The following is a 57,671-nucleotide window of genomic DNA, read 5'->3' on the forward strand; positions in this document are numbered from 1 at the left end:
CAACCCACCTTAGATAGCTAGAAAATTTGAATTGTTGGCGCTTTGGCAAGAACAGTTCAACTTTCTAGTTATCGTAATAAGGTATCTACACCTGAATACATAGGGTGTTAGAAGCGAACCTGGGGAACTGAAACATCTAAGTACCCAGAGGAAAGGACATCAAACGAGACTCCGCTAGTAGTGGCGAGCGAACGCGGACCAGGCCAGTGGCTTAATTGAGTAAAGTGGAACAACTTGGAAAAGTTGGCTAAAGTGGGTGATAGCCCCGTACACGCAACACGAAATTAAGTCCTTGAGTAGGGCGGGACACGTGAAATCCTGTCTGAACATGGGTCGACCACGATCCAAGCCTAAGTACTCGTGCATGACCGATAGCGAACCAGTACCGTGAGGGAAAGGTGAAAAGCACCCCGACGAGGGGAGTGAAATAGTACCTGAAACCGAATGCCTACAAACAGTTGGAGCCCAAGGTTCGTCCTGGGTGACAGCGTACCTTTTGTATAATGGGTCAGCGACTTAGTCTGACGAGCAAGCTTAAGCCGGTAGGTGTAGGCGCAGCGAAAGCGAGTCTGAACAGGGCGTTCAGTTCGTCGGATTAGACCCGAAACCAAGTGATCTAGCCATGAGCAGGTTGAAGGTACGGTAACACGTACTGGAGGACCGAACCCATATCTGTTGCAATAGATCGGGATGACTTGTGGCTAGGGGTGAAAGGCCAATCAAACTTGGAGATAGCTGGTTCTCCGCGAAATCTATTTAGGTAGAGCGTCCAGCGAATACCCCCGGGGGTAGAGCACTGAATGGGCTATGGGGACTCACCGTCTTACTGATCCTAATCAAACTCCGAATACCGGGGAGTACTACTGGGCAGACACACGGCGGGTGCTAACGTCCGTCGTGAAGAGGGCAACAACCCTGACCACCATCTAAGGTCCCTAAGTTATGGCTAAGTGGGAAAGGATGTGAGGATCCCAAAACAACCAGGATGTTGGCTTAGAAGCAGCCATCATTTAAAGAAAGCGTAACAGCTCACTGGTCTAAATAAGGGTCTTTGCGCCGAAAATGTACCGGGGCTAAAGCCATACACCGAAGCTGTGGATGCACGTATGTGCGTGGTAGCGGAGCGTTCCGTAAGCCTGTGAAGGGACAGTCGTGAGACATCCTGGAGGTATCGGAAGTGAGAATGCTGACATGAGTAACGATAAAGGGAGTGAGAGACTCCCTCGCCGAAAGTCCAAGGGTTCCTGCTTAAAGTTAATCTGAGCAGGGTTAGCCGGCCCCTAAGGCGAGGCCGAAAGGCGTAGTCGATGGGAACCACGTTAATATTCGTGGGCCTGCAGGTAGTGACGGATCGCGTGTGTTGTAAGGTCTTATTGGATTGATCTTGCAGCGAAGCGGTTCCAGGAAATAGCTCCTGCATATAGACCGTACCCTAAACCGACACTGGTGGACTGGTAGAGAATACCAAGGCGCTTGAGAGAACTGCGTTGAAGGAACTCGGCAAAATGCACGCGTAACTTCGGAAGAAGCGTGACCTCCATGAAGGCAACTTTGTGGGGGTGGCACAGACCAGGGGGTAGCGACTGTTTACCAAAAACACAGGGCTCTGCGAAGTCGCAAGACGACGTATAGGGTCTGACGCCTGCCCGGTGCTGGAAGGTTAAGAGGAGATGTGCAAGCATTGAATTGAAGCCCCAGTAAACGGCGGCCGTAACTATAACGGTCCTAAGGTAGCGAAATTCCTTGTCGGGTAAGTTCCGACCTGCACGAATGGCGTAACGACTTCCCCGCTGTCTCCAACGCAGACTCAGTGAAATTGAATTCCCCGTGAAGATGCGGGGTTCCTGCGGTTAGACGGAAAGACCCCGTGCACCTTTACTATAGCTTTACACTGGCATTCGTGTCGGCATGTGTAGGATAGGTGGTAGACTTTGAAGCAGTGGCGCCAGCCATTGTGGAGTCATCCTTGAAATACCACCCTTGCCTATATGGATGTCTAACTGCGGCCCGTTATCCGGGTCCAGGACCGTGTATGGTGGGTAGTTTGACTGGGGCGGTCGCCTCCTAAAGAGTAACGGAGGCGCGCGATGGTAGGCTCAGAACGGTCGGAAATCGTTCGTCGAGTGCAATGGCATAAGCCTGCCTGACTGCAAGACTGACAAGTCGAGCAGAGACGAAAGTCGGTCATAGTGATCCGGTGGTCCCGCGTGGAAGGGCCATCGCTCAACGGATAAAAGGTACGCCGGGGATAACAGGCTGATGACCCCCAAGAGTCCATATCGACGGGGTTGTTTGGCACCTCGATGTCGACTCATCGCATCCTGGGGCTGGAGCAGGTCCCAAGGGTATGGCTGTTCGCCATTTAAAGCGGTACGTGAGTTGGGTTCAGAACGTCGTGAGACAGTTCGGTCCCTATCTGCCGTGGGTGTAGGAATATTGATAGGATCTGTCCCTAGTACGAGAGGACCGGGATGGACGTATCTCTGGTGGACCTGTTGTCGTGCCAACGGCATAGCAGGGTAGCTATATACGGACGGGATAACCGCTGAAGGCATCTAAGCGGGAAACCCACCTAAAAACGAGTATTCCCTATCAGAGCCGTGGAAGACCACCACGTTGATAGGCCGGGTGTGGAAGTGCGGCAACGCATGCAGCTTACCGGTACTAATAGCTCGATCGACTTGATCACTCCCATTTACAATATCCATCAAGCTTCGCTTGACGAATACCAGCTTTAACTTCTGTCCTCACGCTGTCGCGGCTAAAGCCGCTTCGCTCCGGACAGGGCGCCGGACAACCGGCGGCACGCAGTCGCGTGCTTATTGTTTATCAGTGCAGAAAGAAAATAAGAGCAGAGGAAACAGTGAGCTAACATACTCCCTTACTGCCCTATTCCCCTACTCCCCTAATCCAGCTTCTCAATTTGTGTTCTTCGCCGACCTGGTGGTTATGGCGGAGCGGCTGCACCCGATCCCATTCCGAACTCGGCCGTGAAACGCTCCAGCGCCAATGGTACTTCATCTTAAGATGCGGGAGAGTAGGTCGCTGCCAGGTCTGCTAAGCACACAAATTAAAACATCTTCTCAAATCATACAAAACACCCCAAACATGCGATAATCGCCAAAAATACCCAACCGGTTCTAAAAAAATACACCCTGGCGCGGGGTGGAGCAGCCCGGTAGCTCGTCAGGCTCATAACCTGAAGGCCGCAGGTTCAAATCCTGCCCCCGCAACCAAACTTCCTAAATCACTTCCCTATCAGATATCGCTGCCGGAAAGCTTCGCTTACCGCACCGCACTCGCCCCTCCTTCCTCGGATCAGAACTTGAAGGGTGAGCAGGAAAAAATTGATCCAGTGAATCAATTCCCCGACCAACGGCGCTAAAGCATGTCGCTGTTAACCGGATTCGGGATTCCCGTTTGGCTTGATCTGTGATTCACTTGTCTCATGGAAGGAGATGCACCATGGGCAAGCCGCATCCGATTGAGTTGCGTGAGCGTGTCGTTGCGTTTGTGAGTGAGGGCAATAGTCACCGGGAAGCCGCTCGGCATTTCCGTGTTTCGCCTCGGTTCGTCAACAACATGATGATCCTGCATCGGTCATCCGGCTGTCTGGCCGCCGCCAGGCAGGGCCACCCGCCTGGTAGTGTGAAGCTTTTGGCTCATGGTGATTGGGTCCGCGAGCAGATGTCCGCCCGTGGCGAAACGACTTTGGACGAACTGTGCGTTGCGCTCGCGGAGCGCGGTATTGAAGTCCACCGCGCCACGGTCGGGCGATTTCTACACCGACTTGGGCTGAGCAATAAAAAAAAGCCTCAAGGCAAGCGAGCAGCGTAGACCAGAGATCGCCAAGGCGCGTGATCTTTGGATCAATCGCCGAAAGCGGTTCTTCAACAAGGCCTTGTCGCGTCTCATCTTTATCGATGAGACTTCCACAAATACGCGCCTGACAAAACGCGCCGGATGGTCTGCCAAAGGCAGGCGCCTTGCCGCCTATGCGCCCTTCGGAAAATGGAAGACACAGACCTTCATTGCCGGACTGCGCTGCCATGGCCTGACCGCGCCATGGATCGTCGATGCACCGATGAACAGCCGCATCTTCGAAACCTGGATCGAGACACAGCTTGTGCCGACACTGTCAGCCGGTGATATAGTCATCCTCGACAATGTCGGCTTCCACAAAAGCCAGAAGGCTGAGCAACTCGTCAAGGCAAAGGGCGCTTGGTTTCTCTTCCTGCCGCCCTATTCGCCGGACCTGAACCCAATCGAAATGGCTTTCTCAAAACTCAAGGCACTTCTGAGAAGGCAAGCAGCACGCAGCTTCGACGCCATCTCAAAAGCACTTGACGATATCATCAGTCTCTTCTCCATCAATGAATGCCAGAACTTCTTTAAGGCTGCTGGGTATGAGGCCGAATAAATGCAACACGCTTTAGCCTGACCCCGCAACCAAATCATCACACCAAAAGCCCCGCATAAACAATGCGGGGCTTTCCGCGTTCTAAGGGCGAGTGAAAGGAAGGGGAGGGCTCTTTTGGTGTCAAAAAGACCAAAGCCTGAGCCATACCATGGTACTCAATAGCGCCGGAGAACGCAGTGCGTGGCGTTTTATTAAGTGCATCTAAAGAGTTTGATGCCGAGATAGCTGTACGATAACAAGGTCTGTCGCTATCGATTTATCAGATTGCGCGCGCGATGAATGCCTCGTAGAGCTTTATAAGGCGCTCGAACTAACCTGAATCAGTACTTATCAACATGCATCAATGACTTGTTGACGAACCATAGTGTAATGAATTTTTGATTCTTACTTAATAGGGGGCGCGCTCAGATGCGCGCGGTGCAATGCGATCGTTTCAGGGGATGTGCGCCTCTCTACGCTACGGCATGATCAGGGCCGGGCTTGAGGTAGCTGCTGCCCCCTTTGTTCGCTCGATCTTCCCAAATGCCGCCGGACGCGGCGTGATTTTTACCTTGCATCATGTGCGCCCTGCGGTCGCGGAGCATTTTTCCCCTAATGCACATCTGTCGGTCACACCGGAATTTCTGGAAGAAGCGATTAGCGCGGCAATCGGCGCTGGCCTCACGCCCGTTCATTTGCATGACCTGCCAGCTTTGCTTGCTGATAAGGGCGACAGGCGCAAATTTGTGGCGTTCACCCTTGATGATGGCTATCGCAACAACACCACGTTCGCGGCGCCGATATTCGCGAAATTTTCTGTCCCCTACACAATCTTCATCAATCCCGGGTTTGTGGAACGTCGGCGCAGCGCATGGTGGGAAACTGCCGAAGCCTTGACGCATAAGGCGTCCCGCTTCGCGTTCGATTTTGGCAGAGGAATGGTCGATGTTCGCGGCGAGACACTCAGTGCAAAGCTAGCAGCCTTTGATCGTCTCACAGACTTTGTTCAGGCTATCGATGAAGATGAAGCTGTGCGCCGGATCGATGCGGCAGCGCAGTTCCATGGCGTGTCGCCAATGGCGATTGTCGAAGATCTGGTGATGGATGAAGGCGAGTTGCGCTTTCTGGCGAAAGACCCGTTGGTTCATTTTGGCGCGCATACGATCAACCACGTCAATCTCCGTCGTGTGACCGAGGACAGGCTGCATCAGGAGATAGAGCAGTCTGCAGCGGCAATTGAACGCTATGTCGGGCAGCGCCCGCGTTCTTTCTCTTATCCCTATGGCTGGCCGACTGCCGTTGGTGAACGAGAGACGTCCGCAGTTGCAGGTGCAGGGTTTGCCGTTGGGGTAACCACCCAGCCGGGCGTGTTGAGCTGTGACCGCGTTCAATCCCTTTTGAGACTGCCGCGTGTGTCGCTGAACGGCTATTATCAGAAGAAGCGCTATGTGAAGGCGCTCATCTCCGGCGTTCCGTTTAAATTCCTGAAAAACAACTGAGACAGTGGTTGCTGTTCGAGGCGGACTCAGACCGCTTATAAGCAAAAATCCCGGACGAAGCCGGGATTTTGAAAGCTAGACTGATCAGAAAACTGGAGCGGGCGAAGGGATTCGAACCCTCGACCCCAACCTTGGCAAGGTTGTGCTCTACCCCTGAGCTACACCCGCTCGCGCCAGCCGATTCTATCAAGAACCGATTCTGTCAGGCCCGCGCTATATGAACCAAGCAAACGCAGATTGCAACAGGTCGGCACTGCTAATTTTGCATTGTTTTCAACGCATCCGACTGATCATGCAGTCATCAGGTTGCAGGCGAATTTACCGCACGCTGGATGCACTTCCCTCCATCACAGCCGGTGCATTGGGTGCCAGCGCATTGCATGACGGAGCCGCTTCAGCTGTCTGCGATGTCGAAGCGACAACGTTTTCCTGTTCATATTTGTCGACCTTCATCGACTTGTTTTCGCGCCAGTTGCCGCGAAGATAAAGAACGCCCGCCATCAGCATGGTGGATAGCATGGCGACCGGAAAACTGAGCCATAGTGCATCGACACCGAGCCAATCGCGCAAGCCAATCGCAACGCCGAGCCGAACCGGATACATCGATACGAAAAGGATGATGAGTGGCCAGATCACCTGTCCATTGGCGCGTACCGTTCCGAACAGGACCATGGAGACGCCAAAGGCGATGAAGCCCCAGGTTGCCATTTTGCCGATATGCTGGCCGATCGGGATCGCAGAACTGTCAGCGCCGAGAAATATCTCCATCGCCTGCCGGTCGGCCATGAGCAGGACAACCACGAGAACACCGGTCATCAGGATCGCATAGAGCACACCGGTTCGGGTGATGTTGCTGACACGGTCCCAGTTGCCGGCGCCGATATTCTGGGCGGCCATGGCGCTGACCGCGGCGCCAAGCGCCATGGCTGGCATCTGCACATAGGTCCATAGCTGCTGGGTTGCGCCGAAGGCAGCTGTCGTATCGACGCCTTCCTGATTGACCAGTCGCATCATGGTCAGCATAGCGCTCGAAACCACGATCATCTGAATTCCCATCGGCAGCCCCTTGCTGAAGATCAGTTTCAGCACTTTGAGGTCTGGTATGAGAAACCGCAGTTCCTCGCCTTTCAAACGCAAGGGGAGATCCTTGCGATAGATGTAGAACAGCATGGCTGCGAGGCTGATGTAATTTGCAACCGCAGTGGCGAGCGCCGAGCCGGATATGCCCAAGGCCGGGATCGGACCGATCCCGAGGATGAGCAGGGGATTGAAGACGATATCCAGGATGACCGCCAGCCCCATGAAGATCAAAGGCGTGATGGAGTCGCCGCTGCCGCGCAGGGCCATCATCAGGATTGTCTGCATGAGGATGGCAGGCATGGCCACGAAGGTGACTTGCAGGAAGGCGCGGGCCAGAGGCGCGATGATGTCCGGCGTGCCCAACAGTGTAAGGACATGCGGCGCCAGAAACCAGCCAGCAATGGAAACAAGTATGCTGATCGGCACGAAAGCGCCAAGCGTGGTGCCCGTGATGGCGCGCGCGGTTTCGAGATCGCGGCGCCCGAAAGACTGCCCGATCAGAATGGTCGATGCCATGCCGAAACCGAAGACAAAGGCCGTGAGCAGAAACATGACGAGATTGCCGTTGGTCGTGGCTGCCAGCGCATCCGTTCCGAGCAAATGGCCGATCCAGATCGTATCGATGGAACCGTTTGCCGATTGCAGGATCGACGATCCAAGCGTCGGTAAGGCGAAGAGCAATAGCGCTTGATTGATCGGCGCTGTCGTCAGATCCATCTGTGTCTTCATACGCCCTCGATAATATTATGAATTACGTTTTACGAAATGCAGCGTTTCCAAATTAAACCGAATTATCAAAACTGCTACAGCTTTATTGTTCCGCATTTTCGGGGCCGCAAATCTGGCGGCTTTACGGCAAGATTTTATGTAAGTTTAGCTTTGACGAATACATCGTAACGGGTGCTTTTGCCCAAGATTTGATGTGACGGCTTGCGCAAGCCCGCCATCGGTTCGGCACGCAACGGCCACTTCAGCACTACCCGATTGAGCGCTGCTTCGAGCGCCACCTGCATCAGCTTTTCCGAATCGGGATCAGTTCCCACAATCTCGCGGATTTGTCGCATTTCCTTTTTGACGAGAGCCGTGTTGCCGCGTGGCGGGTGCATCGGATCAACCATCACCACCTGTGGCCGCAACGCTGGCAACAGCTCGCAGGAATCGCCGTGCAGCAAGGTCATGCGCGCCACCGTCTCAGCATATTGACCACCTTCTGCCGCGGCGCGCGCGAGGCCTTCCGCCAGCAAGGCATGCATTTTTTCCGAGCGCTCGATCAAGGTGACGCGAGCGCCAAGCGAAGCGAGCAGAAATGCGTCGCGTCCTAGACCCGCCGTCGCATCGGCAATCTCCGGTGTGACGCTGCCGGTAAAGCCGACGGCTTTGGCAAGCGCCTGCCCGCGTCCTTCGCCGGAGCGAAACCGGTGGCCGACAGCACCGCCGACGAAATCGACAACCAGCTCCGATGTATCTATTTTCTGCGACATCTATGATCTCAACACAGAATCAGAACGGGCAAGGCGCGGTGAATGTCACGTCGCGCCCGTCGGGATGGCGGAAGGCTAGCTGTTCCGCATGCAGAAGCAAGCGGTCGGTTACTGCCAGTGCCGCGCCGTCCGCATAAAACTCGTCGCCCAGAATGACATGGCCGATTGCCAGCATATGGACACGCAATTGATGCGTGCGGCCAGTCAGGGGAGAGAGACGCAGGCGCGTGCTGTTTTCACCGCGGCTCAAGACCTGCCAGCGTGTCTGGGCCGGTTTGCCATGCTCGTGGTCGACCCGATGGCGCGGCTTGTTGTCGGGATCGATAGCCAGCGGCAGATCGATGAAACCTTCGTCGCTGTCCATATGTCCCCAGACTTTGGCAATGTAGGATTTTTCGGTCGTCCGGGCCTCGAACTGCGCTGCGACATAGGCGTGGGCTTTTTTGTTCAGCGACATCAGGACCAGACCGGACGTGTCCTTGTCCAGACGGTTGATCATCAGCGCGCGGGGAAACTGCTTTTGCACCCGCGTGGCAAGGCTGTCGGAGAGGGCGGGATGCCGACCGGGGACGGACAAAAGCCCGCTTGGCTTGTCCAGCACCAGAAGATCCGCATCGCTATGAATGATGGAGACATAGGGCTCCAGCGGCGGATTATAGATGGGGGCGACGGATGACAACACACTCATGCTGCCTTCTAGCATGGTTCATTGGGCACAGAGAAGTATTGCTGCGATGCTAGGTTATGGATTTCGATGAAGAAAATGGCGGAGAGGGTGGGATTCGAACCCACGGTGGAGTTACCCCCACGCCGCATTTCGAGTGCGGTACTTTCGACCACTCAGCCACCTCTCCGCATTGTGCAATCCGGTAAAGCGATCTATATAATCGCACCGTCAAACAGCATCAAAAGCGAATGCTAAGTGTGTAGCGGCTCAATAGCGGGCTGATTGCAATTAGACAAGACCTAATTTGCATTCTCTCGTGAAAATTCTTGACTTTTCCCACGTTCCGAACCTATAAGCACCAGACCTTAGGCGTGGGGCAATCCGCGCCTATTGTTTTGATTGATGATTTCCGGGTTTTCCGGGGCGACAATCAAGGGGCGCAAGCCCTTCACTTAACCGACTGATAAAAAGACGGCCCATCACTTCGGCGCTAATGTCGTGGAAATGAGAGCCGGACCGAACAACCGAAAGGACAACAAATGTTCGCAGTCATCAAGACCGGTGGCAAGCAGTACCGCGTTGCCGCAAACGATCTGATCAAGGTCGAAAAAGTTGCTGGCGAAGCCGGTGACATCGTAGAATTCGCAGAAGTTCTGATGGTCGGCTCGACCATTGGCGCACCAGTCGTCGCAGGCGCTCTCGTGACCGCCGAAGTCGTCGAACAGGGCCGTGCCCGCAAGGTCATCGCGTTCAAGAAGCGTCGCCGTCAGAATTCGAAGCGCACCCGCGGTCATCGTCAGGAACTGACGACGATCCGTATCTCGGAGATCCTCACCGACGGCGCAAAGCCTTCCAAGAAGGCCGCTGAGAAGAAGGCTCCGAAGGCAGAAGCCGCTGAAGGCGAAGCCGCAAAGCCGAAGAAGGCAGCGCCTAAGAAGGCTGCAGCCAAGGCCGAAACGGCTGAGTAAGTAGAGAGATTAAAGGAGAACACCAATGGCACACAAAAAAGCTGGCGGTTCCTCGCGTAACGGTCGCGATTCAGAATCCAAACGCCTTGGCGTGAAGAAGTTTGGCGGCGAAGCTGTGCTCGCTGGCAACATCATCGTGCGTCAACGCGGCACGAAGTGGCATCCGGGCGCCAATGTTGGCCTCGGCAAGGACCACACGATTTTTGCAACCACGAACGGTTCCGTATCTTTCCGTACGAAAGCCAACGGCCGCACGTACGTATCGGTAAACCCGATCGCGGAAGCAGCAGAGTAAGCCGGGCCTCTTAAAACCACCGGCGTCCCATCGGACCCGGTGTATATGGCAGCCTAGCCAAAAGATCGAAGGGAAGATGGGACCACCATCTTCCCTTTTTGCATCTGGAGGACAGAAAAATGGTTGTCGACGTTTTAGAAGAAGATTGTTACGCAGAAAGCTGTATGAGCCGGGATGAGGGTTTTGCCGATCTCTCCCCCGGTCTGGCGGCTGATCTGGAGCCTGAGCTGGCTCCCGTTTTAGATTGCCCCGTCTTGGTCACCGAAAGGCTGGTTCTGCGCCCGCCACATGTCGAAGACGTAGATGCCATTTCCTATCTTGCCAACAATCTCCGTGTTTCGGGCATGCTCACTCGCATGCCGCATCCATATACGCGTGAGAATGCCGTCGATTTTGTTGATCGCGTGCGAAAAGGCGAGATGGGCAATTGCATCTACGCCATTACACAAGCTGAGACCGGCATCTTTATGGGCTGTTGCGGCATCCATGCGAATAAACATGGCGACGGGCTGGAGATCGGCTACTGGCTGGGCGAACCCTATTGGGGGCACGGCTTTGCAACTGAGGCCGCTCATTCGCTGATTGATCTGGTGTTCCGGGCAACGGCCGTCAACCGGCTGCATATTTCCTGCCGGGCGACCAACAACGGATCGCGCCGTGTGATTCACAAGTGCGGCTTCCAGTTCAGCAGCATGGGCATGTCGGATACGCTTGCCGCCGGAAACGTTCCGGTCGAACGCTATGTTCTCGACCGGCGCACCTGGATCGGCCTGAGAAGCTGGCAGTCATAAGATAATGAGGCCCTGCGGCCTTGTCCGCAGGGTCCGCAATTATCGGAGAGCGAAATGAATGATAAACATGGAAGCGCGCCAGAAAAGATCGTGCTGCGCGCCCTGGATAAGGGCGATCTGCATCGCTATCGCGCCATCAGACTGAGCGCACTGAGCCGCGCGCCACTGGCCTTTGGTTCGAGTTTTGAGGAAGAAAATGCCTATTCCGACAGCGTGTTTGCGCGCCGTCTGGAACAGGTGAATGGCAATATCATCTTCGGTGCTTTCGACGGTGAAAATCTGCTGGGAACGGCAGGCGTGTTTCGTCATGAACGCAAGTCCGAACGTCATCGCGGAACGCTCTGGGGCGTCTATGTGGCGCCGGAAGCGCGTGGACTGGAACTGGGCAAGGCTCTGGTTCAAAAAGTTATCGAACATGCTGCGGCGCATGTCATCGTTCTCGACGCCAAGGTGGTGGCGACGAACGAACCGGCAAAGCGGATTTATGAGGCGCTCGGCTTCAAGACCTATGGGACTGAGCCGAAGTCGCTTTTTGTGCAGGGGCAGTATCTGGATCAGGAACTGCTCTATATCGACTTCAGCGATGCGGTCTGGAAAGACAAAATCGGATGAAATCCGGCTACTGCAACTGTTTGCAGGAAACGGGTTTTGCTGTAATTGCAATTTGGCTCGCGCAATAGGTTGCGCGGGCCCGGGTTTAAGGCGTGAATGCGCCGCAAGAGGTAAGGTTCAATGAAATTTCTCGATCAGGCCAAGATCTATATCCGCTCCGGCGACGGCGGGGCAGGGGCCGTATCGTTTCGCCGCGAGAAATTTCTTGAATTCGGCGGTCCCGATGGCGGCGACGGCGGCCGGGGCGGTAATGTCTGGGTTGAAGGCGTGGACGGTCTCAACACGCTGATCGATTATCGCTATCAGCAGCATTTTCGGGCCAAGACCGGCATGCATGGCATGGGCCGCAACATGACCGGCGGCAAGGGTGACGATGTCGTTCTCAAAGTCCCGGTGGGGACGCAGGTTTTTGAAGAAGATGATGAAACGCTGATCTGCGATATCACCGAAGTCGGCCAGCGCTATCGTCTGGCCAAGGGCGGTAATGGCGGTTTCGGCAATCTGCATTTCACGACTTCGACCAATCGCGCGCCGCGCCGCGCCAATCCCGGACAGGAAGGCATCGAGCGCACCATCTGGCTGCGTCTGAAGCTGATCGCCGATGCCGGTCTGGTCGGTCTGCCCAATGCAGGCAAATCCACCTTCCTGGCCAGTGTGACAGCAGCCAAGCCGAAGATTGCGGACTATCCATTTACCACGCTTCACCCAAATCTTGGTGTTGCGCGCGTGGATGCACGTGAATTCGTGATCGCGGATATTCCAGGTCTGATCGAAGGCGCCAGCGAAGGCGTGGGCCTTGGCGACCGTTTCCTCGGCCATGTCGAGCGCACACGGGTTCTGTTGCATCTGGTGTCGGCGCAGGAAGAAGACGTGGCGAAGGCCTATAAGGTCATTCGCGGCGAGCTTGAAGCCTATGAACATGGTCTCGCTGACAAGACGGAAATCGTCGCGCTGTCGCAGATCGATACGCTCGATCCCGATGCGCGCAAGGCCAAGGCCAAGGCGCTGAAGAAAGCCTGCGGGCGCGATCCGCTGCTGCTTTCCGCTGTCAGCCATGAAGGCCTGAACGATGCGCTCCGCCAGCTTGGGGCTGTTATCGATGCAAGTCGCGCACAGGAAGCCGGAACGGCGCAAGTCGAAGAATAAGACTGAATGCGGCGAGAGGAATGAGAGCATGCTGAAGCAATTGAAAGACTATCGCCGCATTGTTGTTAAAATTGGTTCCGCCCTTCTGGTGGATCGCGCCAAGGGGCTGAAGCGCGACTGGCTGGAAAGCCTGGGACAGGACATTGCCGCCCTCCATCACGCAGGCGTCGAGGTGCTGGTGGTGTCGTCGGGCGCGATCGCGCTGGGGCGCACCGTGCTTGGCCTGCCGAAGAAAGCGCTGAAGCTTGAGGAAAGTCAGGCCGCAGCCGCTGCCGGTCAGATCGCGCTCGCGAAGGCCTATGCCGACGTGCTCGGCGGCCACGGCATCAAGTCCGGCCAGATTCTGGTGACGCTTGCCGACACTGAAGAGCGCCGCCGTTATCTCAATGCGCGCGCGACCATAGAGACGCTTTTGAAGCTCAAGGCCGTGCCGGTCATCAATGAGAATGACACGGTGGCGACGACAGAAATTCGCTATGGCGACAATGACCGTCTGGCCGCTCGCGTGGCGACCATGATGGGCGCTGATCTTCTGATCCTGCTTTCCGACATTGACGGGCTTTATACGGCGCCGCCGCACAAGAACCCGGATGCCGCGTTTTTGCCGCTGGTGGAAACCATCACGCCGCAGATCGAGGCGATGGCTGGTGCAGCTGCTTCCGAACTGTCGCGCGGCGGCATGAAGACCAAGCTTGACGCGGGCAAGATCGCCAATGCCGCTGGAACGGCGATGATCATCACCTCGGGTATCCGCATGGGGCCGCTTTCGGCGATTGATCGCGGTGAGCGTGCGACTTTGTTTGAAGCTGCCCGCGCGCCGGTCAACGCCTGGAAGACCTGGATTTCCGGCAATCTGGAACCGGCAGGCCGTCTGTCCGTGGATGCAGGTGCCGCGAAGGCGCTGAAATCGGGCAAGTCGCTTTTGCCTGCGGGGGTGAAGGAAGTGAGCGGCCAGTTCGAACGTGGTGACACGGTTGCCGTGCTAAACGAGGACGGTCGCGAGATTGCGCGGGGGCTCATTGCTTATGACGCCGAGGATGCACGCAAGATTGCCGGACATAAAAGCGATGAGATCAGCACCATTCTTGGCTATGATGCCCGGGCGGCTATGATCCATCGCAATGATCTCGTGGTGCGCGGCGCAGCCGTGGCTGCCGAGACCGAAAATGCCTGAACACTGATAGGCGGGGAGAGGATGCTGAATAAAGTGGAAGCTGGAAGCGACATAGCCGCGATCATGGCCGAAGTGGGCCGCAAGGCGAAAGCCGCCGCAGCACCACTGGCGATTGCGGGTGCGGAACAGAAGAACAAGGCGCTTCTGGCGGCAGCCGACGCCATTCTCCAAAGCCGCGACGTCATTCTCGAAGCCAACAAGCTTGATCTGGCCAATGCCGCCGAGAGCGGAATGGCCGCTTCCTTCGTGGATCGCCTGACGCTGGACGACAAGCGCATTGAGGCGATTGCAGAGGGCATCCGCGCCATTGCAGCATTGCCTGACCCGGTTGGCGCGGTTATCGCCGAATGGGATCGTCCCAACGGTCTGCATATCGAGCGCGTGCGCACACCGCTCGGCGTTATCGGCGTCATTTATGAAAGCCGCCCCAATGTGACGGCGGATGCGGGCGCGCTCTGCCTCAAGGCTGGCAATGCGGTGATCCTGCGCGGTGGTTCGGATTCGGCCCATTCGTCAGCGGCCATTCACAAAGCCCTGGTGGCGGGACTTGAAGCGGGCGGACTGCCTGCCGATGCCATCCAGATCGTGCCGGTGACGGATCGCGCGGCGGTCGGTGAAATGCTGAAGGGCCTCGACGGCGCTATCGATGTGATCGTCCCACGCGGCGGCAAAAGCCTCGTCGCGCGCGTTCAGTCGGAAGCGCGGGTGCCGGTTTTTGCGCATCTGGAAGGCATCTGCCATCTTTATGTCGACAAAACCGCCCAACTCGACATGGCGCGCAAGATCGCGGTCAATGCCAAGATGCGGCGCACGGGCATTTGTGGATCAGCGGAAACGTTGCTGGTGGATCGCGCCGTCGCTTCGACGCATCTGGTGCCGATCCTTGAGGATCTGGCCGCCAAGGGCTGCGAAATTCGTGGCAGCGAAGAGGTGAGGGCGCTCTATCCGGCAGCGATGGCGGCGACGGAGGAAGACTGGGCCACCGAATATCTGGACGCGATCATTTCCGTGGCGCTTGTGGATGGTGTCGATGGCGCAATCCGGCATATCAATCGCTATTCCTCGCATCATACCGAAGCCATCGTCGCCGAGGATGCGGAAGCGGTTGCGGGGTTCTTCAACGAAATCGACTCGGCCATTTTGCTGCACAATGCCTCGACCCAGTTTGCCGACGGCGGCGAGTTCGGCATGGGTGCGGAAATCGGCATCGCCACGGGCAAGATGCATGCGCGTGGCCCGGTGGGTGTCGAGCAGCTCACCTCGTTCAAATATCGCGTTCGCGGCAACGGGCAGATTCGAAGCTGATGCGCTTTGGCTTCGGTCTTTCCGCATTGAAGGAACAATATCCCGATGTGGGTGCGCATTATCTGCGCATGCCGCATGCCGAAAAAGGCATGGCGGTCGGCCTGTTTGGCGGTTCGTTCAATCCCCCGCATGGGGGTCACGCGCTGGTCGCGGAGATCGCCATCCGGCGGCTGAAGCTCGACCAGCTCTGGTGGATGGTAACGCCCGGTAATCCGTTGAAAGACCGTCGCGAATTGGCGCCATTGGCGGAAAGGTTGCGGTGGAGCGAGGAAATCTCCAGCGATCCGCGCATCAAGGTGACGGCGCTCGAAGCCGCCTTCAACGTGCGCTATACCGCCGATACGCTGGCCCTGATCCGCGACGCCAATCCGGGTGTGCATTTCGTCTGGGTGATGGGCGCCGATAATCTGGCTTCCTTCCATCGCTGGCAGCGCTGGCGCGAGATCGCCAATAATTTCCCGATTGCGGTGATCGACCGTCCCGGCTCGACGCTGGCTTACCTGTCGTCGCGCATGGCGCAGACTTTTTCGCATAGCCGTCTGGACGAGCAATATGCGCCGACGCTGGCGCGCCGCACACCACCGGCCTGGACCTTCATCCATGGGCCGCGTTCTTCGCTTTCATCAAGCGCCATTCGCAAGTCGGGTACACGATCTTGATGGTGTCGTGACTGTCTCAACAAGATATGCGCAAAAAAGAACAAAATATTGAAAAAGTGAACGGCCCTGTAAGGTCCTGACTCTTGAAACAAAACAGGGACTCTGCCTATCTTAGCTATGTACGGTGCTTTTAACTGCCGTAGCAGCTTGTTCTTGTTAGAAAGGCAATACACTGAGAACAGCACTTGAGAAGAAGGCTCACCACGCGCCTTCACCGGTCAGGATGAACGAGACAGATCTCGTGTCCCAGACCTTCGACGCGGCCTTGGCCAGTCTCGAAAACTCCAAGGCAGAATCCATCATCCCCATCGACATTCGCGGAAGATCAACGATCGGCGATTATATGATCGTCGCGTCGGGCCGTTCGCACCGTCATGTGACGGCTGTGGCCGACCATCTTTTGCAGGCGCTGCATCAAGCGGGCTGCAAGAACCTGCGGGTCGAAGGGCTAGAAAGTGGCGATTGGGTCCTGATCGACACGGGCGATATCATCGTGCACATCTTCCGACCGGAAGTCCGTGACTTCTACAATATCGAGAAGATATGGCTCGATGACGATTTCGACGACGAACGCGCGTTGGGAACCGTCCATTGACCTGTCGTCTGCTGCGACCCGGCAGGCTTTAACTCCTGCCATATTGAGGGCGCGATGCGTGTGAGTGTTTATGCCGTGGGCCGGATGAAAGCCGGCCCCGAACGGGAGTTGGTCGAGCGCTATTTCGACCGTTTTTCCAAAGCTGGCCCGCCTTTGGGGCTGGAATTCGCCGGTGTGAGCGAAATCCCGGAAAGTCGTGGCCAGACCGTTGATTTGCGCAAGGCCGAGGAAGCGCAACGCATCCATGAAGCGCTGGATAATGGCGCGGCTCTTATTCTTCTCGACGAACGCGGCAAGGCGCTGGGTTCCGAAGCCTTTGCCGAGCGCATCGGGCGCATGCGTGATGATGGCAAGCGGCAGCTGATCGTCGCCATCGGCGGTCCAGATGGGCACGACCCGGCATTACGGTCGCGCGCCGATCTGGTTCTGGCGCTGGGCGAATTGACCTGGCCGCACCAGATTGCCCGCATTCTGATTGCCGAACAGCTTTATCGCGCTGCAACCATTCTGGCTGGCCATCCTTATCATCGGTCGTGAAAATCTTTGTTTCTTTGCTAAAGCGTTTCTTCTTGGGATTGCACTCTGCAAACAGAAGCGTTTAATGGTCTTACTCTATTGTTTTTATTAGAATATTCTGAAATGCACGAGGAAATGAGTAAGCCTACCGTCATCACGCTCTCGACCATTCCGCCCCGGTTTCACCTTTTAAAGCCAACGCTGCTGTCGCTTCTGTCACAAAGGCTGAAGGCGGCTGAAGTTCGGCTTTATATACCGCACACATACAGGCGCTTTCCCGATTGGGATGGGCGGTTGCCGGAAGTGCCTGCGGGCATAACGATCGTCCGCTGTGACGAAGATCTCGGCCCTGCGACCAAGGTTTTACCCGCTGCCCGTGATCTCAAGGGGCGGGACGTGGATATCCTGTTCTGCGACGACGACAAGATTTACGATGCCGACTGGCACCGGCGCTTCAAGACGGAAGCTGAGCGCAAGCCGGGTCATTGCATTGTTGAAGTCGGTGAAACATTTCCCGACATTGCGGATGCAGGCAGGCCTGCCGACCGGCTTCCGCGCAGTCGCTGGAGGGTCAAGGACGGCAAATACAGAATGAAGCGCATTGCTTCGCTGTTTTTGCACAAGCCGGACCTGAGCACGCCGGGCTATGTGGATCAGATTTCCGGCTTCGCTGGCGTTCTCGTTCATCCCGATTGGTTCGATGAATTGTTCTACGATATTCCCGACATCATGTGGACCGTGGATGATCCCTGGATTTCCGGCCATCTGGAAAGACGCGGCATTCCCATCTGGATGATCGGTGAAAACAGCCGCCGCGCCGAGGGTAAGGGAAGCGGCGTGAGCGCGCTGCTGAACCATGTCGAAGACGGACAGGATCGCGTGGATGCGGACCTGCTGGTGATCGATTATTTCCGGCAGCAATACGGCATCTGGCAAAAAACCGAAATGGTTGACGAAAAGGCGAGCCATCGCACGGCTTCCATGCGCGAAATGATGCGGCGCAGAAAAGTCGAGCTGGGATTGATGGCTGCTTGATGTCGTTCTGGAAACGAACTCTTTTTTGGTAATCAGGGTTTGCGATCATCGGGCTTATGGTTGATGTTTCGTTAACGGTATCGGGATAGGTTGGTCCCGATACCGTTTTCGGCTCTGAATTTGGCCTTGTTTCGTCCCGATAGAACACGCATGAGTCCTGTACTTCTTCCCAGCAAGCTCCGGCTGCTCGCTCTAACGCGGGTGGGCTTGTTTACGACCTTCACTGTTATTGGCATGATTGGGTATCCTCTGTCCGGCATTGCGCAGGATGCCTTGCAGCAGCAGCGCGATCAGGCGGCAGGCGAATATGAGCAGCTGACCAGTGAACTGACTGTGACCGGAGACAAGCTCAAGCAGCTGGAAAGCGAGGTTGCGAGCCTCAAGAAGGATCAGGACACGATCACCGCCGCCCTGATCCAGTCGGCCAAGACCGACAAGAAATTACAGCACGACATTGCCGATATTGCCGAAAAGCTGGTCTCCCTGCACGAGCAGGAGGCCGGTATTCGCACATCGTTGCGGGCGCGGCGCGGGGTGCTGGCCGAAGTGCTGGCAGCCTTGCAGCGTATGGGGCTCAATCCGCCGCCTGCCATTCTCGTCCGGCCCGACGATGCGCTTGCATCGGTGCGCAGCGCCGTGCTGCTTGGCGCGGTGGTGCCGGAAATGCGCGGGCAGGTGGAAGAGCTGACCGGCGATTTGAAGGATATGCAGACGGTCACCGCCTCCATCACGCAGGAGCGCGAAAAGTTGCAACAGACCCGCACCACGCAGGCTGAGGAGCAGAAGCGCCAGTCGCTTTTGCTTGAAGAAAAGAAGAAGCTGCAGGCGCAGTCGGAACAGGAAATGGAAGCGCAGCGCAAGCGCTCGGCAGAACTGGCGGCGAAGGCGGGCAGCCTCAAGGAACTGATCGATACGCTTGACAAGCAGATGGCGGGCGTGCGTGACGCCGCCGATGCGGCGCGCAAGGCGGAGGCCGAGCGTCTGGCGTCGGCGCGGGAGCGCGCAGGCGAGGCAACGCCCGATGACAATCACCTGCGTGCGCAGACGAATTTCGCTTCCCTACAGGGAAAACTGGTACTCCCGGCGGCGGGCAAAACTGCACGCCGCTTCGGCGACAAGGACGGTGCTGGCGGCGCGATGATGGGGCAGGTGCTGGAAACCTTGCCTTCTGCCACGATTACGTCACCTTCCGATGGCGTTGTACTTTATGCGGGACCGTTCAGATCTTACGGGCAACTCTTGATCCTCGATGCTGGCAATGGATATCATATCGTGATGGCAGGCATGGGGCGAATCGATGTGGCGCAAGGCCAGTTTGTACTGGCGGGCGAGCCGGTCGCGGCGATGGGCGATAAACTTCTCGCGAGTGTTGCGCCGATAGAGGTGGGCAATGGTGCGCCGTTGCTTTACATTGAGTTTCGAAAAGATGGAAAACCCGTCGATCCGGCCCCATGGTGGACCGAGCGGCTTTCTGGAAGGACGTAAAAATGATACGTAAACTGTCGCTGCTGTTCGCCGGAGCCCTGATGGGAGCTTCCGCCATGGTGATGGTGCAGGGCGCTCCAGCTTCGACGGCTTTCGCAGCCGCCAAGGATGCTGACGTCTACAAAGACCTGGCGCTCTTCGGCGATATTTTCGAACGTGTGCGCGCGCAATATGTGACGCCGCCAGATGACAAGAAGCTGACGGAAAGCGCCATCAACGGCATGCTGACCTCGCTTGATCCGCATTCGTCCTATCTCAATCCGGAAGCCGCGCAGGATATGCGCGTGCAGACCAAGGGTGAATTCGGCGGCCTCGGCATTGAAGTCACCATGGACAATGATCTGGTGAAGGTGATTGCGCCGATCGACGATACGCCCGCCTCGAAGGCCGGTGTTCTCGCGGGCGATCTCATCACCAAGATCGATGGTCAGGAAGTGCGGGGCCTCAGCCTCAGCGATGCGGTCGACAAGATGCGCGGTGAAATCGGGTCCTCGATTGAACTGACGCTCATGCGTCAGGGCGTCGACAAGCCGATCACGCTCAAGATTGCGCGCGCCGTCATCAAGGTGAAGGCCGTTCGTTACCGTGTCGAAAACGATGTCGGTTATGTGCGCGTGATTTCGTTCACCGAACAGACCGCTGAAGATCTCGGCAAGGCGATCAAGGATATCCAGAGCAAGATCCCGGGCGACAAGCTGAAGGGCTTCGTGCTTGATCTGCGCCTCAATCCGGGTGGTCTGCTCGATCAGGCCGTGGCTGTTTCCGACGCTTTCCTCGACAAGGGCGAAGTGGTTTCGACTCGTGGCCGCGATCCGCAGGACGTGACGCGCTTTGACGCCCGCAAGGGTGATCTGACCGACGGCAAGCCGGTGATCGTGCTGATCAATGGCGGTTCGGCCAGCGCTTCGGAAATCGTTGCGGGCGCTCTTCAGGACCACCGCCGCGCGACGGTGCTTGGCACACAGTCCTTCGGCAAAGGCTCGGTGCAGACCATCATCCCGCTTGGCGAAAACGGATCACTGCGTCTGACCACGGCGCTTTATTACACGCCATCGGGCAAGTCGATCCAGGGCAAGGGCATCACGCCGGACATCAAGGTGGAACAGCCATTGCCGCCGGAACTAAAGGGTGAGGACGTCGTTCGCGGCGAATCCGAACTCAAGGGCCACATCAAGGGTAATGCCGAAGATGACAATGGCTCCGGTTCGTCGGCCTATGTTCCTGCCGATCCGAAGGATGACATCCAGCTCAACGAAGCTCTGAAGCTTCTGCGTGGTGAAGTGGCGAATGCCGCATTCCCGCCGGATCCGAAGAAGGGCGTGCTGAACTGATCGTTCCATGCTGGATCTGAACAGCCCGTTAGGACTGGATAAGAAACCGCGAAAGCGCGGGGGCGAACGCTCCCGCGCTTTTCGTTGGTCTTTGCTCGGCTTGGGCGCGGCAGTCGTAATGGGTGTCGCAGGCGGTATGATGTTCACCGTCTGGCAGACCAACCGCGATGCTTTTCGCAAACCTGAAAAGGCGGCAATTGCCGAGGCGCAAACGCCGCCCGACGCCGCGGTCAAAACTGGGCAGCAGGCATCGACTGCGACCGGTAACACACCCGCGCCGGGCACCGCGCTGCGCGGATCCGGGGGGCAGCAAACCGGCCCGGCAATCATCAAGGTCACGCCTGATATGCCCAATGTCACTGCCGGGACGGCAGATGGCAATGTCGTCGTCGTGCAGAACCAGCACAAGGCAGGGCAGGACCAGCGGGTCGCGCATCTCCCGGAAAAGGCGCTGGTCGAGCAAAGCCCGACCGGACCATTGCCGGTGCGAGGGGCAGATGGTTTGCGCCCGATGGATGCCTATGCGGTGGGCTGGTCGGGTGCGCGGGGCGCAAGGATTGCGCTGGTTATTGGCGGGCTTGGCCTGTCACAGACCGGTAGCATGGAAGCTGTAGAAAAGCTGCCATCGGAAGTGACACTGGCCTTTGCGCCGCAGGGCAACAGTCTGCAGCGCTGGATGCAGGCGGCGCGCCAGAACGGCCACGAGCTGTTGCTGCAATTGCCGATGGAGCCATTCGATTACCCGCGCATCAATCCGGGGCGCAATACGCTGACGGTGGATGACGGGGCCGCCAAAAACCAGACGTCGCTTTTGTGGGCCTTGTCGCGCATGACCAATTATGCCGGGGTGATGAATTATATGGGCGCGCGCTTTACTGGCGAGGCGGATGCATTCGCGCCGGTGCTGGGCGAGATTGGCAGGCGCGGACTTTATTATCTGGATGACGGCACTTCGGCGCGTAGTCAGGCCGACCGGATCGCACAAAAGGACGCCGTACCATTTGCTGCTGCCGATGTGCTGATCGACGCGTCACAGGACCGCTCGGCGGTGCTTGACCGTCTCGAAGAGCTGGAACGCATTGCACGCGCCAATGGCAGCGCGATTGGCACCGGCTCCGCTTTTGGCGTGACCGTCGATGCGGTGCGGGATTGGGCCAACGAGGTCAAGAAACGCGGCATCGAAATCGTTCCGGTTTCGGCGCTGGTCCGTGACCCGGAACGTCAGTAAAACTTACATATCACGGAGAATGTCATGTCGAAGCATAAAGGTCCGGTCGATCCTGAAAGCTTGCCCTATCGCCCCTGTGTCGGGCTGATGGTGTTGAACAAGGCCGGTCTGGTCTGGGCAGGTCATCGCATCGTCATTCCGGGCGATGAGATGGATGGCGCGACGCAGCTCTGGCAGATGCCGCAGGGGGGTATCGACAAGGGCGAGGACCCGGTCGAAGCTGCATTGCGCGAGCTTTATGAAGAAACCGGCATGAAGTCGGTCTCGCTGCTTGCAGAAGCGCCGGACTGGATCAATTATGATCTGCCACGGCATCTGGTCGGTCAGGCGCTCAAGGGCAAATATCGCGGCCAGACGCAGAAGTGGTTTGCCTATCGTTTCGAGGGCGATGAAAACGAGATCGCGATCAATCCGCCGCCCGGTGGCCATACGGCTGAATTCGACAGCTGGGACTGGAAGCCGATGCAGCAATTGCCTGATCTGATCGTGCCGTTCAAGCGCAAGGTCTACGAGGAAGTTGTCGCTGCTTTCCGGCATCTCGCGCCGTGATTTTGGGGCGCCTCCCGAAGAGATTTCAGGATGCGCTCAAATTTGCGCACCCCTCTTGTGCGTTGGACCAACATATTGTCAACTCACTTCAGTTGCGCCGGGTGACGGCGCTCTAACTGTTTGTTTTGACGCACATCTCGCCCGAAAACCGTTTCACACTTTTCGGGATGTGCTCTGGAGGGAGAAAAGCGCATGGATGTTGGAAGTCTGATCGTATTTCTTTTTGTTGGCCTCGTCGCGGGCTGGCTGGCCGGTAAGGTTGTGCAGGGCGGCGGTTTCGGCATGATCGGCAATATCATTGTCGGCGTGATTGGCGCGTTCTTCGCGGGCTGGCTTTTGCCGCGCCTCGGCTTTTCGGTCGGCGGCGGTATTATTGCCTCGATCATCAATGCATTCATTGGCGCGGCGATACTTCTGATCATTCTGCGCATCGTCAAACGCGTCTAGAGTGTCAGCATGTTCTGCAAGGCCCGGCTTGTTGAAGCCGGGTCGTTCCATTCCCGAAGTTCCGTGACATGACACCGAATTCCAAACTGTCGCTCGGTCTGGTTCTCACCGCATCGGCTGGTTTCGTTGATGCAATAGCCTTCCTGCAACTGGGCGGCTTCTTCGCTTCCTTCATGAGCGGCAACACCACCCAACTCGGCGTCGCGCTTGCCGGTCAACCCGGCGTGCAGGGGACGGTGCTGGTCTGGTTTCCCGCCGTGCTGATCGTCCTGTTCTTCAGCGGCGCGTTTCTGGGCACGCTTGCCGTGCGCGCCTATGGTCGCTGGGGTAGCCTTTATGTCATGGCAAGCGTGGTAGTGATGCTCGTGCTAGTCAGTATCCTGCGGCGCGATGGGGCCATGCTCGTCCAGCCGGTGCTGCTGCTTGCCGCCGCCATGGGCGCGCAGAATGCCGCCGTGCAGCCGATCGGCGCGGCGCGTCTTGGCGTTACTTATGTCACGGGAACGCTATTCAATGCTGCCGCAGACCTCGCCGGTGCATTTCGCGGCGAAGTGCCGAAATGGCGCTGGGCGCAGCACGCCGCCGTGTGGCTGGCGCTGATGCTGGGCGCGGTGGGAGGCGGGTTGGGCCAGTACTATATCGGCCTCGACGCCTTGTTCGTGCCGGTCGTGATGATTGTCGGTGTGATGGTTGCTTATGTCAAACTCAAGTGAATAGCGATTTTTCGCTTTCGACCAGTTCCGAGATCAAGGCCGATACCGCCGTCACACGGCGCAGCGTTCGGGCGGATTCATGATAGGCCAGCCAATAGGCGCGGCGGATGACCCGGTCCGGCAGAACCGGCACCAGATCGGGATCGGCGCGCGCGATGAAGGCATGCAATATGCCGATGCCCGCACCTGCGCGCACCGCTTCCACCTGGCCCAGCGCGCTCGACACTTCAAAAGCCGGTTTCCAGTCGCGACTGATTTCCGGCGCATAGGCGAGCGACGGGTTGATGACCAGATCTTCCACATAGCTGATCATGCGATGGTGGCTAAGGTCCTCGGCAGTTTCCGGCGTGCCATTGGCTTCCAGATAGCTGCGATGGGCATAGAGGCCGAGCGTATAATCGACCAGCCTGCGCGCGATAAGCCGCCCCTGATCCGGGCGTTCAACGGTGATGGCGATATCCGCTTCGCGCCGGGACAGCGAGAAGGACCGCGGCACCGGCACCAGCTGGATGGTGAGGTCTGGATATTGCTGTGTCAGGCGGGCAAGGCGTGGCGCCAGAAAGGTCACGCCGAAACCATCCGGCGCGCCGATGCGCACCGTGCCCGAAACCGCGACATCGGCATTGCCGACCTGCGCGCGGGCGGAGAGCATTTCCGCTTCCATGCGCTCGGCGGCGAGCAAAAACTCCTCGCCTGCTTGTGTTAGCGTCGAGCCATTGGTGCGCCGCGTCAAAAGTGTGGTGGAGAGCGCGGTTTCGAGCGCCGTCAGCCGTCGCGCCACGGTGGTGTGGTTCAGACCAAGCCGCTTGGCTGCGCCCAAAATCTGGCCCGAACGCGCCACCGCGAGGAATATTCGAATGTCATCCCAGTTCATGATGTAGGAGTACTATAAAAAATGCACAACGGATACGCTTTTCAGCGTCTTGCAATCACGAATTTGCAGAGTCAAGATAGGGATAACGATGGGGACGATGCGAGTCCTCATAAACGGTAAACAGGGAGGTTTCTCGATGCGCAATATCGGACATTTCATCGGCGGCAAGCATGTTGCCGGTAATAGCGGTCGCACCGCCGACGTTTTCCAGCCGCTCGACGGCACGGTTCAGGCCAAGGTGGCGCTTGCGACCACGGATGAAGTGCGCGCTGCCGTTGAAAACGCCAAGGCTGCCCAGCCTGCATGGGCCGCGACGAACCCGCAGCGCCGCGTCCGCATCCTGCGCAAGTTCCTCGAACTCGTCGAAGCTGAATATGACAGCCTGGCCGAACTTCTGGCGCGCGAGCATGGCAAGACGATTGCCGATGCCAAGGGCGACATTCAGCGCGGTCTTGAAGTTGTGGAAGTCTGCCTCGGCTCTGCGCATATGCTGAAGGGCGAGTTCACCGACAATGCCGGTACGGGCATCGACACCTATTCCATGCGTCAGCCGCTCGGCGTTGTTGCCGGTATCACCCCGTTCAACTTCCCGGCCATGATCCCGCTCTGGAAGGCTGGTCCAGCGATTGCCTGCGGCAATGCCTTTGTTCTGAAGCCGTCCGAGCGCGATCCGGGCGTCCCGATGCGTCTGGCTGAACTGTTCATGGAAGCTGGTCTGCCTGCTGGCATCTTTAACGTCGTCAATGGCGACAAGGATGCGGTCGATGCGCTGCTCGACGATCCGGATGTTCAGGCCATCGGCTTCGTCGGCTCCACGCCGATTGCCCAGTACATCTACGGTCGCGGCTGCTCGAACGGCAAGCGCGTTCAGTGCTTCGGCGGCGCCAAGAACCACATGCTCATCATGCCTGATGCTGATATGGACCAGACCGTCGATGCGCTTATCGGCGCTGGTTACGGCTCGGCAGGCGAACGCTGCATGGCAATTTCGGTTGCTGTGCCGGTCGGTGAAGACACCGCCAACCGCCTGATGGAAAAGCTCATCCCTCGGGTTGAATCGCTCAAGATCGGCCCGTCCACCGACAATTCCGCCGATTACGGCCCGGTCGTCACGCAGGCTGCCCTTGACCGCATTCGCGGCTATGTCGATCTCGGTGTCGAAGAAGGCGCGAAGCTGGTTGTCGATGGCCGTAACTTCAAGATGCAGGGCTATGAAAATGGCTTCTACATGGGCGGCTGCCTGTTCGACAATGTGACGCGCGACATGCGCATCTATAAGGAAGAGATTTTCGGCCCGGTTCTCTCCGTTGTCCGCGCCAAGAATTACGAGGAAGCGCTCGCACTGCCGAACGATCATGAATATGGCAACGGCGTCGCCATCTTCACCCGCGACGGCGATGCGGCCCGCGATTTCGCAAGCCGCGTGCAGGTTGGTATGGTCGGTATCAATGTGCCGATCCCGGTTCCGATCGCTTATTACACCTTCGGTGGCTGGAAGGCTTCCGGTTTCGGCGATCTCAACCAGCACGGCCCGGATGCATTCCGCTTCTACACCAAGACCAAGACCGTCACCTCGCGCTGGCCGTCTGGGGTTAAGGATGGGGCAGAGTTCGTCATCCCGACGATGAAATAACCCCAGACGATTTTTTACGTTTGCGCGTCCTCGCTTCGCTGCGGGCGCGCGGCGTGGGTTAAAGACGGGGCAAAATTCGTCATCCCGACGATGAAATAAACCATTACCTCCCAAATGAAACCCCGCCTTCACGGCGGGGTTTTTCTTTCGCCGGTGGTTTCCAGTGTTTTGCGGTAGGATTCCTCGTCCGACTGTGCTACGGCGACGCTGTCCCCTTTCCTGAACGCAAAACGCTTCAGCAACGAAGAGACCGTTTCCTATGGCTGTCAGCTCCAAGCATATTCCCGCTCCCGATCTTCATCGGGTGCGCCGCGCCCTCCTTTCCGTTTCCGACAAAACCGGCCTGATTGAATTCGCCAAGGCGCTCCGTGCGCATGGCGTCGAAATCCTCTCGACCGGCGGCACTGCCAAGTCCATTGCGGCGGAAGGCATTCCGGTGCGCGACGTTTCCGAAATCACCGGCTTTCCTGAAATCATGGACGGGCGCGTGAAGTCGCTGCATCCGGCAGTCCATGGCGGCCTGCTCGCCGTGCGCAACGACCCGGAACACGTTGCCGCAATGGAAGAGCACAAGATCGGTGGTATCGATCTTGCCGTGATCAATCTCTATCCGTTCGAGGAAGTGCGCTTCCAGGGCGGCGATTACGACACGACCGTCGAAAACATCGACATCGGCGGCCCGGCCATGATCCGCGCTTCGGCCAAGAACCACGCCTATGTCGCCACCGTTGTCGATCCGGCCGATTATGCCGAAGTGGTCACCGAGCTTGAAAAGCATGCCGGTTCGCTGCCGCTCGCTTTCCGCAAGAAGCTGGCCGCCAAGGCTTTCTCGCGCACCGCAGCTTATGACGCGGCGATTTCCAACTGGTTCGCCGAAGCCATCGAAGAAGAAACGCCAATCTGGCGCTCGGTTGCGGGCAAGCTGCATTCGGTCATGCGCTATGGTGAAAACCCGCACCAGACGGCAGGCTTCTATCTCTCCGGCGAAAAGCGCCCGGGCGTTGCCACGGCCACGCAGCTTCAGGGCAAGCAGCTTTCCTACAACAACATCAACGACACCGATGCGGCTTTCGAGCTCGTCGCCGAGTTCGATCCGGCGCGCACGGCTGCCGTCGCCATCATCAAGCACGCCAATCCGTGCGGCGTGGCGGAAGGCGCATCGATCAAGCAAGCCTATCTGAAGGCGCTGGCCTGCGATCCGGTTTCGGCGTTCGGCGGCATTGTTGCGCTCAACAAGACGCTGGATGAAGAAGCCGCCGAGGAAATCGTCAAGATTTTCACGGAAGTCATCATCGCTCCCGATGCAACGCCGGGCGCGCAGGCCATCGTCGCCGCCAAGAAGAACCTGCGTCTTCTGGTGACGGGCGGTCTTCCTGACCCGCGCGCCAAAGGCATTGCCGCGAAAACGGTTGCCGGCGGCTTGCTGGTTCAGTCGCGCGACAATGGCGTCGTCGATGATCTCGACCTCAAAGTCGTGACCAAGCGCAGCCCGAGCGAAGCCGAACTGAACGATATGAAGTTCGCCTTCCGCATTGCCAAGCACGTCAAGTCGAACGCCATCGTCTATGTGAAGGACGGCGCAACCGTTGGTATCGGAGCTGGCCAGATGAGCCGCGTCGACTCGGCGCGTATCGCTGCCCGCAAGGCGGAAGATGCAGCCGAAGCCGCCGGTCTGGCAGAGCCGCTGACCAAGGGTTGCGTGGTTGCCTCTGACGCATTCTTCCCGTTTGCGGATGGTCTGCTTTCTGCCGTTCAGGCAGGCGCTACGGCGGTTATTCAGCCGGGCGGCTCCATGCGTGACGAAGAAGTGATCGCTGCTGCCGACGAGCATGGCATCGCCATGGTCATGACCGGAATGCGCCATTTCCGTCATTAATTCATCGACTTAGAAATCTGAAAAAGAGCCCCGAAACGAAAATTTTCGGGGCTTTTTGTTTTCATTGAGTTTCGAATTATTTCGTTTTAAATTCGTTTATGAGCGCTCACGTAAATACGGGAGCTGCTTTGCATCAGGGGAGGACGCGGAGGCATAGCAAGCTTTTTCATACCTGATGTAAACTAAAAGCATTTTACACAAACATATTCGAACGGGAGGATACTGTGAGTACCAAGCAATTTATCGGCTCCATCGATCAGGGAACCACCAGCACGCGCTGCATCATTTTCGATCAACTGGGCGATGTCATCGCTATGGATCAGCGCGAGCATGAGCAGATTTATCCCAAAGCCGGCTGGGTGGAGCATAGCCCGCTTGAAATCTGGCGCAACACGCAGCACGTCGTCGCGGAAGCGTTGAAGAAGGCCAAACTGACGGCAGCGGATATCGCCGCGATCGGCATTACCAACCAGCGCGAGACGACGCTGCTCTGGGACAAGGCGACCGGCCAGCCGCTTTATAATGCGCTTGTCTGGATGGATACGCGCACCGCCGATCTGGTGGCGCAATATACGAAGAATGGCGGTGCTGATCGTCTTCGCGCCCGGACGGGGCTGCCGATCACCACCTATTTCGCCGGACTGAAGCTGCGCTGGATTCTCGACAATGTTCCGGGCGCGCGCCAAAAGGCCGAAGCAGGTGAGGCGCTATTTGGCACCATCGATACATGGCTGGCCTGGAACCTTACCGGCGGACCGGATGGCGGCATTCACATTACCGATGTCACCAATGCCTCGCGCACGCAGCTGATGGATATTGCAAGCCTGCAATGGGATGCGGAAATTCTGGACCTCTTCCATATTCCGCGCGCTTGTCTGCCGGAAATCCGCTCATCGAGCGAGGTTTATGGCGAGATTTCGGTTCGGTCCCTGCGTGGTGTCCAGCTTGCGGGAATTCTGGGTGACCAGCAGGCAGCTTTGTTCGGTCAGGCCTGTCTTGAGCCGGGCGCGGCCAAGAACACTTATGGCACGGGCTGCTTCATGCTGATGAATACGGGTGACAAGCTCGTTTCGTCCGATTACGGCCTGCTGACCACCGTTGCCTATAAGATCGGCGATGCCCCGCCGTCTTATGCGCTGGAAGGCTCCATCGCCATTACCGGCGCGCTGGTGCAATGGCTGCGCGACAATCTCGGTATCATCCGCAACAGCAGCGATATCGAAACGCTCGCCCGTACTGTCGATGATAATGGCGATGTCTATTTCGTCCCGGCATTTTCCGGTCTTTATGCGCCGCATTGGGAATCGTCTGCGCGCGGCGTCATTGCCGGGCTGACGCGCTTTGCCAATAAGGGTCATATTGCCCGCGCGGCACTGGAAGCAAGCTGCTATCAGGTGCGCGAGGTGCTGGAAGCCATGGTGAAGGATTCTGGCGTGGAGATCGGTGAACTGCGCGCCGATGGCGGCATGACTGTCAACGAATTCGTCATGCAGTTTCAGGCCGATATTCTGGATGTCCCGGTGGTCCGCCCCAAGATCGTGGAAACCACGGCGCTGGGGGCGGCTTACTCGGCTGGGCTTGCCGTCGGCTACTGGAAATCCATGGAAGATGTTGTCGAAAACTGGCAGGTCGGCCATCGCTGGCACCCGAAGATGCCGAAGAAGGAGCGTGAACGCCTGTTCGCCTCATGGGAAAAGGCGGTTCAGCGCTCCCTGAACTGGGTGGATTAAGGCCAATTCGGCGCTCTATAAGGCCGCCTTGTCGGCAGGATAGGGCGTCGCTTTCGTCAGACAGAGACCAGCGGCGAAGAAGATCACCAGCACCGCCATTCCAATGGCTGCCGACCCGCTGATGGCGGTGACGGTGGCGACAAGAAATGGCGCGAGGAAACTGGTGGCGCGGCCCGCCAGCGCGTAGATGCCGAAATAGCGTCCCGACTCTTCCGGCTCGATGCTGCGGGCAAACCATGAGCGCGACGAGGCCTGCACAGGGCCGAAGGCCGCGCCGATCATCAGGCCATAGATGAGATAGGCATGTTCGGCAGGCGTCGAAAAAAGCCCCTGCGCGGTGCTTTCCGCAAAGGGTAGCAGCCCGAAGAACGTATAATCGCGCCCTGTCGATACAATGCCGAGCGTGGCGAGCAGCAACAGGATCAGCGATGCGATGACCACGGCTTTTGAGCCGAAACGTGAATCGACGCGGCTGGCGACAAGGCAGCTGAAGATCGCCATCACATTAAGGATCATGCCGAACAGGCCGATCTCGGTAATCGACCAGTGAAACATGGCGGCAGCATAGCCGCCGCCCAGCGCCAGCAAAGCGTTGACGCCGTCCTGATAGACCATGCGGGCAATGAGAAAGCGCAATATGCCGGAGCGCTGGCGCACCTCGCGCAGCGTGGCTTTCAGCTCAGAAAGGCCATGGCGTAGCGCCTTGCGCAGAGGTTCGCCGCGCGCCGAATCCGGGGTGAACAGGAACATCGGCAGCACAAAGATCAGATACCAGAGCGCTGTAAGCGGGCCGGTGATGCGGGCGTCTTCACCGGTGGTCGGATCAAGGCCAAAAAGAGGATCAACGCCGATGATCGTTTTGCCGGTTTGCGGTGACCCGGCCAGAAACAGCACCACGAAGACCAGCACGATCATGCCGCCTAGATAACCAAGCCCCCATGCGATATTGGAAATGCGTCCGATATCTGCACGTGGCACAAGACGCGGCATCATGGAATCATTGAAGACGATGGAAAATTCAGCTGCCACCGAGGCGATCGCAAAGGCCAGCAGCACCCAGAACAGGCTTGCTCCCGGCGCCGCGAACCAGAGGAGCGACAGGCTGACGATCTTCAGAACGGCGAAGAAGCCGATCCACGGTTTGCGCGCGCCGGTGCGGTCGGAAACAGCGCCGAGCACAGGCGACAGAATGGCGATGATAAAGCCCGCCGCCGCGATGCCATAGCCCCATGCAACTTGCCCGGCTTCCGGGCTTGCCGCCATGCGGGAGATAAAATAGGGGCCGAAAACAAAGGTCGTGACGACGGTAAAAAACGGTTGCGCCGCCCAGTCGAACAACATCCAGCCCCATATGCCGCGCCGTGACGCATAGCTGCGTTCGCTGACTGTCAGATCGCTCAAATGCCACTCCCTTGCGAATGTGGCCGGAGCTTATACGGCGAGCGACAACCTCACAAATGAAAAGGGCGGCCTTAAGCCGCCCTTTCATTTTTATTGCCGGGCGCGGATTACTGCGCCAGATCGGACATCAGGCCAGCGGCGACAGCCAGCCGCGAGACGGTGAGGTCGCCGCCTTCGGTGAGCGCGACCATGCGATTTCTGACCTGCTCGATCCGGACGCCGTCCGCATCGAGCCACGCCGCTGCCGGGTCTTTCTCCTTGGCGAAGCGCTTCAACGCCGCGATGGTGATCCCGCGTGCCGCCTGCGTGATGGTCTCGCTCGCACGCGACAGGGCCAGTCCGTCATAATAGTCGGTGACGGGGATGGACCGTGCCGCATCTTCGATGCGTCCGATGCGGAAGGCTTCCGACACGCCGAAATAGGCCTTGGCGGTTGCCACCAGATCGGCGTTCGCCAGATGCGCGATCAGCGCGATATCCGGCATGATGCCCGCAAGCTGGAGATTGGCGAGACGCTGGGCCAGCTTTTCCGGTGCGCCCTTTTCCACGAAGGCAGCCTTGTCGGCACGCACCGTGTTGCGCAGGAATTCAGGCATCAGGCCCTCGAAACGCGGTTCCAGTTCGGCACGCGCCTTGACGATGGTGCCGACCAGTTCGGTGAGGTTTGCGCGGGTCGTATCATTGCGCAGCACCCATGCCGTCGTCGCCTGCAACATTTCGCCGACGAGATGGTAGAACTGGTTCTGCACATCGCCCGGCACGCGATTGTCGAGCGCATCGATGGCGTCATAGACTGCGTCGATCTCGAAACCGTCACGCACCGCGATATAGGCGCGAACAATATCCGAAGGCGACTTGCCGGTCGTGTCGGCCAGACGGCTGATGAAGGTGATACCGCCGCGATTGATGACATCATTTGCCAGCAAGGTTGCAACGATTTCCCGCTTCAGGCGGTGGCCCGAGATTTCCTCTGCGTAAGTCTTGGCCATACGTTTCGGGAAATAGCCGAACAGCAGTGACTGGAAGTAAGGCTCGTCTGGAAGCGCACTTGCCACCAGATCGTCACTGAGCGACAGCTTGGCATAGGCCAGTAGGACCGCCAGTTCCGGGCGGGTCAGTGGATGGCCTGCCTTCTGGCGATCAGCCAGTACGGTGTCGGACGGCAGATACTCGACCTTGCGATCCAGCAGTTTGCGGTGTTCCAGTTCCGCCATGAAGCGGGCCTGGTAGGGGAGTTCGGCAAGTCCCTGACGTTCACTCAGAGAAAGCGCCAGCGGCTGGAGATAGTTGTTGCGCAGCACGAGCTCCGAAACATCGTCGGTCATGCTGACCAAGAGCTTGTTGCGGGCAGGGCGCTTGAGCTTGCCCGAACGCATGGCTGCGGCCAGAGCAATCTTGATATTGACCTCGACGTCCGAGCAGTTGACGCCAGCCGAATTGTCGATGGCGTCAGTGTTGCTGCGACCGCCTGCAAGCGCATATTCGATGCGCCCGCGCTGGGTCATGCCGAGATTGGCGCCTTCGCCGATCACACGGGCGCGAACATCCGAACCGGTGATGCGAATGGCGTCATTGGCGCGGTCGCCCACCTGCGCATCCGTTTCGCTGGAAGCGCGGATATAGGTGCCGATGCCACCGAACCATAAGAGATCAACCTGAGCTTTCAGGATGGTCGTCATGATTTCCTGCGGCGTTGCGGTGGTCTTGGCAAGGCCGATGGCAGCCGCTGCCTCGGCAGACAGGGTGATGGTCTTTTGGCTGCGGCTATAGATGCCGCCACCCGACGAAAGCTTCGAGCGATCATAGTCCTGCCAGCTTGAGCGCGGCAGTTCGAACAGGCGCTTGCGCTCGGCAAAGCCGTCCGCCGGAACCGGGTTCGGATCGATGAAGATATCGCGATGGTCGAAGGCCGCCACCAGCCTGATCTGCTCGGAAAGCAGCATGCCATTGCCGAACACGTCGCCCGACATGTCGCCCACGCCGACAACCGTAAATGGCTCGGTCTGTATATCCATGTCGAATTCACGGAAATGCCGCTTCACAGCTTCCCAGCCGCCACGGGCGGTGATGCCCATGCCTTTGTGGTCGTAACCGGCAGAGCCGCCCGACGCGAAAGCATCGTCCAGCCAGAAATCATGCGCCTGACTGATGGCATTGGCCGTATCGGAGAAGGTGGCCGTGCCTTTGTCGGCGGCGACAACGAAATAAGGATCGTCATTGTCGTGACGCACGACATTTTGCGGCGGCACCACAGCGCTGTCATGGATATTGTCGGTGACCGACAGAAGCGTTGAGATGAACACCTTATAGGCGTCGCGACCCGCTTCGAAGACGGCATTGCGGTCGCCGCCCACCGGCAGGCGCTTCGGATAGAAGCCGCCCTTGGCGCCGACCGGCACGATCACCGCATTCTTGACCTGCTGCGCCTTGACGAGACCCAGCACTTCGGTGCGGTAATCCTGCGCGCGATCCGACCAGCGCAAACCGCCACGGGCGACCGCGCCGAAACGCAAATGCACGCCTTCGACTTCCGGGCCGTAGACGAAAATTTCGCGATACGGGCGCGGATCGGGCAGTCCATCGACCAGCCGCGGATTGAGCTTGAAGGCGAAGGTGACACGTGGCTTGCCTTCGGCATCCAGCGTATAGGCGTTGGTGCGCAGCGTCGCTTCGATCAGGTTGCGGAACCGGCGCAGGATCTGGTCGTCGTCGATGCTCGGCACACCGAGAAGGGCGGTTTCGATGGCGTCGATCAGCTTCTTTTCCGCTGCGTCACGGCGCTTGGCCGATGGGTTGAAGCGCAAATCGAACAGCGAATAGAGATCGCTGGCGATTTCCGGATACCGGTTGAGGGCGGCGGCGATGAAGCCCTGCGAATAGGCGATACCCGCCTGCTGCAGATAACGGCCATAGGAGCGCAGAATCATGATCTGGCGTGCGGTGAGGCGGGCCGTCTGCACCAGCGCATTATAGCCGTCGTTGTCGGCAAAGCCGTCCCAGACAGTGCGGAACACGTCTTCCAGCATTTCGCCGTCATCGGAAAGATCGACCGGTGCGCCATAGGCGTTCACAAGCTGCATGTCGTGCACATAGACCGGCGCACCATCTTGACCGGCATGCGGCAGATCAATGGTCTGTTCGCTGACGACGCGGAAGCCCATATTTTCCAGAAGCGGAACGCGCTGCGACAGCACCACCGGCGCGCCGTGATGATAAAGTTTTAGCGAAACCGCATCCGGTCCATCGGTGCGATAACGGTAGAAATCCACGAAAAGCGGTGCTTCCGGGCTGAGACCCGCAATGCGCTCCGCATCGACCAGCGCTTCCGGTGCGGTGAAGATTTCGCGATAGGATGGCGGGAAGCTCGCGGCCAGCGCCACGACACCAGCATCGGCGTTTTCCACGCTTTCACGCACCGCATCTTCCCAGGTGCGGACGATGGAACGCACTTCCGCCTCCAGCGCTTCGCGATCCACATGCGGCGTGGAGCGTTCGTGACGGCGAATGACGAACTGAACGCGCGTCAGGCCGTTTTGAAGGAAGACCGGATGGAATTCAAAGCTGTCGCCGCCATAGACGTCGACGAGATAGCGACCGATCTTTTCACGTACGACCGAGTCGTAACGGTCGCGCGGTATATAGACCAGCACGGTCGCGAAACGGCCAAAACGGTCGAGGCGCGGAATGGCGCGCACACGCGGACGCTCGCCCAGCGCGAGGATGAGTTCGGCATTGGCCGTCAGGCTTTCCGTGTCGATCTGGAAAAGCTCGTCGCGCGGATATTCTTCCAGCACGTTGATCAGCGCCTTGCCGGAATGGTCTTCCCGGTTGAAGCCCAGATGCTTGATCACTGCATCGGCCTTCGAGCGAATGAACGGGATGCTGGCCACCGAGCTTATATAGGCGACCGAGGTGAACAGGCCGACGAGGCGCAGTTCGCCAATGGCTTCGCCCTTCGGTCCGAAAATCTTCACGCCGATATAGTCGAGATAGGAGCGGCGATGCACCAGCGACAGCGTATTCGCCTTGGTGACGATCAGCGGCTCATTGCTGTCGAGGAATTCGGTAACCTCGCGCGGCGTGACGGTATCGTCGTCATCCTTGCGCAGCACGCGCACTTCATTGTCGCCAAGGACGCCCAGCGGCTCCTTGACGGCGACGAGGCTGCGCTTCTTGCCCGAACCTTCAAAAGCAAGCTCACGCATGCCGAGGAAGATGAAATGATCGTCGCGCAGCCATTCGAGGAAGGCGATGGCTTCCGGCATGGCGGCATTGCCGTTCAGCTCATAAGCGCGCTTGTAATCTGCGATGGCGTCATCGAGACGCTTCAGCATCGGCTTCCAGTCGCCGACGGCAAAACGCACCTGTCCGAGAACGCGCTTGAGCCCGTCCGTCAGGTCGGCCTTGGCCTGCTTGCCGAGCGCTGGCAGATGAATCTGTACAAGGCTGACGCGCTCAACGCCCTTGGCAGGTGCGAGCTGCGATGCTTCGCCGAGAATAACCAGCCCATCCTTTTCCCGGGTAACATCGAGAACCGGGTGCACGACCATGAAAATCTGGCCGACGTGATTGTTCAGCTCGCCCAGAATGGAATCGAGCAGGAACGGCATATTGTCGTTGACGATGGTGATGACGCTCACCGGGCGACCATGGCGTTCGATACCATTATCGACGCTGATGATGCTTTTGCCCTTGCGGTAGGATTCGAGAGCCGCATAGCCATGACGGGCTGAACTGTCGAGCGCTTCGGCGTCGTAAGCTGCCATATCTTCTGGCGGTGCCCACTCGAAGAGAAGCTGTGAGAAGGCTGCCAGCGCCTTGGGCTTCCCTCCCTTTTTGTCCTCTTTGCTTGCCTTGGAATTCTTAACTTTGCTCGACCGATCCTGCTTTGCAGTCACGTCGGATACTCCTGTCATGATGGCAATGCGCGCCAAACTAGCAGATCAGACATTTCTTTCGATGACAAATCGCTGCGACTATCGAAAAAAATCCTGAAAAGTCAGAAAAATGGCATCTAATCCATTTAATTTGGAATAAAATATCGAAAACTTTGGGCGATTTTTCTAAAAATACCGGGGAAATTCCCGGCGCGCAAAAAATTGGCGTCAAATGACGGCGCAGATGGCTTCGCTTCGCCACAATTCAGACCAAAGTCGTAGATGATTCTGAGATGCTGGCGCTGTCAGAGCTCGATCAGATGATCGTCCAATTCGTTCATATTGTCGGCGCCTGCGGGGAAGTGTTTTTCCAGCAACGTGCCAGCCTGACCAATCGCGATGACGAAGCCCTCCGCCATTTGTGACCGCGATGCGTGATGGATCAGCGTCGCGACGATGGCGTTCCACTCGTCCTGCTCGACGCGGGCATGGATGCCTGCATCGGCAATCACTTCGGCATAATGCTCGGCCATGGAAACAAACAGCAGAATGCCGGTGCGGTTTTCGGTGATGTGGACATTGCGGGCCAGAAACTGTTGCAGCGCATTGAGATGGGCGCGCTTGTAGCGGATGCGGCGAGGCACCAGCAACATGCGGATCGATGGTAGCAGCCAGAGAACAAGCATGGCCGAAATGAAAGCGGCGAGAATGGACAGGCCGAACATCGGCAGACTGATATCAAACCAGTACCAATGCGCGAGGCAGGCTGCGATCACCGAAGCAAGCAGGATGCCGCAGGTTGCGACAAAGCCGGCTGCAAAGAAATAGTCGTCGCTGCTGCGCGCCAGCACCGCATAGATTTCGCCGCTGGTGCCTGCTTCCGCGTGACGAATAGCATCTGCAATGCGGGCATGGTCTTCGGCGCCGATCAGCGTATGGTGCTTCATCGCTACCTCTCCCTACCAGCTTCCAGAGGCGCCGCCGCCCCCCGATGAGCCACCGCCCCCGCCAAAGCCGCCACCGCCGCCGCCGGATGACCAACCACCGCCACCACCCCAGCCGCCGCCGCGACCGCCGGAGCTGCCGCTTGAATTGGTGTTCAGCGTCATGCCCAGCCATTCATAGCGTCCGGGGCCGAGCTTGCGTCCGAAGATCGGGGCAAGCACTGCGAAGCCGAACCCGCCAAAGAAAATCAGACACCAGAAGGTGATGAAGATGACCGCAACCCAGTCTACATCGTTACTACTGGTTTGCGCATTGCGCTTGGCGCGCGCTTCCAGTTCGGCGGCGTCGCCGGAGAGAACGGAGAGAATGCCGTCCACGCCCTGCACGATGCCGCCACTATAGTCGCCGGTGCGGAAGGCTGGAATGATGGCGCCGTTGATGATGACGCTCGACAGCGCGTCGGTCATGGTGCCTTCAAGCCCGTAGCCGACCTCGATGCGGACTTTGCGGTCGTTCGGGGCGACAACGAGCAGTATGCCGTTATTTTCCTGCTTCTGGCCGAGAGCCCAGCTGCGGAACAGGCGGTTTGAATAGGATTCGATGTCCTCGCCATTGAGGCTCGGCACCGTCACCACCACCACCTGATCGGAGGATTTAGCCTCGAAATCCGCCAGTTTCTGGTTCAGTTGCTGCCGTTCAGCCGGATCGATGATGCCTGCATTGTCCACCACACGGCCGGTCAGCGCCGGTGTGGCCTTCTGTGCCGTATCCTGCGCCCATGCAGCCGAGGTTGGTTGCAGGGTCAGGACAGCGGAAAACAGCAGAAGCAGGCATGCAAACAGGTATCGCGGCCAGTGAAGGCCGCGATGCCGATGCCGGAATGCTGCGCCCGTCGCCACGGAAGCGACCGTCAGTTAAACTTGACTTGCGGTGCTGCCTGGCTGCCGGCGTCGGCGCTGAAGGTCTGCATCGGTTGCGCGTCGCGATACCAGATCCAGGTCCAGATCATGGTCGGCATGGTCCGCAGCGTGGTGTTGTAGACGCGAACCGCCTCTATATAGTCGCGGCGTGCCACGGCAATGCGGTTTTCCGTGCCTTCAAGCTGCGATTGCAGCGCAAGGAAATTCTGGTTGGCCTTGAGGTCCGGATAGCGCTCGACCACAACCATCAGGCGCGACAGGGCGCTGGTGAGGTTGGCCTGATTGTCCTGAAACTGCTTGAAAAGTTCAGGATTGTTGAGCGTTTCCGGCGTGATCTGCACCTGCGTCGCCTTGGCGCGCGCATCGATCACCGCTTGCAGCGTATCCTTTTCGTGGGCGGCATAGCCCTTCACGGTCTCGACCAGATTGGGCACCAGATCAGCGCGGCGCTGGTACTGGTTCTGCACCTCGCTCCAGGCGGCCTTGGCCTTTTCCTCATTGGTCGGAATCGTGTTGAAACCGCATGCCGAAAGCAGCGGAACAAGAAGGGTGAGACCAAGGGCGATGAGAATACGGCGGAAAGAGAAAGAAGAGGCAACCGTCGCAGCCGACATGGGTTTCTCCTGAAAAAAGACGCTTTGCGAAGCGCCCGAATACGGATGTCGTGGCCCGAATATTCGCATTCACGAAAATGCGAGCCGTCAAATCAACAAGATAGCGTAATTTCGCGCCTCGTCCAGCCCGTTTGCAACACTGTTCCACCGCTGTCCGGGCGCAGAGGGCGGGTGGGCCAGAACCGGCCTCGCGCTTGCAATGGCGCATTTCTATGTTGACTCTATCAACATATTAAATATTGATAGAGTCAACATAGGGGAGGCGCTGAACCACGGCGTATACAGCAATGACGGAACCGACCAATCAGGCTGACATCGGCGCATTGCGCGCCTTCAATCGAGCCTATACGCGTCGTCTCGGCCTGTTGAACGCGCATCTCGACAAAAGCCCGTTCACTCTGACCGAGGCGCGCATTCTCTACGAGATAGCAAACCGCACCGCGCCGACGGCGGCGGACATCATGCGGGCGCTGGGGCTTGATCGCGGCCAGCTCAGCAGAACATTGAAGCGCTTCACCGAGCGCGGACTGATCGAGACGGAACAGCACCCGGATGGCGGGCGCAGCCGCCCCATTCTGCTGACCGAGATGGGACGCAAGGCGTTCAGCGCTCTGGAACGCAATACCTGTGATGCAGTGGGCGAACTTCTGGATGGCTTACGGCCCGACCGCCGCCGCGATCTGCTGACGGCTGCCGGGGCAATCATGCGCGTTTTCGACGAGAGGCAAAACGGGCAGGTGCAATTGCGTGATCTCAAAGCCGGTGATCTCGGCTGGATCATCCATCGTCAGGCCATCCTCTATACCGGCGAATATGGCTGGAACAATGAGTATGAGGCGCTTGTCGCCCGCATTCTTGCGGATTTCACGGAAAATTTCGACCCTGCCCACGATGCCGGCTGGGTGGCGGAAATCGACGGTCGCGTGGTCGGTTCAGTCTTTCTGATCAAGGGCGGTCAGCCCGGACTTGGCAAGCTGCGCCTGCTCTATGTCGAGCCGGATGCGCGGGGCGCAGGTGTGGGGGCAAAACTCGTCAACGCCTGCATCGAGCGCGCGCGGGCTGTCGGTGATGAGCGTCTCACGCTCTGGACGAACAGTGTGCTGACCGCCGCTCGGCGTCTTTACGAGCGCGCCGGATTTAAGCTTGTCGAAGAAGCGCCGCACCATTCCTTCGGTGTCGATCTGATCGGCCAGACATGGGAACTGGACCTTCCGGCAAGTCTTCAAGGACAAATGAAGGCCAGCGCATAAAAGAAAAGCGGCGGATTGCTCCGCCGCTTTCTTAAAAGGCAAACTGCGCGAAAGATTATTCGCTTGCAGCAGCTTCTTCAGCCGGAGCGGCTGCGGCTTCAGCGGCAGCAGCAGCGGCTTCTGCAGCCTTGGCAGCAGCTTCTTCTTCAGCCTGCTTGGCCAGAGCGATACGCTCCTGAGCCTTCTTGCCCGGCTCACCCTTGGTCGGGTTGCTGCGGGCCGGACGCTTGGCAATACCAGCCTGGTCGAGGAAGCGCAGAACGCGGTCGGTTGGCTGTGCGCCCTGGGCGATCCAATGCTGGATGCGGTCGGCGTCGAGCTTTACGCGTTCAGCGTCCTTGGCCAGCATCGGGTTCCATGCGCCAACGGTTTCGATGAAACGGCCGTCACGCGGGCTGCGGACGTCGGCAACAACGACGTGGTAGTAAGGACGCTTCTTGGAGCCAGCGCGGGCGAGACGAATCTTGAGGGACATTTTTTCTTTCCTTTAGACAAATTGTTCGGCCCTGACGGGCTATCGGTTGTTCTGCCCATCTGGGCAATGGATCGAGCCGTTATCGGCTATTTATTTTCCGCTGTGGTTGGCAGCGGCATGCTCATGATGCCGAATGACTTCCTTCACGATGAAGTTCAGGAATTTTTCGGCGAAATCGGGGTCGAGATGGGCATCGACAGCCAAAGCGCGAAGACGCTCGACCTGACGCTTTTCTCGAGCCGGGTCAGCCGGGGCGAGGCCCCGTTCGGCCTTCAGCACGCCCACTGCCTTTGTGCAGCGGAAGCGTTCAGCCAGCATATGGATCAGCGCCGCATCGATATTGTCGATGGAGGCGCGCAGTGACAGAAGTTCGGCGGGTGCAGTGTTCTGTTCGTCGCTCATAATGCTCACTTTTTCTTCGGCAGACCCGGAAGGCCGCCACCGAGACCCGGAAGCTTGGGTCCGCCCAAACCGGGAAGACCGCCGCCCGAAAGCCCAGGCAAACCGCCGCCTTTCGTCAGACCGGCTGCTTCCGCCTGCTTGGCAAGCGCCTCAAGCTGCTTCGGGTCCATCTTCGACAGATCCGGCATGCCGCCGAGGCCGCCCATGCCACCACCCAGACCGCCAAGGCCCATCTTGCTGGCAAGACCGCCCATCATCTGCTTCATCATTCCGCCTTTGCCCTTGCCCATGACTTTCATCATGTCGGCCATCTGGCGGTGCATCTTGAGAAGCTTGTTAATGTCGGCGGCGTTGGTGCCGGAACCCTTGGCGATGCGCTGCTTGCGGCTGTGCTTCAAGAGATCGGGATTGGCGCGCTCAGCCTTGGTCATGGAACCGATAATGGCAAGCTGGCGGTCGAACACCTTGTCGTCGAGACCGGCTGCAGCAACCTGATCCTTCATCTTGCCCATGCCGGGCATCATGCCCATGATGCCGCCCATGCCACCGAGCTTTTTCATCTGGCCCAGCTGGTCGGCGAGATCGTTGAGATCGAACTTGCCGGACTGCATCTTCTTGGCCATCGCAGCGGCTTTTTCCGCGTCGATGTTTTCAGCAGCTTTTTCGACGAGCGAAACAATGTCGCCCATACCCAGAATGCGGTCGGCGATGCGCTTCGGATAGAATTCCTCAAGCGCATCCATTTTTTCGCCGGTGGCGATCAGCTTGATCGGCTTGCCGGTGATGGCGCGCATCGAAAGCGCTGCGCCGCCGCGACCGTCTCCGTCCATACGGGTCAGAACGATACCGGTAATGCCGACGCGTTCATCGAAATTGCGCGCCAGATTGACGGCGTCCTGACCGGTCAGGCTGTCGGCGACAAGCAGAATTTCATGCGGATTGGCGGCCTTGCGGATATCCGCCATTTCCACCATCAGCGGCTCGTCGATATGCGTGCGGCCTGCGGTGTCGAGAATGACGACGTCATGGGCGCCGAGCTTTGCAGCCTGAACGGCGCGCCTGGCGATTTCGACCGGCGACTGACCGGCGATGATCGGCAGCGTGTCGACGCTGGTCTGGATGCCCAGCTGACGAAGCTGCTCCTGCGCGGCTGGACGGCGCGTATCGAGCGACGCCATCAGCACCTTCTTGCGCTGGCGTTCGGTGAGGCGCTTGGCGATCTTGCCGGTGGTGGTCGTCTTACCCGAACCCTGCAAGCCGACCATCATGATGACGACCGGTGCCGGTGCGTTGAGATCGATGGAAACGCCTTCGGTGCCGAGCATCTCGATAAGCTCGTCATGGACGATCTTGACGACCATCTGACCGGGCTTGATGCTCTTCAGGATTTCAGCGCCGACGGCCTTCTCACGAACGCGGTCGGTGAAGGAGCGAACCACTTCCAGCGAAACGTCGGCTTCGATGAGCGCACGACGCACTTCGCGCAGCGCCGCCGTCACGTCGCTTTCGGAGAGAGCGCCGCGTCCGGTGAGGCCGTTCAGAATGGAGCCAAGACGCTCCTGAAGTGATTCAAACATCGCGTTTCCTTATATCCGGGAATAGGCGGGAGGCTTCATCCGGGATAGATCGTCCCGCGTGTCTGCCAGTTCAAAAAGCACCCAAAGCGATACAGCACCCGAGGGCGCATCGCGCTGTCGGATGTGGACCTCCGGGATCGTTTTATACCATAATGGGTCCCGGTCGGTGGCTCGCGTTCTGAAGATCGCGGATAGATTGAGGGGTGGATTAGGCGTCGAAGAGCCGAATGTCAAGCAAAACTCGGTCAAATTGCCGTTCTTTCACCCAATTTAGCGCATATCCGCCGATGACAATACAGTGTGGTAATGGCAAATTCCCGCATAAGGCGAATCAATTTCGCTAAACAGTTCACAGCTGATCACTTCACAAGGAGAGAAGAATGGCGTTGACTGCCAAGGGCCGGATTTGGGCGGCGACAGTTCTTGCAGCAGGCATGTGTGCGGGTGCAGGCGCGGCTGAAGCCGCACAATGCGGCAACAATGCTGCCGGCTACAATGCGTGGCTGCAGCAGACCCTGAAGGAAGCGCCGTCGCGCGGCGTTGGCAAGGCGGGCCTCAGCGCGCTCGCCAGCACCAAATATGCGCAGGCCACCATCAATGCCGACCGCAACCAGAAGAGCTTCAAGCTCTCCTTCGAAGACTTCATGAAGAAGCGCGGCGCGGATACGATCATCAAGCGCGGCAAGGCCATGAAAGCGCAGAACGCGGCTCTTTTCGCCAATATCGAAAAGCGTTATGGCGTTCCTGCCGGTCCGCTGATCGCGATATGGGGCATGGAAACCGGCTTCGGCAACTATCTGGGCAAGCAGCACACGATTTCAGCCGTTGCAACGCTGGCCTATGACTGCCGCCGCACCGAATATTTCACCGGTCAGCTTTATGCGGCTCTCAAGCTGGTCGATCAGGGCGATCTCAGCCCGCAGGCAGTTGGCGCCATGCATGGTGAAATCGGCCAGACGCAGTTCATGCCGGCAAACGTCCTGAAATACGGCGTCAGCGGTTCGGGCAGCGCCCATTTCGACCTGAAGAACAAGGCGGATGCTCTCCACTCGACTGCCAACTTCCTGGTCGGTCACGGTTGGAGCCGTGGTGCAGGCTATCAGCCGGGTGAGCCGAATTACGGCGCGATCCAGGGCTGGAACGCAGCGCAGGTTTACCAGCGCGCCATTGCCGTCATGGGCAAGGCCATCGACGGGAATTAACAGAAACCACGGAGCGCTGCCAAAGCGCTCCGCTCTGCCTGGAAACAAAAAAGCCCCGGTCGAACCGGGGCTTTTTATTGCCGTCTGGCAGGAATTACAGAATAGGCTCACCGGCTTCGGGGCGTTTGAAGTCGCCGCTCTGCTGATCCATGACCCAGAGCTCGCCGGTCGAAATATCGAACCATGCGCCGTGCAAGGTGAGCTTGCCCTTCTTCTCCAGAATATCGACGCAGGGGAAGGTGCGCAGATTATTGATAGAGTAGCGGATGGAAATGCGCTCCAGCGCTGTCTGACGCTCGGTCGGCGTCATCAGGCTGTTGCCGCTGACGGCTTCAGCCGCAGGTGCAATCAGGCTCATCCACTTGCCGATGAAATCACCGGGCGACAGGGGCGCGCTTTCCGTATCGAGCGCAGCCTTGATGCCGCCGCAGCGTCCATGGCCCATGACGACGATGTGCTTGACCTTGAGGCTTTGCACCGCAAATTCCAGCGCAGCCGATGCCGCATGAAACTCGCCGTCAGGCTCGTAAGGGGGAATGAGATTGGCAACATTGCGCAGGACAAACATTTCGCCCGGCGCAGAGTTGAAGATTGTTTCGGGAGCAGCGCGGGAATCGCAGCAGGCAATAACCAGAGTTTCCGGTGATTGTCCTTTTTCCGCCAGTTCGCGATAGCGCGCGGTTTCCCGTGCGAAATGCTCCGTCATGAAGGTTCTGTAACCTGAGAGGAGTGTGTCCGGAAGATCAGCCATAGCGTTCCAATATCCCTAACGAAAACCGAGATCAATCAAAATGATCATGCCGCAGAAAGGTCGCTGAGGCGTCAGGCGCGCAATCCCTTGGTCGGGTGCACAAGACGGCGCGTCTGCACCATGGCCATCGGCGAGGCGAGGCTGGAGGCATCGGCTTCCAGCATCAGTTCGTCGGCGCCGCGTTTTGCCGACCGCGCCATGATTTCGAACACGGCAGCGGTGGTGCTTTGCAGAGTCTTTTCTTCCGACAATCCTGAAAGGCGGCGCGCAAGAAACACCGCCGATGTCAGGTCGCCGAGCCCGTTGGTGGGGCCGTCTACCTTGCGATGTTCCGCCATCAGCGCCATGGTCGGCGTCAGCAAGATATTGCCGATGCTGCCCGCCATCAGCGGGAAGGCGGAGGTGACCAGCATGGTTGCCGGGCCAGCGTCCAGGGCAGCTTCCATCAGTGATTTGTTGTCTTCGAGCGGCACGCCGGTCAGCCAAGACAGTTCGAAGCGGTTGGGGGTGGCGATATCCGCAAGCGGCATAAGTTTGTCGCGAATGCCGATGGCGGTTGCCTCGGGCACATAGAGGCCCTTTTCATCGCCGATGACCGGATCGCAGAGATAGACGGCGTTCGGGTTGCGCGCCTTGACGCCTTTGACCAGCTCAGCGACAGCTGCCGCCTGTTCCGGGTGACCCAGATAGCCGGTCAGGATTGCGCCGACTTCGCCCAGCCACGGGGCGCGCTGGAGATCCTGCATCAGGCGGGAAAACTCTTCGGGCGGTGGCACGATGCGTCCGGCAGGACCATGGCCGGGATGCCAGGGCAGAACAACCGTGGGCACAGCCCAGACCGGAAAGCCCAGCGTTTCCAATGCGAAGACGGCGGCCCGGTTACCCACCGAACCGCGCACGACATGGCTTGAAATGACAATAACGGTTGTCGCGTCCGGAGGCGCAGAAAGCGTCATGTTAGACCTAGCTTTGCATGAGATAAAAGACGAGCCAGACGATGATCGCCAGCGTGATGAGAAGGCCAAGCGTCCGCCCAATGCGGGTGGCCCAGAGTTCGATGCGGTCGTTTTCCGGCGCGTCCCCGGCGGCAAGGTGTGTGGCGGTGCGGGCAAAACTACGACGGACGATACCTTCCGCGCCGGTTTGCTCGCGTTCCAGCCGCTCCAGAATACGGCGCGCTTCTTCCTGGCGCTCGCGTCCCGGACCGCCGGCGTCCTCGCCTATGCCAGCCTGCTGGCGTTCACCCATGATCTGCCTGCCTTGCCGAAGTGACTCATATCCGAAACCCGGCATAGCATCGTGCCCGAAATGATGTTCTGCAAGCGGAATAGTTGCATTCTATGTGAGCTTGACGACAAGCTTGCCAAAATTGCCGCCGTCGAGCATCGAAATGAAGGCCTTTGGCGCGTTTTCGAGCCCCTCCACAATGTCTTCTCGATAGCGGATTTGTCCGTCGGCGATCCATTTCGCCATATCGTGATAAAATGCGGGGCGTTGATCGACAAAGTCGCGCTGGATGAAACCGCGAATGGTCAGGCTCTTGGACAGGATATCACGCATCACAAGCGGCAGGCGGTCGGGACCGTTGAATGGGCCGCTCTGGTTATACTGCGCGATAAGCCCGCAAACCGGCACACGGGCAAACTGGTTGAGAAGTGGGAAAACTGCTGCAAAGACCTTGCCGCCGACATTTTCGAAATAGACGTCGATGCCGTCCGGGCAGGCCAGCGCCAATTCCTGCGCGAAATTCGGGCTGCGATGGTCAACCGCAACATCGAAGCCGAATTCGTCAATCAGCGCCTTGCATTTATCTGCGCCGCCGGCAATGCCGATGGCCCGCGCGCCTTTCAGTTTGGCGATCTGACCGACCGCAGAACCGACAGGACCTGTCGCTGCCGCAACGACCACCGTTTCGCCTTCCTTGGGTTGGCCGATGGTCAAGAGGCCGGAATAGGCGGTGAAGCCCGGCATGCCGAGAACGCCAAGGGCGGTGGTGAGCGGTGCCTGTTCAGGGTCAAGTTTGCGCAAGGTGGAGGCATTGGCCACCGCATAGCTTTGCCAGCCGGAATGAGACAAGACGAAGTCACCGGGCGCGAAGCCCGCGCTGCGGCTTTCCACCACTTCGCCCACCGTGCCGCCTTCCATGACGGAACCGATTTCCACCGGGGCGGCATAGGATTTGGCAGCGCTCATGCGACCGCGCATATAGGGGTCGAGCGAAAGATAGCGCAGCTTCAGAAGCACTTCGCCTTCGCCAGCGCTCGGAACTGCCGCTTCTTCCAACCGGAAGTTTTCCGCCGTGGGGCGTCCGTCTGGACGCGACGCAAGTACGATGCGCTGATTGATCTTTTCGCCCATGGGATAAACTCCTGTTGTTGAGGATCGGCTTGAACCGGAACGGCATGTGATGCATCCGGTTCCGCGACGGTTACTCACTTTTGAAGACGGCTTGGTGAAGAACTGCTATGGAATGATGTAACAGTGATTTGTAAATCCATTCGCTTTGAGGCCAAAGCAAAATGACCCAAGATTCGTTGTTTCTTTTGACCCCGGGTTTCAAAGATCCGGCCTATCCCGGACAGGAATTCTATTGCTGGCACTGCGCGCTGATTGAGGGTGTTCTGGCGTATTTTCCGTCGCTCGGTGGTGATCTGAAAATCGAGCGCGTCGCATTTTCCCGGCCACGTGAGAAGGTGATCCAGCTTGCGGGTGAGGAAAACCAGTCACTGCCATTGCTGATCTTGAAGGACGGCGACCGCTCGCCGCTGGAAACGGGCACCTATCTGGGGCGTTCGCTGATTGCCGATCCACACAAAATTCTGGCCGCGCTGACAGAGCGGCACGGTTTCCCAGCGCCGCATCCGTGAACGTGTAAAAGCGTTAGACGTAGCTTCCGAGCGCCACGCGGCTGAACTGCCAGTTGACCTCCGGCAATTCGGAGGCCGGGAAGGACAGCACGATTTGCTTGGATGTGACAGGCCCGCGGAACCCAGCGAAGAAGATCGTGTCTTCCAGTTGCGGCGCGACTTCGAAACAGGAGAACACCCAGGTGTCGTCCCGGTCGGCAGACAGGACGATCAGGCCGTTCTCATCATAGGAAATATCGACCGACGGGTGCAGGTGGAACCGCACCGCAATATTGTCGCGTCCATTGGCTTTCAGCGGTCGTCCGTCGCCACGATAAAAACGGTCTGCCCCCTGAATGACACTGCCATTGTGCGACAGCACAAGACGGCGCTCATGATAAATGCCGAACAGGCGCGCATAGCCGTCATGGCTCGCAACAAAACCTTGTCGCCCCATTTCTTCGATGCGGTCACGCTGTACGCGCGTCGGTCCGGCAATGATCGGCGTACCGATCATGTTGGAGAGGCCAGCATTGAGGCTGAACCGGCACGACGATGTGTCGTTGATGGTCGCTGTCGAATGGGCAGCCGTGGAGCGTCCCAATGGACGAAATTCCGGCGGGCCGAAACGGTCGATGCCGGAATTGACGATATAGCGCTGGCGTCCGGAGGACATTTCAAAGGCAAGGCAGCCCGCATGGGCGTCGCGCGAGGCAGTGACCGGCGGCGGCAGGCCGGTATCGGCGATGATGGTCGTCGATCCCATGGAAAGCCGTTCATAGCCGGAATAGGGCGCGTGGGTCAGCGGCGAACCGGCGGTTTCGTCATGACGCAGCACGGAAATGATCCGTTCCGGCATGGTCGGGCCCACGCCATTGAACAGCGCGAGGCTGCCATCCTGATGACGGAAGAAGCGCAGCGCAGGCAGCATGCGCTCGACCGCTTCGATCAGGGCCTTGGGCGGCGATTCCGTGCCGTTGGCATAGGTCTGGCGCAGCGGCAGAAGATCGGCCAGCAGCTCCAGAACGGTTACCGGATTGCGCGAAATATGCCCGCCATCGGGCAAAATCTGGCGCTTCAGTTCATATTCGAGATTGCGTCGGGCGGCGCGGGCAGTCGGCGGTGAGACCGGCAGCGCAAGGGCGGCGAAAGCCAGTGCGATACGCGCGCGCAGACGCTCTTCGCCGTCGTCCATCGCGCCTGCAACGGTGCGCAAGTAGCGGACCTGCATGGCGAGCGAGCGCATGAATTTGCGATAGGCCGGCATTTCTGCGCCAGAGAGGATCAGGTTGGAATGCTGCAACCAGGCGATGATGCGCTGCGCCGTCACTTCCGGCGCCCATGCGAGACCGCCGATACGCTTGCCAAACATGCGCATCCAGTCATCGACCAGCGCCCGCGCATTGGCGGTCGCCAGTTCGCTGTTGGCACTTTTCAGATGGCGCAGCCAGCCGAAGCTCTGAAGCGCTGCTTCCCATTCGGGGGTCGGCGGCTCAACGGCAAATGGCGAAAGCCCGCCGGTTTCGACAAGGCGACCTGCCAGCGCGAAGCGCCCGTGATAGAATTCCTGCGCCAGCTGCGGGTCGGCGACGCGCAGATCGGGCGGTGCAATCAGGATACGGTCGGGCGTAAAGCCGGTGAAGCGCCAGCTGTAAAGCGGCCCCATACGCAGGCGGCGGCTGAACTTGCGCCACGCCTGTGCAACGGCCAGTCCCCAAAGGTGAGGGGTTTCGCTCAGCGCGACTGCCACCCGGTCTTTCTCCGTGTCGTTTGTCATTGTGTCTACGCATTATCCAACGCAAAACCGCTTCGCACTTTTGCTGGAAATGCTCAAATCCTTTAGGCCAGATCAGAATTCCAGCCTTCTTTACAATTCTATAGAATGATGAATCGAGCGTTAACCATAACGGGTATCGCACCCCGTTATGACAATTTTTACGATTTAGTTTGGCTTACGCGCGCCGCTTGAAGCGTGCTGCGAAGAAACCGTCCATGCCCGCCCTATGCGGATCGCCGTTGAAACGCTCGGGCGGAAGATCGGCTGGCGTGGAACGAAGATAGCCTTCGCTGGTGATCAGACCTTCCAGACCGGCGCAATCGTCCACGGTGATCGGGAAAGGCTCCAGCAGCGGATTTTCTGCCGCCCTGCGCGCCATTTCCTCGCCTTCGAGCGGATGCAGCGAGCAATTGGAAAAGACGATCACGCCGCCGGGCTTTACCAAGGTTGCAGCATGGGCCAGCAGCTTGCCCTGAAGATCGGCAAGCTTGGTGATATCCTGTGGCGTCTTGGTCCACGGAACGTCGGGATGACGGCGCACCGTACCGGTGGAAGAGCAGGGCGCATCGAGCAGAACTGCGTCGAAAAGCTCTTCCGGCGCAAAATCCATCAGATTGGTCGCAACGGTCTTCGCCTCGTAACCAAGCCGTTCCAGATTACCGCGCAGGCGCTTCAGCCGGTTCTCGGACATGTCGAGCGCGGTGACGCGGGCACCTTGCTGCACGAGCTGGGCCGTCTTGCCGCCGGGCGCGGCGCAGAGATCGGCGACGCGTTTGCCATTGATATCGCCCATCAGGCGTGCAGGCAGGCTTGCCGCCACGTCCTGCACCCACCAGTCCCCCTCGGCGAAGCCCGGAAGATCGGTCAGTGCACCCTCCACCGTCTGCACACGGACAGAGCCGTTCGGCAGCGCAATGCCGCCAAGTTTCTCGGCCCATAGCTCCGGGTCGCTCTTCACGGTGAAATCGATTGGCGGCTCAAAGGCATGCATGGCGAAGATGGCCGCAGCCTTTTCCGCGCCGTAAGCATCGACGATGCTCTTGGAGAACCATTCGGGCACGTTGCCTTCCGGTAGCAACGTGTGTGCCAGCGCGCGTTCCTTGTTGCGCGACAGGCGACGCAGCAATGCGTTGACCAGACCGGCATATTTGCGATTGCGCGGATCGGCATTGGCGGCTTCCACCGCCAGATCCACCGCCGAATGATCGGGAAGGTCGAGATAGAAAATCTGCGCCACGGCGACATGCAGCAGGTGCTTCAACGCGACGGCGTTTTCCGGCAGCGGGCGGTCGAGACGTTTGGAAATGGCCCGTTCAATGGCGCCGCGATTGCGCAGGCTTGCACCCAGAATGGCGCGTACCAGCGCGCGGTCACGCGGTTCCAGCGCCAGATATTGCGGATGGCCATGGCTGTTGTCGGTAAGACCGTCCAGCGAGGTGTTCTTTTCGATCACCGCACCCAGCAGGCGCGCCGCACATTGACGCGCGCTCAAGCCGGGGCGTTCCACCGCGTTGTTCTGCACCGATGGCTTGTTGTTTCCGCGCTTTGGCGCGGGCTTCTTATCGTTCACGCTATTCTGCTTTTATGAGATGATTTTCAGGACCATGGCCCCCGATAGATAACCGGAACCGCCACTGTTGTTATCGCCTGCATTACCACTTCTTTGGCCCCAGGGACCACTGTTTTGTGACGGGGCAGCAGCGCGGGGAGCCATTCCGGTTGAGCGAATGCCCATTTCTCCGGCCAATTGTTCAAGCGCCGCGATGCGATTGTCGGTGTCCGGATGGGTTGAGAAAAGATTGTCGGCACCCCGTCCGCTCAGCGGATTGATGATGAACATATGCGCCGTTGCCGGGTTGTGTTCGGCATTTTCATTGACGGTGGCTTTGGCGCTGCGGGCGATCTTGTTAAGCGCCGAAGACAGCCATAGCGGATTGCCGCAGATTTCCGCGCCACGTTTGTCGGCGGCATATTCGCGGGTACGGCTCACGGCCATCTGCACGATCATCGCGGCAAAGGGCGCGACGATCATCGCCAGAATGGTGCCGATAACACCAATGACACCATTGCCGTTTTCCCGGTTGCCGCCGAGGAAAAAGGCGAAATTGCCGAGCATCGAAATGGCACCGGCCAGCGTCGCCACGATGGTCATGGTGAGCGTATCGCGGTTTTGCACATGCGCCAGCTCATGCGCCATCACGCCCGCGACTTCTTCCGGTGTCAGGCGCTGGAGAAGACCCGTGGTGGCGGCGACAGCCGCATTTTCGGGATTGCGCCCGGTGGCAAAGGCGTTGGGCTGGTCCTCGTGGATGATGAACACCTTCGGCATCGGCAGACCGGCATTGGCGGCAAGGCCGCTCACCATGCGGTAGTAATCCGGGGCGGTGCGCTCATCCACCTGCTGCGCATTGTACATGCGCAGCACCATCTTGTCGGAATTCCAGTAGCCGAACAGATTCATGCCGATAGCGAAGACGAGCGCGATCATCATGCCGCCGCCGCCGCCCAGCAAATAGCCGATGCTCATGAACATGACTGTCATGAGAGCAATCAGCATGGCAGTTTTCGTCATATTCATGCGTCGTGATCTCCAATTCAGCGAGAGTTTATCTCAAACAGGGTTTTGCGTCCCACCTATTCCTGCCTATATGATGGGTATCAAAAGCCTGCGCTTCAATAATAGGACTTCAGCGGATGACCGATAAACGCGACGAAACCGACATCGACGAGAACGCTGCGCCGCGCAAGTTTGACGATCTGCCTCCGGCTGCCCAGCGCGCCCTCAAGGAAGCGGAAGAACGCCGTGCTGCCGAAACCAGTGCCAAGGCTCCGCGTGAAATCGGCGGGCGCGGCGGCAAGGACCCGGCGCGCTTCGGCGATTGGGAGATCAAGGGGCGGACAATCGACTTCTAAGCTTCAGATATTTCCGCTCCTGCGGCCTGCGCGCGCCCCTCATCCTGAGCCGGTGCGTAGCACCGTGTCGAAGGACGAGGCTGTGCTTCCCTCCTGATCCTTCGAGACAGCGGCCTTCGACAAGCTCAGGACGCTTCCTCAGAATGAGGAGGGCGAGGGCGCATCCAAAAATGAAAAGGCCGGGAAAATCCCGGCCCTTCTGTTTTACTTCTTGTTTTGACGGTTTTCGATCAGGTCGTCCACCACGCCCGGATCGGCGAGGGTTGACGTGTCGCCCAGTGAACCGAAATCGTCTTCGGCGATCTTGCGCAGGATACGGCGCATGATCTTGCCCGAACGGGTCTTCGGCAGGCCGGGCGCGAACTGGATCTTGTCCGGCGTTGCGATGGGGCCAATTTCCTTGCGCACGTGCTGGGTCAGCTCCTTGCGCAGTTCGTCGGCATCCTGTGCTTCCGCGCCGGTCATCAGGGTGACGTAGCAATAAATGCCCTGTCCCTTGATCCCGTGCGGATAGCCAACAACGGCTGCTTCGGAAACCGAATGATGTGAGACAAGCGCCGATTCGATTTCCGCCGTGCCGAGGCGATGGCCGGAAATATTCAGCACGTCATCGACGCGACCGGTGATCCAGTAATAACCGTCTTCATCGCGGCGGCAGCCGTCACCGGTGAAATACTTGCCCTTATAGGTGGAGAAGTAAGCCTCGATGAAGCGCTTGTGATCGCCGTAAAGCGTGCGCATCTGGCCGGGCCAGCTGTCGGTGATGCAGAGATTGCCATCGGTCGCACCATCGACCACATTGCCTTCATTATCCACGAGCTCCGGCTTGACGCCGAAGAACGGGCGCGTGGCGGAGCCGGGCTTGAGGTCGGTCGCGCCGGGCAGCGGCGTGATCAGAATGCCGCCGGTTTCCGTCTGCCACCAGGTATCGACGATGGGCGACTTTTCCTCGCCGACCACATGATAATACCATTCCCAGGCTTCCGGATTGATCGGCTCGCCGACCGAGCCGAGCAGGCGGAGCGATGAGCGGGAAGAACGCGTCACGAATTCATCGCCAGCGCCCATCAGCGCGCGGATCGCGGTTGGCGCGGTATAGAAGATGTTGACATGGTGCTTGTCGATGACTTCCCAGAACCGGCCCTGATCGGGGAAATTCGGCACGCCTTCAAACATCAGCGTCGTGGCGCCATTGGCCAACGGTCCATAGACGATATAGGAATGGCCCGTGACCCAACCCACATCCGCCGTGCACCAATAGGTGTCGCCGTCGTGATAGTCGAAGACATATTGATGGGTCATCGAAGCATAGACGAGATAGCCGCCCGTGGTGTGCAGTACGCCCTTCGGCTTGCCGGTGGAACCGGACGTGTAGAGGATGAAGAGCGGATCTTCCGCATTCATCGGCTCCGGTTCGCAATGCGGCTCGACGCTGGCGACTTCCTGATGATACCACAGATCGCGGCCACGGCCCCAGCTGACCTTGCCGCCGGTGCGGCGCACGACCAGCACCTTGTTGACCATGACATATTGCTTGGCGGCAATATCGATGGCGGTGTCGGTGTTTTCCTTCAGCGGAACCGGCTTGCCGCCACGCACGCCTTCATCGGCGGTGATGACAAATGTGGATTCACAATCGACGATACGACCGGCCAGCGCTTCGGGTGAGAAGCCTGCGAAAACCACGGAATGCACCGCGCCGATGCGCGCGCAGGCGAGCATGGCATAGGCTGCTTCCGGGATCATCGGCAGATAGATCGTGACGCGGTCGCCCTTCTTGACGCCGTGCTTCTTGAGCACATTCGCCATGCGGCAAACGTTTTCGTAAAGCTCGCGATAGGTGATCTTCTTGTCGATATACGGATTGTCGCCTTCCCAGATGATGGCGACCTTGTCGCCACGGCTCTTCAGGTGGCGATCAATACAATTATAGGAAACGTTGGTGACGCCGTCTTCATACCACTTGATGGAAACGTCGCCGTTAAAATCGGTGTTCTTGACCTTGGTGAAAGGCTTGAACCAGTCGATGCGGCGACCGTGCTTGGCCCAGAAGCCATCCGGATCGCTCACGCTTTCCTTGTACCATTCGAGGTAGGTCTCATTGTCAATGAGCGTGTTCTTCTTTGCCTCCGGCAGCACGGGGTAAAGCTTTTCCGACATCATTTCCTCCAAGTTTCACCAACGTCCTCTCGTCGGTGCGTGGTTCGTAACCACTGTTGGGTCCTATCTAGCTTCCTAAGCGGTGAAGGTAAATTAGACGATAGGACCGTCTGCCGTCCACAATGACGCAGGCTAAATCTCCGCATTGGCAGCACTCATGTCTTTATGGTGCTAACATATTGTTTTTACACTTTAAAAACCATTTGGAGCGATTATCTCAAATACAGGAGCCAAATATACGGCTCTTCAAAAAAAGGGGAAATCGCCATGACGACGTCCGCTTTTCACGCGAGATCGGCCTTCGAACTGCAACTCGCCGGTTACGGTCTGACGACGGCAAAACTTTTCTATCACATGCCGGATCACCCGCATCTGCTGCAGCTGTTTGTCTGGCAGGAATATGATGTCGCGCCGGAATTTCCGGTGCTGCATCATTTCATCGAGTTCTGGAAACGGGAAATCGACGGGCCGCTGCATTCGGTGACTTACACCCATTGCCGCTTGCTCGGCCCATCGGACTGGAAAAATGTGCAGGGGGAGATCGTTCTGCACTAACTTCCTGCACGACTGAAAAAATCAGGCCGGAGACGTATTGGACCGACCGCCGAAAATCGCTGAGCCGACCCGAACCGAGGTCGCGCCGAAGCCTATAGCGGTCTCATAATCGCCTGACATGCCCATGGAGAGCTTCTCGACGCCAGCTTCGCGGGCGAGCTTTTCCAACAGGGCAAAATGTGGTCCCGGGTTTTCATCGGCAGGCGGGATGCACATCAGCCCTTCGATGGCGAGGCCATGTTCATCACGACAGCGTGCGACAAAGGCGACGGCGTCCTTCGGTGCGATGCCGGCCTTTTGTTCTTCCAGACCCGTATTGACCTGCACATAGAGCTTTGGGCTCTTGCCCTGCTTGGTGATCTCGTCGGCAAGCGCGGCTGCGATCTTCTCGCGGTCCACCGTTTCGATGACGTCGAACAGGGCGACGGCATCGGCTGCCTTGTTGGATTGCAACGGGCCGATCAGATGCAGTTCGATGCCGGAATAGTGTTCGCGCAGTTCAGGCCATTTGGCTTGGGCTTCCTGCACGCGGTTTTCGCCGAAGACGCGCTGTCCGGCATCGAGCGCCGGGCGGATCGCGTCTGCGGCGAAGGTTTTCGACACGGCGACGAGCGTGACCGAACCTTCGTTGCGATGCGCTTCCTTTTCGGCATTGGCGATTGCGGCCTTGACCGTGTTCAGGTTCGTGACGATATCTGACATGAAACTCTCGCTTTCAGGCTTTTCATCCGCAAAAGGTTGACGCTTTCGCCAATACGTGGTGAAGGTCGCCATTAAATATCGACTCTCCTTATTGCATCACCTTCGTACGAGTAAATACGGACATGGCAGCCGAACGTTATAATCCGCGCGTGGCGGAAGCTCACTGGCAGAAAGTCTGGGAAGAAAACCGGACTTTCGAAACGGACAACAGCGATCCGCGCGAGAAGTATTATGTGCTTGAGATGTTCCCCTATCCATCGGGGCGCATCCATATGGGCCATGTGCGCAACTATGCGATGGGCGATGTCGTTGCCCGCTACAAGCGTGCCAAGGGTTTCAATGTGCTCCACCCGATGGGTTGGGACGCGTTCGGCATGCCTGCGGAAAATGCCGCGATGCAGAACAAGGTGCATCCGAAGGAATGGACCTACCAGAACATCGAAACGATGAAGCGCCAGCTCAAGTCCATGGGCCTGTCGCTTGATTGGTCGCGTGAATTCGCGACCTGCGATGTGGAATATTACCATCGTCAGCAGATGCTGTTCATCGACCTGTTCGAAAAAGGTCTGGTGACGCGCAAAACCTCCAAGGTCAACTGGGACCCGGTGGACAACACCGTGCTCGCCAATGAGCAGGTGGTGGACGGTCGCGGCTGGCGCTCTGGCGCGCTGGTCGAACAGCGCGAACTGACGCAGTGGTTCTTCAAGATCACTGATTTCAGCGAAGAATTGCTGGCCGGTCTCGACACGCTCGACCAGTGGCCGGAAAAAGTTCGCCTGATGCAGCGCAACTGGATCGGCAAGTCGGAAGGCTTGCAGGTTCGTTTCGCGCTCGACGGCAAGACGGCACCGGAAGGCTTCTCGGAGATCGAGGTTTACACGACGCGTCCCGACACACTGTTCGGCGCGGCTTTTGTCGCGATTTCCGCCGATCATCCGCTGGCCAAGAAGCTTGCCGAAGGTAATGCTGCGCTGACCGGCTTCATCGAAGAATGCCACCAGCACGGCACCTCGCTTGCAGCGCTTGAAACCGCTGAAAAGAAGGGCTTTGATACCGGCGTCAAGGTCAAGCACCCGTTCGACGAGAACTGGGAGCTGCCGGTCTATGTCGCCAATTTCGTGCTGATGGAATATGGCACGGGCGCTGTTTTCGGCTGTCCGGCGCATGACCAGCGCGATCTGGATTTCGCCAATAAATATGCGCTGAAGGTAACGCCGGTCGTGCTGCCGAAGGGCGAGGACGCTGCCACTTTTGCCATCACCGACACGGCCTATACCGATGACGGCGTGATGATCAATTCGCGTTTCCTCGATGGTCTGGCGCCGGAAGCAGCCTTCAACGAGGTTGCAAACCGTCTGGAACAGACCACGCTTGGCAATCGTCCGCAAGCGGCCCGCAAGGTGCAGTTCCGTCTGCGCGACTGGGGCATTTCGCGCCAGCGCTATTGGGGCTGCCCGATCCCGATGATCCATTGCGAGAGCTGTGGCGTCAATCCGGTGCCGCGCGCCGATCTGCCGGTCAAGTTGCCGGACGATGTCGATTTCGACCGTCCGGGCAATCCGCTGGACCGTCATGCCACATGGCGTCATGTGAAGTGCCCGAAATGCGGTGGCGAAGCCCGTCGCGAGACGGACACGATGGATACGTTTGTCGATTCGTCCTGGTACTATGCGCGCTTCACGGCGCCGTGGGAAAACGAGCCGACCGATCGTGCGATTGCCGACCGCTGGCTGCCGGTCGACCAGTATATCGGTGGTGTCGAACACGCGATCCTGCATCTGCTCTATTCGCGCTTTTTCACCCGCGCCATGAAGGTTACGGGCCATGTCGGTCTGGATGAGCCCTTCAAGGGCCTGTTCACGCAGGGCATGGTTGTGCACGAAACCTACAAGGCCGATGGCCAATGGGTTGCTCCTGCCGATATCCGCATCGAGGACATTGACGGCAAGCGCACCGCAACCATGCTGGATAGCGGTGCGCCGGTTGAAATCGGTTCCATCGAGAAGATGTCGAAGTCGAAGAAGAACGTCGTTGATCCCGACGATATCATCTCTTCTTATGGTGCAGATACTGCGCGCTGGTTCATGCTGTCCGATTCGCCGCCGGAACGCGACGTGATCTGGACGGAAGCAGGCGCCGAAGGCGCGCATCGTTTCGTGCAGCGCGTCTGGCGTCTGGTGTCGGAAGCAGCCGAACATCTGAAGGATGTCGCGCCG

The 57,671-nt window shown here is 58.5% G+C and carries 49 protein-coding genes, 3 tRNA genes, 2 rRNA genes and 1 pseudogene (2 of these 55 cut by a window edge); 32 read left to right on the top strand and 23 right to left on the bottom strand.

The window, feature by feature from the left end:
* From WIX40_RS15280 to WIX40_RS15305, 6 genes are all read left to right on the top strand, one after another.
* Positions 1-2,689: ribosomal RNA gene (locus WIX40_RS15280) — 23S ribosomal RNA — on the top strand; it begins 124 nt to the left of the window's first position.
* 250 nt (positions 2,690-2,939) lie between these two features.
* Positions 2,940-3,054, top strand: a 5S ribosomal RNA gene (gene rrf / locus WIX40_RS15285).
* Positions 3,055-3,159: 105 nt separating this feature from the next.
* Positions 3,160-3,236 (top strand) — tRNA-Met (locus WIX40_RS15290).
* Between the two features lie 229 nt (positions 3,237-3,465).
* Positions 3,466-3,837 (top strand): winged helix-turn-helix domain-containing protein, encoded by a 372-nt coding sequence (locus tag WIX40_RS15295; protein WP_339440506.1) that lies wholly within the window; start codon positions 3,466-3,468, stop codon positions 3,835-3,837.
* Positions 3,838-3,901: 64 nt separating this feature from the next.
* Positions 3,902-4,420 (top strand): IS630 family transposase, encoded by a 519-nt coding sequence (locus tag WIX40_RS15300; protein ID WP_339440507.1) that lies wholly within the window; start codon positions 3,902-3,904, stop codon positions 4,418-4,420.
* Between the two features lie 422 nt (positions 4,421-4,842).
* On the top strand, positions 4,843-5,898 hold the full coding sequence (locus WIX40_RS15305; protein ID WP_339440508.1) for a polysaccharide deacetylase family protein: 1,056 nt from the start codon (positions 4,843-4,845) through the stop codon (positions 5,896-5,898).
* 93 nt (positions 5,899-5,991) lie between these two features.
* Here the strand turns inward: WIX40_RS15305 and WIX40_RS15310 are convergent.
* From WIX40_RS15310 to WIX40_RS15330, 5 genes are all read right to left on the bottom strand, one after another.
* Positions 5,992-6,066 (bottom strand) — tRNA-Gly (locus tag WIX40_RS15310).
* A 150-nt stretch (positions 6,067-6,216) separates the two neighbouring features.
* The gene (locus WIX40_RS15315; RefSeq protein ID WP_339440509.1) at positions 6,217-7,707 is read right to left on the bottom strand and encodes an MATE family efflux transporter; all 1,491 of its coding nucleotides are present in this window, start codon (positions 7,705-7,707) and stop codon (positions 6,217-6,219) included.
* A 134-nt stretch (positions 7,708-7,841) separates the two neighbouring features.
* Positions 7,842-8,459 carry a class I SAM-dependent methyltransferase gene (locus WIX40_RS15320; protein ID WP_339440510.1) on the bottom strand — a complete coding sequence of 206 codons (618 nt, stop codon included), beginning with the start codon at positions 8,457-8,459 and terminating at the stop codon, positions 7,842-7,844.
* Between the two features lie 19 nt (positions 8,460-8,478).
* Positions 8,479-9,147 carry a pseudouridine synthase gene (locus tag WIX40_RS15325; RefSeq protein ID WP_339440512.1) on the bottom strand — a complete coding sequence of 223 codons (669 nt, stop codon included), beginning with the start codon at positions 9,145-9,147 and terminating at the stop codon, positions 8,479-8,481.
* A 76-nt stretch (positions 9,148-9,223) separates the two neighbouring features.
* A tRNA-Ser gene (locus WIX40_RS15330) sits at positions 9,224-9,313 on the bottom strand.
* 352 nt (positions 9,314-9,665) lie between these two features.
* Between WIX40_RS15330 and rplU the strand changes: the two genes are divergently transcribed.
* The 17 genes from rplU to WIX40_RS15415 all read left to right on the top strand — a co-directional run bounded on the left by rplU (position 9,666) and on the right by WIX40_RS15415 (position 23,975).
* Positions 9,666-10,094 (top strand): 50S ribosomal protein L21, encoded by a 429-nt coding sequence (gene rplU / locus WIX40_RS15335; protein ID WP_109369861.1) that lies wholly within the window; start codon positions 9,666-9,668, stop codon positions 10,092-10,094.
* A 25-nt stretch (positions 10,095-10,119) separates the two neighbouring features.
* Complete coding sequence (rpmA, locus tag WIX40_RS15340; protein WP_109369860.1) at positions 10,120-10,389, top strand: 50S ribosomal protein L27; 270 nt, start codon at positions 10,120-10,122, stop codon at positions 10,387-10,389.
* 119 nt (positions 10,390-10,508) lie between these two features.
* Positions 10,509-11,180 (top strand): GNAT family N-acetyltransferase, encoded by a 672-nt coding sequence (locus WIX40_RS15345; RefSeq protein ID WP_109369859.1) that lies wholly within the window; start codon positions 10,509-10,511, stop codon positions 11,178-11,180.
* A 54-nt stretch (positions 11,181-11,234) separates the two neighbouring features.
* Entirely contained in the window at positions 11,235-11,792 is a 558-nt protein-coding gene (locus WIX40_RS15350; RefSeq protein ID WP_109369858.1) for a GNAT family N-acetyltransferase, read from the top strand.
* 120 nt (positions 11,793-11,912) lie between these two features.
* Positions 11,913-12,938 carry a GTPase ObgE gene (gene obgE, locus WIX40_RS15355; protein ID WP_140026214.1) on the top strand — a complete coding sequence of 342 codons (1,026 nt, stop codon included), beginning with the start codon at positions 11,913-11,915 and terminating at the stop codon, positions 12,936-12,938.
* Positions 12,939-12,966: 28 nt separating this feature from the next.
* Positions 12,967-14,112 carry a glutamate 5-kinase gene (proB, locus tag WIX40_RS15360; protein ID WP_339440515.1) on the top strand — a complete coding sequence of 382 codons (1,146 nt, stop codon included), beginning with the start codon at positions 12,967-12,969 and terminating at the stop codon, positions 14,110-14,112.
* 21 nt (positions 14,113-14,133) lie between these two features.
* A complete protein-coding gene (locus WIX40_RS15365) occupies positions 14,134-15,417 on the top strand; it encodes a glutamate-5-semialdehyde dehydrogenase (RefSeq protein WP_339440517.1) in 1,284 nt (427 codons plus the stop codon).
* Entirely contained in the window at positions 15,417-16,076 is a 660-nt protein-coding gene (locus WIX40_RS15370) for a nicotinate-nucleotide adenylyltransferase (RefSeq protein ID WP_339440519.1), read from the top strand. The genes WIX40_RS15365 and WIX40_RS15370 overlap by 1 nt, the downstream gene beginning before the upstream one ends.
* A 223-nt stretch (positions 16,077-16,299) precedes the next feature.
* Positions 16,300-16,671: a ribosome silencing factor gene (gene rsfS / locus WIX40_RS15375; protein WP_109369853.1), complete on the top strand. Its 372-nt coding sequence runs from the start codon at positions 16,300-16,302 to the stop codon at positions 16,669-16,671.
* Positions 16,672-16,725: 54 nt separating this feature from the next.
* Positions 16,726-17,208, top strand: coding sequence for a 23S rRNA (pseudouridine(1915)-N(3))-methyltransferase RlmH (gene rlmH, locus WIX40_RS15380; protein ID WP_109369852.1), 483 nt, complete (start codon positions 16,726-16,728; stop codon positions 17,206-17,208).
* A 114-nt stretch (positions 17,209-17,322) separates the two neighbouring features.
* Positions 17,323-18,222 (top strand): glycosyltransferase family 2 protein, encoded by a 900-nt coding sequence (locus WIX40_RS15385; protein ID WP_339440522.1) that lies wholly within the window; start codon positions 17,323-17,325, stop codon positions 18,220-18,222.
* Between the two features lie 234 nt (positions 18,223-18,456).
* Positions 18,457-19,707 (top strand): murein hydrolase activator EnvC family protein, encoded by a 1,251-nt coding sequence (locus tag WIX40_RS15390; RefSeq protein WP_339440524.1) that lies wholly within the window; start codon positions 18,457-18,459, stop codon positions 19,705-19,707.
* Between the two features lie 2 nt (positions 19,708-19,709).
* Positions 19,710-21,038 carry a S41 family peptidase gene (locus tag WIX40_RS15395; RefSeq protein WP_121538681.1) on the top strand — a complete coding sequence of 443 codons (1,329 nt, stop codon included), beginning with the start codon at positions 19,710-19,712 and terminating at the stop codon, positions 21,036-21,038.
* Positions 21,039-21,045: 7 nt separating this feature from the next.
* Positions 21,046-22,266 (top strand): divergent polysaccharide deacetylase family protein, encoded by a 1,221-nt coding sequence (locus WIX40_RS15400; protein WP_339440527.1) that lies wholly within the window; start codon positions 21,046-21,048, stop codon positions 22,264-22,266.
* 24 nt (positions 22,267-22,290) lie between these two features.
* Positions 22,291-22,815: an RNA pyrophosphohydrolase gene (locus tag WIX40_RS15405; RefSeq protein ID WP_171318687.1), complete on the top strand. Its 525-nt coding sequence runs from the start codon at positions 22,291-22,293 to the stop codon at positions 22,813-22,815.
* Between the two features lie 192 nt (positions 22,816-23,007).
* On the top strand, positions 23,008-23,262 hold the full coding sequence (locus WIX40_RS15410; RefSeq protein ID WP_078340905.1) for a GlsB/YeaQ/YmgE family stress response membrane protein: 255 nt from the start codon (positions 23,008-23,010) through the stop codon (positions 23,260-23,262).
* A gap of 68 nt (positions 23,263-23,330) precedes the next feature.
* Positions 23,331-23,975, top strand: coding sequence for a YoaK family protein (locus WIX40_RS15415; protein WP_339440531.1), 645 nt, complete (start codon positions 23,331-23,333; stop codon positions 23,973-23,975).
* Here the strand turns inward: WIX40_RS15415 and WIX40_RS15420 are convergent.
* Positions 23,968-24,849 carry a LysR family transcriptional regulator gene (locus tag WIX40_RS15420; protein ID WP_109369845.1) on the bottom strand — a complete coding sequence of 294 codons (882 nt, stop codon included), beginning with the start codon at positions 24,847-24,849 and terminating at the stop codon, positions 23,968-23,970. The two genes, WIX40_RS15415 and WIX40_RS15420, sit on opposite strands and share 8 nt — an antisense overlap.
* A 136-nt stretch (positions 24,850-24,985) precedes the next feature.
* On the opposite strand from WIX40_RS15420, the gene WIX40_RS15425 reads away from it, so the two are divergent.
* The 3 genes from WIX40_RS15425 (at position 24,986) to glpK (ending at position 30,088) form a co-directional block, all read left to right on the top strand.
* The gene (locus tag WIX40_RS15425) at positions 24,986-26,482 is read left to right on the top strand and encodes a CoA-acylating methylmalonate-semialdehyde dehydrogenase (RefSeq protein WP_339440534.1); all 1,497 of its coding nucleotides are present in this window, start codon (positions 24,986-24,988) and stop codon (positions 26,480-26,482) included.
* 259 nt (positions 26,483-26,741) lie between these two features.
* Positions 26,742-28,358: a bifunctional phosphoribosylaminoimidazolecarboxamide formyltransferase/IMP cyclohydrolase gene (gene purH, locus WIX40_RS15430; protein WP_339440535.1), complete on the top strand. Its 1,617-nt coding sequence runs from the start codon at positions 26,742-26,744 to the stop codon at positions 28,356-28,358.
* A gap of 224 nt (positions 28,359-28,582) precedes the next feature.
* On the top strand, positions 28,583-30,088 hold the full coding sequence (glpK, locus tag WIX40_RS15435; protein ID WP_109369842.1) for a glycerol kinase GlpK: 1,506 nt from the start codon (positions 28,583-28,585) through the stop codon (positions 30,086-30,088).
* A 15-nt stretch (positions 30,089-30,103) separates the two neighbouring features.
* Here glpK and WIX40_RS15440 read toward each other — a convergent pair whose 3' ends face one another.
* From WIX40_RS15440 to WIX40_RS15460, 5 genes are all read right to left on the bottom strand, one after another.
* Positions 30,104-31,429 carry an MFS transporter gene (locus tag WIX40_RS15440; RefSeq protein WP_371834151.1) on the bottom strand — a complete coding sequence of 442 codons (1,326 nt, stop codon included), beginning with the start codon at positions 31,427-31,429 and terminating at the stop codon, positions 30,104-30,106.
* Between the two features lie 167 nt (positions 31,430-31,596).
* Positions 31,597-36,387 carry an NAD-glutamate dehydrogenase gene (locus WIX40_RS15445; RefSeq protein WP_339441056.1) on the bottom strand — a complete coding sequence of 1,597 codons (4,791 nt, stop codon included), beginning with the start codon at positions 36,385-36,387 and terminating at the stop codon, positions 31,597-31,599.
* Between the two features lie 284 nt (positions 36,388-36,671).
* A complete protein-coding gene (locus tag WIX40_RS15450) occupies positions 36,672-37,313 on the bottom strand; it encodes a TPM domain-containing protein (protein ID WP_339440537.1) in 642 nt (213 codons plus the stop codon).
* A 12-nt stretch (positions 37,314-37,325) separates the two neighbouring features.
* The gene (locus WIX40_RS15455; RefSeq protein ID WP_339441058.1) at positions 37,326-38,141 is read right to left on the bottom strand and encodes a TPM domain-containing protein; all 816 of its coding nucleotides are present in this window, start codon (positions 38,139-38,141) and stop codon (positions 37,326-37,328) included.
* An 80-nt stretch (positions 38,142-38,221) separates the two neighbouring features.
* Entirely contained in the window at positions 38,222-38,845 is a 624-nt protein-coding gene (locus WIX40_RS15460; protein WP_171318692.1) for a LemA family protein, read from the bottom strand.
* A gap of 287 nt (positions 38,846-39,132) precedes the next feature.
* Between WIX40_RS15460 and WIX40_RS15465 the strand changes: the two genes are divergently transcribed.
* The gene (locus WIX40_RS15465; protein WP_339440538.1) at positions 39,133-40,095 is read left to right on the top strand and encodes a bifunctional helix-turn-helix transcriptional regulator/GNAT family N-acetyltransferase; all 963 of its coding nucleotides are present in this window, start codon (positions 39,133-39,135) and stop codon (positions 40,093-40,095) included.
* 55 nt (positions 40,096-40,150) lie between these two features.
* Here the strand turns inward: WIX40_RS15465 and rpsP are convergent, their stop codons facing one another.
* From rpsP to ffh, 3 genes are all read right to left on the bottom strand, one after another.
* Positions 40,151-40,570, bottom strand: coding sequence for a 30S ribosomal protein S16 (gene rpsP / locus WIX40_RS15470; RefSeq protein ID WP_109369837.1), 420 nt, complete (start codon positions 40,568-40,570; stop codon positions 40,151-40,153).
* Positions 40,571-40,660: 90 nt separating this feature from the next.
* Positions 40,661-40,972, bottom strand: coding sequence for a chorismate mutase (locus WIX40_RS15475; RefSeq protein ID WP_078339573.1), 312 nt, complete (start codon positions 40,970-40,972; stop codon positions 40,661-40,663).
* Between the two features lie 5 nt (positions 40,973-40,977).
* A complete protein-coding gene (gene ffh / locus WIX40_RS15480; protein WP_078339572.1) occupies positions 40,978-42,549 on the bottom strand; it encodes a signal recognition particle protein in 1,572 nt (523 codons plus the stop codon).
* Positions 42,550-42,929: 380 nt separating this feature from the next.
* On the opposite strand from ffh, the gene WIX40_RS15485 reads away from it, so the two are divergent.
* A complete protein-coding gene (locus WIX40_RS15485) occupies positions 42,930-43,751 on the top strand; it encodes a lytic murein transglycosylase (protein ID WP_339440540.1) in 822 nt (273 codons plus the stop codon).
* Positions 43,752-43,845: 94 nt separating this feature from the next.
* On the opposite strand, the gene WIX40_RS15490 is transcribed toward WIX40_RS15485, so the two are convergent.
* The 4 genes from WIX40_RS15490 to curA form a co-directional block, all read right to left on the bottom strand.
* Positions 43,846-44,502, bottom strand: a complete 657-nt coding sequence (locus WIX40_RS15490) for a carbonic anhydrase (protein WP_109369835.1) — start codon at positions 44,500-44,502, stop codon at positions 43,846-43,848.
* A 71-nt stretch (positions 44,503-44,573) separates the two neighbouring features.
* Positions 44,574-45,458, bottom strand: coding sequence for a pyridoxal kinase PdxY (gene pdxY, locus WIX40_RS15495; protein WP_171318695.1), 885 nt, complete (start codon positions 45,456-45,458; stop codon positions 44,574-44,576).
* A gap of 7 nt (positions 45,459-45,465) precedes the next feature.
* The gene (locus WIX40_RS15500; RefSeq protein ID WP_339440543.1) at positions 45,466-45,750 is read right to left on the bottom strand and encodes a hypothetical protein; all 285 of its coding nucleotides are present in this window, start codon (positions 45,748-45,750) and stop codon (positions 45,466-45,468) included.
* Between the two features lie 90 nt (positions 45,751-45,840).
* Entirely contained in the window at positions 45,841-46,860 is a 1,020-nt protein-coding gene (gene curA, locus WIX40_RS15505) for an NADPH-dependent curcumin/dihydrocurcumin reductase (RefSeq protein WP_339440545.1), read from the bottom strand.
* Between the two features lie 161 nt (positions 46,861-47,021).
* Between curA and WIX40_RS15510 the strand changes: the two genes are divergently transcribed.
* Positions 47,022-47,369 (top strand): DUF3088 domain-containing protein, encoded by a 348-nt coding sequence (locus WIX40_RS15510; protein ID WP_339440546.1) that lies wholly within the window; start codon positions 47,022-47,024, stop codon positions 47,367-47,369.
* 13 nt (positions 47,370-47,382) lie between these two features.
* Here the strand turns inward: WIX40_RS15510 and WIX40_RS15515 are convergent, their stop codons facing one another.
* The 3 genes and pseudogenes from WIX40_RS15515 to htpX all read right to left on the bottom strand — a co-directional run bounded on the left by WIX40_RS15515 (position 47,383) and on the right by htpX (position 51,703).
* Entirely contained in the window at positions 47,383-49,125 is a 1,743-nt protein-coding gene (locus tag WIX40_RS15515; RefSeq protein WP_339440547.1) for a heparinase II/III family protein, read from the bottom strand.
* 175 nt (positions 49,126-49,300) lie between these two features.
* On the bottom strand, positions 49,301-50,695 hold the full coding sequence (locus WIX40_RS15520; RefSeq protein ID WP_339440548.1) for an RsmB/NOP family class I SAM-dependent RNA methyltransferase: 1,395 nt from the start codon (positions 50,693-50,695) through the stop codon (positions 49,301-49,303).
* A gap of 26 nt (positions 50,696-50,721) precedes the next feature.
* A pseudogene (gene htpX / locus WIX40_RS15525) lies at positions 50,722-51,703 on the bottom strand (zinc metalloprotease HtpX).
* Between the two features lie 116 nt (positions 51,704-51,819).
* Between htpX and WIX40_RS15530 the strand changes: the two are divergent.
* The gene (locus WIX40_RS15530; RefSeq protein ID WP_140026194.1) at positions 51,820-52,038 is read left to right on the top strand and encodes a DUF1674 domain-containing protein; all 219 of its coding nucleotides are present in this window, start codon (positions 51,820-51,822) and stop codon (positions 52,036-52,038) included.
* A gap of 204 nt (positions 52,039-52,242) precedes the next feature.
* Here the strand turns inward: WIX40_RS15530 and acs are convergent, their stop codons facing one another.
* Positions 52,243-54,198, bottom strand: a complete 1,956-nt coding sequence (gene acs, locus WIX40_RS15535; RefSeq protein ID WP_339441060.1) for an acetate--CoA ligase — start codon at positions 54,196-54,198, stop codon at positions 52,243-52,245.
* Positions 54,199-54,465: 267 nt separating this feature from the next.
* Between acs and WIX40_RS15540 the strand changes: the two genes are divergently transcribed.
* Positions 54,466-54,753 (top strand): usg protein, encoded by a 288-nt coding sequence (locus WIX40_RS15540; protein ID WP_109369825.1) that lies wholly within the window; start codon positions 54,466-54,468, stop codon positions 54,751-54,753.
* 21 nt (positions 54,754-54,774) lie between these two features.
* Here the strand turns inward: WIX40_RS15540 and WIX40_RS15545 are convergent, their stop codons facing one another.
* Entirely contained in the window at positions 54,775-55,455 is a 681-nt protein-coding gene (locus WIX40_RS15545) for a YggS family pyridoxal phosphate-dependent enzyme (protein ID WP_339440549.1), read from the bottom strand.
* A gap of 122 nt (positions 55,456-55,577) precedes the next feature.
* Here WIX40_RS15545 and leuS point away from each other — a divergent pair, with 122 nt between their 5' ends.
* Positions 55,578-57,671: the 5' portion of a leucine--tRNA ligase gene (gene leuS, locus WIX40_RS15550; RefSeq protein WP_339440550.1), read on the top strand. 540 nt of this gene lie beyond the right edge of the window; the window shows 2,094 of its 2,634 coding nt (coding positions 1-2,094); it begins with the start codon at positions 55,578-55,580; the stop codon falls past the right edge of the window.

The organism is Ochrobactrum teleogrylli (assembly GCF_037482325.1).
Taxonomy (GTDB): domain Bacteria; phylum Pseudomonadota; class Alphaproteobacteria; order Rhizobiales; family Rhizobiaceae; genus Brucella; species Brucella teleogrylli.

Bases quoted from the DNA above. Each gene is read 5' to 3' on its own strand.
- WIX40_RS15295 (WP_339440506.1), top strand. From the start codon at position 3,466: ATGGGCAAGCCGCATCCGATTGAGTTGCGTGAGCGTGTCGTTGCGTTT.
- WIX40_RS15305 (WP_339440508.1), top strand. From the start codon at position 4,843: ATGCGATCGTTTCAGGGGATGTGCGCCTCTCTACGCTACGGCATGATC.
- WIX40_RS15315 (WP_339440509.1), bottom strand. From the start codon at position 7,707: ATGAAGACACAGATGGATCTGACGACAGCGCCGATCAATCAAGCGCTA.
- WIX40_RS15320 (WP_339440510.1), bottom strand. From the start codon at position 8,459: ATGTCGCAGAAAATAGATACATCGGAGCTGGTTGTCGATTTCGTCGGC.
- WIX40_RS15325 (WP_339440512.1), bottom strand. From the start codon at position 9,147: ATGAGTGTGTTGTCATCCGTCGCCCCCATCTATAATCCGCCGCTGGAG.
- rplU (WP_109369861.1), top strand. From the start codon at position 9,666: ATGTTCGCAGTCATCAAGACCGGTGGCAAGCAGTACCGCGTTGCCGCA.
- rpmA (WP_109369860.1), top strand. From the start codon at position 10,120: ATGGCACACAAAAAAGCTGGCGGTTCCTCGCGTAACGGTCGCGATTCA.
- WIX40_RS15345 (WP_109369859.1), top strand. From the start codon at position 10,509: ATGGTTGTCGACGTTTTAGAAGAAGATTGTTACGCAGAAAGCTGTATG.
- WIX40_RS15350 (WP_109369858.1), top strand. From the start codon at position 11,235: ATGAATGATAAACATGGAAGCGCGCCAGAAAAGATCGTGCTGCGCGCC.
- obgE (WP_140026214.1), top strand. From the start codon at position 11,913: ATGAAATTTCTCGATCAGGCCAAGATCTATATCCGCTCCGGCGACGGC.
- proB (WP_339440515.1), top strand. From the start codon at position 12,967: ATGCTGAAGCAATTGAAAGACTATCGCCGCATTGTTGTTAAAATTGGT.
- WIX40_RS15365 (WP_339440517.1), top strand. From the start codon at position 14,134: ATGCTGAATAAAGTGGAAGCTGGAAGCGACATAGCCGCGATCATGGCC.
- WIX40_RS15370 (WP_339440519.1), top strand. From the start codon at position 15,417: ATGCGCTTTGGCTTCGGTCTTTCCGCATTGAAGGAACAATATCCCGAT.
- rsfS (WP_109369853.1), top strand. From the start codon at position 16,300: ATGAACGAGACAGATCTCGTGTCCCAGACCTTCGACGCGGCCTTGGCC.
- rlmH (WP_109369852.1), top strand. From the start codon at position 16,726: ATGCGTGTGAGTGTTTATGCCGTGGGCCGGATGAAAGCCGGCCCCGAA.
- WIX40_RS15385 (WP_339440522.1), top strand. From the start codon at position 17,323: ATGAGTAAGCCTACCGTCATCACGCTCTCGACCATTCCGCCCCGGTTT.
- WIX40_RS15390 (WP_339440524.1), top strand. From the start codon at position 18,457: ATGATTGGGTATCCTCTGTCCGGCATTGCGCAGGATGCCTTGCAGCAG.
- WIX40_RS15395 (WP_121538681.1), top strand. From the start codon at position 19,710: ATGATACGTAAACTGTCGCTGCTGTTCGCCGGAGCCCTGATGGGAGCT.
- WIX40_RS15400 (WP_339440527.1), top strand. From the start codon at position 21,046: ATGCTGGATCTGAACAGCCCGTTAGGACTGGATAAGAAACCGCGAAAG.
- WIX40_RS15405 (WP_171318687.1), top strand. From the start codon at position 22,291: ATGTCGAAGCATAAAGGTCCGGTCGATCCTGAAAGCTTGCCCTATCGC.
- WIX40_RS15410 (WP_078340905.1), top strand. From the start codon at position 23,008: ATGGATGTTGGAAGTCTGATCGTATTTCTTTTTGTTGGCCTCGTCGCG.
- WIX40_RS15415 (WP_339440531.1), top strand. From the start codon at position 23,331: ATGACACCGAATTCCAAACTGTCGCTCGGTCTGGTTCTCACCGCATCG.
- WIX40_RS15420 (WP_109369845.1), bottom strand. From the start codon at position 24,849: ATGAACTGGGATGACATTCGAATATTCCTCGCGGTGGCGCGTTCGGGC.
- WIX40_RS15425 (WP_339440534.1), top strand. From the start codon at position 24,986: ATGCGCAATATCGGACATTTCATCGGCGGCAAGCATGTTGCCGGTAAT.
- purH (WP_339440535.1), top strand. From the start codon at position 26,742: ATGGCTGTCAGCTCCAAGCATATTCCCGCTCCCGATCTTCATCGGGTG.
- WIX40_RS15440 (WP_371834151.1), bottom strand. From the start codon at position 31,429: ATGTTGTTCGACTGGGCGGCGCAACCGTTTTTTACCGTCGTCACGACC.
- WIX40_RS15450 (WP_339440537.1), bottom strand. From the start codon at position 37,313: ATGAAGCACCATACGCTGATCGGCGCCGAAGACCATGCCCGCATTGCA.
- WIX40_RS15460 (WP_171318692.1), bottom strand. From the start codon at position 38,845: ATGTCGGCTGCGACGGTTGCCTCTTCTTTCTCTTTCCGCCGTATTCTC.
- WIX40_RS15465 (WP_339440538.1), top strand. From the start codon at position 39,133: ATGACGGAACCGACCAATCAGGCTGACATCGGCGCATTGCGCGCCTTC.
- rpsP (WP_109369837.1), bottom strand. From the start codon at position 40,570: ATGTCCCTCAAGATTCGTCTCGCCCGCGCTGGCTCCAAGAAGCGTCCT.
- WIX40_RS15475 (WP_078339573.1), bottom strand. From the start codon at position 40,972: ATGAGCGACGAACAGAACACTGCACCCGCCGAACTTCTGTCACTGCGC.
- ffh (WP_078339572.1), bottom strand. From the start codon at position 42,549: ATGTTTGAATCACTTCAGGAGCGTCTTGGCTCCATTCTGAACGGCCTC.
- WIX40_RS15485 (WP_339440540.1), top strand. From the start codon at position 42,930: ATGGCGTTGACTGCCAAGGGCCGGATTTGGGCGGCGACAGTTCTTGCA.
- WIX40_RS15490 (WP_109369835.1), bottom strand. From the start codon at position 44,502: ATGGCTGATCTTCCGGACACACTCCTCTCAGGTTACAGAACCTTCATG.
- pdxY (WP_171318695.1), bottom strand. From the start codon at position 45,458: ATGACGCTTTCTGCGCCTCCGGACGCGACAACCGTTATTGTCATTTCA.
- WIX40_RS15500 (WP_339440543.1), bottom strand. From the start codon at position 45,750: ATGGGTGAACGCCAGCAGGCTGGCATAGGCGAGGACGCCGGCGGTCCG.
- curA (WP_339440545.1), bottom strand. From the start codon at position 46,860: ATGGGCGAAAAGATCAATCAGCGCATCGTACTTGCGTCGCGTCCAGAC.
- WIX40_RS15510 (WP_339440546.1), top strand. From the start codon at position 47,022: ATGACCCAAGATTCGTTGTTTCTTTTGACCCCGGGTTTCAAAGATCCG.
- WIX40_RS15515 (WP_339440547.1), bottom strand. From the start codon at position 49,125: ATGACAAACGACACGGAGAAAGACCGGGTGGCAGTCGCGCTGAGCGAA.
- WIX40_RS15530 (WP_140026194.1), top strand. From the start codon at position 51,820: ATGACCGATAAACGCGACGAAACCGACATCGACGAGAACGCTGCGCCG.
- acs (WP_339441060.1), bottom strand. From the start codon at position 54,198: ATGTCGGAAAAGCTTTACCCCGTGCTGCCGGAGGCAAAGAAGAACACG.
- WIX40_RS15540 (WP_109369825.1), top strand. From the start codon at position 54,466: ATGACGACGTCCGCTTTTCACGCGAGATCGGCCTTCGAACTGCAACTC.
- WIX40_RS15545 (WP_339440549.1), bottom strand. From the start codon at position 55,455: ATGTCAGATATCGTCACGAACCTGAACACGGTCAAGGCCGCAATCGCC.